General features: G+C 73.5%; 43 protein-coding genes, 1 tRNA gene, 2 pseudogenes and 2 riboswitches (1 of these 48 cut by a window edge). Of the genes and pseudogenes, 23 read left to right on the top strand and 23 right to left on the bottom strand.

Annotated elements, in window-relative coordinates:
• From AB0E98_RS09520 to AB0E98_RS09500, 5 genes are all read left to right on the top strand, one after another.
• Positions 1–2303, top strand: a 2303-nt coding sequence (locus AB0E98_RS09520) for a LuxR C-terminal-related transcriptional regulator (protein WP_361700448.1), incomplete at its 5' end; no start/stop codon positions are given.
• 4 nt (positions 2304–2307) lie between these two features.
• On the top strand, positions 2308–5118 hold the full coding sequence (locus tag AB0E98_RS09515) for an AAA family ATPase (protein ID WP_361700445.1): 2811 nt from the start codon (positions 2308–2310) through the stop codon (positions 5116–5118).
• A gap of 511 nt (positions 5119–5629) precedes the next feature.
• Entirely contained in the window at positions 5630–6211 is a 582-nt protein-coding gene (locus tag AB0E98_RS09510; RefSeq protein ID WP_361700565.1) for a LuxR C-terminal-related transcriptional regulator, read from the top strand.
• Between the two features lie 171 nt (positions 6212–6382).
• Entirely contained in the window at positions 6383–7012 is a 630-nt protein-coding gene (locus AB0E98_RS09505; RefSeq protein ID WP_361700442.1) for a DUF4956 domain-containing protein, read from the top strand.
• The gene (locus AB0E98_RS09500) at positions 7009–7833 is read left to right on the top strand and encodes a polyphosphate polymerase domain-containing protein (RefSeq protein WP_361700440.1); all 825 of its coding nucleotides are present in this window, start codon (positions 7009–7011) and stop codon (positions 7831–7833) included. The genes AB0E98_RS09505 and AB0E98_RS09500 overlap by 4 nt, the downstream gene beginning before the upstream one ends.
• Before the next feature lie 5 nt (positions 7834–7838).
• On the opposite strand, the gene AB0E98_RS09495 is transcribed toward AB0E98_RS09500, so the two are convergent.
• On the bottom strand, positions 7839–8255 hold the full coding sequence (locus AB0E98_RS09495; RefSeq protein WP_361700438.1) for a hypothetical protein: 417 nt from the start codon (positions 8253–8255) through the stop codon (positions 7839–7841).
• A 165-nt stretch (positions 8256–8420) separates the two neighbouring features.
• Between AB0E98_RS09495 and AB0E98_RS09490 the strand changes: the two genes are divergently transcribed.
• Positions 8421–9845, top strand: a complete 1425-nt coding sequence (locus AB0E98_RS09490) for an FAD-dependent oxidoreductase (protein ID WP_361700435.1) — start codon at positions 8421–8423, stop codon at positions 9843–9845.
• Between the two features lie 190 nt (positions 9846–10035).
• Here AB0E98_RS09490 and AB0E98_RS09485 read toward each other — a convergent pair whose 3' ends face one another.
• Positions 10036–11670: an ABC transporter permease gene (locus AB0E98_RS09485; RefSeq protein WP_361700433.1), complete on the bottom strand. Its 1635-nt coding sequence runs from the start codon at positions 11668–11670 to the stop codon at positions 10036–10038.
• Entirely contained in the window at positions 11667–12602 is a 936-nt protein-coding gene (locus AB0E98_RS09480; protein WP_361700430.1) for an ABC transporter ATP-binding protein, read from the bottom strand. The genes AB0E98_RS09485 and AB0E98_RS09480 overlap by 4 nt, the downstream gene beginning before the upstream one ends.
• 108 nt (positions 12603–12710) lie before the next feature.
• Here AB0E98_RS09480 and AB0E98_RS09475 point away from each other — a divergent pair, with 108 nt between their 5' ends.
• Complete coding sequence (locus AB0E98_RS09475; RefSeq protein WP_361700428.1) at positions 12711–13226, top strand: MarR family transcriptional regulator; 516 nt, start codon at positions 12711–12713, stop codon at positions 13224–13226.
• 186 nt (positions 13227–13412) lie between these two features.
• Positions 13413–14639: a globin domain-containing protein gene (locus AB0E98_RS09470; RefSeq protein WP_361700562.1), complete on the top strand. Its 1227-nt coding sequence runs from the start codon at positions 13413–13415 to the stop codon at positions 14637–14639.
• Here the strand turns inward: AB0E98_RS09470 and AB0E98_RS09465 are convergent.
• Positions 14585–15280, bottom strand: coding sequence for a CBS domain-containing protein (locus AB0E98_RS09465; protein WP_361700424.1), 696 nt, complete (start codon positions 15278–15280; stop codon positions 14585–14587). The two genes, AB0E98_RS09470 and AB0E98_RS09465, sit on opposite strands and share 55 nt — an antisense overlap.
• 274 nt (positions 15281–15554) lie before the next feature.
• Between AB0E98_RS09465 and AB0E98_RS09460 the strand changes: the two genes are divergently transcribed.
• Both AB0E98_RS09460 and truD read left to right on the top strand, forming a co-directional pair.
• Entirely contained in the window at positions 15555–17051 is a 1497-nt protein-coding gene (locus tag AB0E98_RS09460) for a M28 family metallopeptidase (RefSeq protein WP_361700422.1), read from the top strand.
• A 197-nt stretch (positions 17052–17248) separates the two neighbouring features.
• The gene (truD, locus tag AB0E98_RS09455; RefSeq protein WP_361700420.1) at positions 17249–18403 is read left to right on the top strand and encodes a tRNA pseudouridine(13) synthase TruD; all 1155 of its coding nucleotides are present in this window, start codon (positions 17249–17251) and stop codon (positions 18401–18403) included.
• On the opposite strand, the gene AB0E98_RS09450 is transcribed toward truD, so the two are convergent.
• Entirely contained in the window at positions 18294–18986 is a 693-nt protein-coding gene (locus AB0E98_RS09450; protein WP_361700559.1) for a helix-turn-helix domain-containing protein, read from the bottom strand. The two genes, truD and AB0E98_RS09450, sit on opposite strands and share 110 nt — an antisense overlap.
• A 156-nt stretch (positions 18987–19142) precedes the next feature.
• On the opposite strand from AB0E98_RS09450, the gene AB0E98_RS09445 reads away from it, so the two are divergent.
• Together AB0E98_RS09445 and AB0E98_RS09440 are read left to right on the top strand one after the other, a co-directional pair.
• Positions 19143–19616, top strand: a complete 474-nt coding sequence (locus AB0E98_RS09445; protein ID WP_361700418.1) for a VOC family protein — start codon at positions 19143–19145, stop codon at positions 19614–19616.
• 355 nt (positions 19617–19971) lie between these two features.
• Positions 19972–20844: an isocitrate lyase/PEP mutase family protein gene (locus AB0E98_RS09440; RefSeq protein ID WP_361700416.1), complete on the top strand. Its 873-nt coding sequence runs from the start codon at positions 19972–19974 to the stop codon at positions 20842–20844.
• Between the two features lie 162 nt (positions 20845–21006).
• On the opposite strand, the gene AB0E98_RS09435 is transcribed toward AB0E98_RS09440, so the two are convergent.
• Both AB0E98_RS09435 and AB0E98_RS09430 read right to left on the bottom strand, forming a co-directional pair.
• Positions 21007–22185 carry a styrene monooxygenase/indole monooxygenase family protein gene (locus AB0E98_RS09435; protein WP_361700413.1) on the bottom strand — a complete coding sequence of 393 codons (1179 nt, stop codon included), beginning with the start codon at positions 22183–22185 and terminating at the stop codon, positions 21007–21009.
• A gap of 165 nt (positions 22186–22350) precedes the next feature.
• Positions 22351–23910: a trypsin-like peptidase domain-containing protein gene (locus tag AB0E98_RS09430; RefSeq protein WP_361700411.1), complete on the bottom strand. Its 1560-nt coding sequence runs from the start codon at positions 23908–23910 to the stop codon at positions 22351–22353.
• 404 nt (positions 23911–24314) lie between these two features.
• Between AB0E98_RS09430 and AB0E98_RS09425 the strand changes: the two genes are divergently transcribed.
• From AB0E98_RS09425 to AB0E98_RS09410, 4 genes are all read left to right on the top strand, one after another.
• Entirely contained in the window at positions 24315–24833 is a 519-nt protein-coding gene (locus AB0E98_RS09425) for a sigma-70 family RNA polymerase sigma factor (protein ID WP_126912728.1), read from the top strand.
• Positions 24830–25534, top strand: a complete 705-nt coding sequence (locus tag AB0E98_RS09420) for a hypothetical protein (protein WP_361700408.1) — start codon at positions 24830–24832, stop codon at positions 25532–25534. The genes AB0E98_RS09425 and AB0E98_RS09420 overlap by 4 nt, the downstream gene beginning before the upstream one ends.
• 95 nt (positions 25535–25629) lie before the next feature.
• Positions 25630–26172 (top strand): DUF1707 and FHA domain-containing protein, encoded by a 543-nt coding sequence (locus tag AB0E98_RS09415; RefSeq protein WP_361700406.1) that lies wholly within the window; start codon positions 25630–25632, stop codon positions 26170–26172.
• 142 nt (positions 26173–26314) lie between these two features.
• Positions 26315–28111, top strand: a complete 1797-nt coding sequence (locus tag AB0E98_RS09410) for an FAD-dependent oxidoreductase (RefSeq protein ID WP_361700404.1) — start codon at positions 26315–26317, stop codon at positions 28109–28111.
• A gap of 15 nt (positions 28112–28126) precedes the next feature.
• On the opposite strand, the gene AB0E98_RS09405 is transcribed toward AB0E98_RS09410, so the two are convergent.
• Positions 28127–29515: a deoxyribodipyrimidine photo-lyase gene (locus AB0E98_RS09405; protein ID WP_361700402.1), complete on the bottom strand. Its 1389-nt coding sequence runs from the start codon at positions 29513–29515 to the stop codon at positions 28127–28129.
• A 360-nt stretch (positions 29516–29875) separates the two neighbouring features.
• Between AB0E98_RS09405 and AB0E98_RS09400 the strand changes: the two genes are divergently transcribed.
• On the top strand, positions 29876–30505 hold the full coding sequence (locus tag AB0E98_RS09400; protein ID WP_361700399.1) for a hypothetical protein: 630 nt from the start codon (positions 29876–29878) through the stop codon (positions 30503–30505).
• 75 nt (positions 30506–30580) lie between these two features.
• Here the strand turns inward: AB0E98_RS09400 and AB0E98_RS09395 are convergent, their stop codons facing one another.
• The 4 genes from AB0E98_RS09395 to AB0E98_RS09380 all read right to left on the bottom strand — a co-directional run bounded on the left by AB0E98_RS09395 (position 30581) and on the right by AB0E98_RS09380 (position 35892).
• The gene (locus AB0E98_RS09395) at positions 30581–31915 is read right to left on the bottom strand and encodes a wax ester/triacylglycerol synthase family O-acyltransferase (RefSeq protein WP_361700557.1); all 1335 of its coding nucleotides are present in this window, start codon (positions 31913–31915) and stop codon (positions 30581–30583) included.
• A 391-nt stretch (positions 31916–32306) separates the two neighbouring features.
• Complete coding sequence (locus tag AB0E98_RS09390; protein ID WP_361700396.1) at positions 32307–33431, bottom strand: bifunctional 2-methylcitrate synthase/citrate synthase; 1125 nt, start codon at positions 33429–33431, stop codon at positions 32307–32309.
• Between the two features lie 35 nt (positions 33432–33466).
• Positions 33467–34372 carry a methylisocitrate lyase gene (prpB, locus tag AB0E98_RS09385; protein WP_361700394.1) on the bottom strand — a complete coding sequence of 302 codons (906 nt, stop codon included), beginning with the start codon at positions 34370–34372 and terminating at the stop codon, positions 33467–33469.
• Entirely contained in the window at positions 34372–35892 is a 1521-nt protein-coding gene (locus AB0E98_RS09380) for an MmgE/PrpD family protein (protein WP_361700391.1), read from the bottom strand. Before AB0E98_RS09380 ends, prpB begins: the two co-directional genes overlap by 1 nt.
• A gap of 188 nt (positions 35893–36080) precedes the next feature.
• On the opposite strand from AB0E98_RS09380, the gene AB0E98_RS09375 reads away from it, so the two are divergent.
• Positions 36081–37514 carry a short-chain fatty acyl-CoA regulator family protein gene (locus AB0E98_RS09375; RefSeq protein ID WP_361700388.1) on the top strand — a complete coding sequence of 478 codons (1434 nt, stop codon included), beginning with the start codon at positions 36081–36083 and terminating at the stop codon, positions 37512–37514.
• 159 nt (positions 37515–37673) lie between these two features.
• On the opposite strand, the gene AB0E98_RS09370 is transcribed toward AB0E98_RS09375, so the two are convergent.
• From AB0E98_RS09370 to AB0E98_RS09340, 7 genes are all read right to left on the bottom strand, one after another.
• Positions 37674–38453, bottom strand: coding sequence for an enoyl-CoA hydratase (locus AB0E98_RS09370; protein ID WP_361700385.1), 780 nt, complete (start codon positions 38451–38453; stop codon positions 37674–37676).
• Complete coding sequence (gene mmsB / locus AB0E98_RS09365; protein ID WP_361700382.1) at positions 38453–39376, bottom strand: 3-hydroxyisobutyrate dehydrogenase; 924 nt, start codon at positions 39374–39376, stop codon at positions 38453–38455. The genes AB0E98_RS09370 and mmsB overlap by 1 nt, the downstream gene beginning before the upstream one ends.
• Positions 39376–40425 carry an enoyl-CoA hydratase/isomerase family protein gene (locus AB0E98_RS09360; protein ID WP_361700554.1) on the bottom strand — a complete coding sequence of 350 codons (1050 nt, stop codon included), beginning with the start codon at positions 40423–40425 and terminating at the stop codon, positions 39376–39378. Before AB0E98_RS09360 ends, mmsB begins: the two co-directional genes overlap by 1 nt.
• Before the next feature lie 14 nt (positions 40426–40439).
• On the bottom strand, positions 40440–41588 hold the full coding sequence (locus tag AB0E98_RS09355; RefSeq protein WP_361700379.1) for an acyl-CoA dehydrogenase family protein: 1149 nt from the start codon (positions 41586–41588) through the stop codon (positions 40440–40442).
• A gap of 5 nt (positions 41589–41593) precedes the next feature.
• On the bottom strand, positions 41594–43093 hold the full coding sequence (locus tag AB0E98_RS09350) for a CoA-acylating methylmalonate-semialdehyde dehydrogenase (protein WP_361700377.1): 1500 nt from the start codon (positions 43091–43093) through the stop codon (positions 41594–41596).
• Positions 43094–43298: 205 nt separating this feature from the next.
• On the bottom strand, positions 43299–44057 hold the full coding sequence (locus AB0E98_RS09345) for a CbtA family protein (RefSeq protein ID WP_361700551.1): 759 nt from the start codon (positions 44055–44057) through the stop codon (positions 43299–43301).
• A gap of 37 nt (positions 44058–44094) precedes the next feature.
• Entirely contained in the window at positions 44095–44334 is a 240-nt protein-coding gene (locus tag AB0E98_RS09340; protein WP_361700374.1) for a CbtB-domain containing protein, read from the bottom strand.
• 62 nt (positions 44335–44396) lie between these two features.
• Positions 44397–44483: riboswitch (cobalamin riboswitch) on the bottom strand.
• A 263-nt stretch (positions 44484–44746) separates the two neighbouring features.
• Positions 44747–44910, top strand: a riboswitch (cobalamin riboswitch).
• 156 nt (positions 44911–45066) lie between these two features.
• Between AB0E98_RS09340 and metE the strand changes: the two genes are divergently transcribed.
• The 3 genes from metE to AB0E98_RS09325 all read left to right on the top strand — a co-directional run bounded on the left by metE (position 45067) and on the right by AB0E98_RS09325 (position 48510).
• Positions 45067–47391: a 5-methyltetrahydropteroyltriglutamate--homocysteine S-methyltransferase gene (gene metE, locus AB0E98_RS09335; protein ID WP_361700372.1), complete on the top strand. Its 2325-nt coding sequence runs from the start codon at positions 45067–45069 to the stop codon at positions 47389–47391.
• 70 nt (positions 47392–47461) lie between these two features.
• The gene (locus AB0E98_RS09330; protein ID WP_361700369.1) at positions 47462–48256 is read left to right on the top strand and encodes an aminotransferase class IV family protein; all 795 of its coding nucleotides are present in this window, start codon (positions 47462–47464) and stop codon (positions 48254–48256) included.
• Positions 48257–48327: 71 nt separating this feature from the next.
• The gene (locus AB0E98_RS09325; RefSeq protein ID WP_361700571.1) at positions 48328–48510 is read left to right on the top strand and encodes a hypothetical protein; all 183 of its coding nucleotides are present in this window, start codon (positions 48328–48330) and stop codon (positions 48508–48510) included.
• Here AB0E98_RS09325 and AB0E98_RS09320 read toward each other — a convergent pair.
• The 3 genes and pseudogenes from AB0E98_RS09320 to AB0E98_RS09310 form a co-directional block, all read right to left on the bottom strand.
• Positions 48480–48566, bottom strand: a pseudogene (locus AB0E98_RS09320) (IS5/IS1182 family transposase); the annotation flags it as partial. The gene AB0E98_RS09325 and the pseudogene AB0E98_RS09320 overlap by 31 nt on opposite strands.
• A gap of 647 nt (positions 48567–49213) precedes the next feature.
• Positions 49214–49301: transfer RNA gene (locus AB0E98_RS09315), tRNA-Leu, on the bottom strand.
• Positions 49302–49399: 98 nt separating this feature from the next.
• Positions 49400–49921 (bottom strand): annotated as a pseudogene (locus tag AB0E98_RS09310) (phosphatase PAP2 family protein); the annotation flags it as partial.
• Between the two features lie 154 nt (positions 49922–50075).
• Here AB0E98_RS09310 and AB0E98_RS09305 point away from each other — a divergent pair.
• The gene (locus AB0E98_RS09305) at positions 50076–50258 is read left to right on the top strand and encodes a CsbD family protein (RefSeq protein ID WP_361700367.1); all 183 of its coding nucleotides are present in this window, start codon (positions 50076–50078) and stop codon (positions 50256–50258) included.
• A gap of 43 nt (positions 50259–50301) precedes the next feature.
• Complete coding sequence (locus AB0E98_RS09300; protein WP_361700364.1) at positions 50302–51207, top strand: hypothetical protein; 906 nt, start codon at positions 50302–50304, stop codon at positions 51205–51207.
• A gap of 63 nt (positions 51208–51270) precedes the next feature.
• Here the strand turns inward: AB0E98_RS09300 and AB0E98_RS09295 are convergent, their stop codons facing one another.
• Positions 51271–51406, bottom strand: partial view of an SRPBCC family protein gene (locus AB0E98_RS09295; protein WP_361700361.1) — the 3' portion only. It continues 299 nt past the right edge of the window; the window shows 136 of its 435 coding nt (coding positions 300–435); the start codon falls outside the window, past its right edge; it ends in the stop codon at positions 51271–51273.

Raw genomic sequence — 51406 nt, 5'->3', positions numbered from 1 at the left:
CCGGCGCGCGCCCCCCCCGCCCCACCGCCGGGCGCGGGGTGGTGGTGTGGGGCGCCTGGCGCAGGCGCGGCTTGGCGGGGGTGCCCACCCCGGCCGCCCACCCGGGGTGGGCCGCGGCGGGCGCCGCCCCCTGGGGGGCCGCCGTCTGCGGCGGCACACCCGCCGACGACCGGTTCGCCCTGGCCGCCGCCGAGGCCACCGGGGGCAACCCCGCGATACTGGAGGACGCGCTGCGCCGCCTGGCCCAGCGCGGACACCCGCCCGTCGCCGCGCACATCCCCCGGATACGGGAGCTGGCCGCCGCGGCGGCCACCGACCACGTCGCACGCGTCCTGCGCACCCTCCACCCCGCCGAACGCACCGTCCTGCGCGCCCTCGCCGCCGCCGGCGGCGTACTGGACCTCCCCGCCCTCCGCCGGCTCACCGGCACCCGGCCCGAGGACGAACCCGCCCTGTGGACCGCCCTGGAGGCGACCGGGCTCGTCACCCCCGGCCGGCCGCTGCCCGGCGTCGACCCGGCCACCGCGACCCGCGTCCTCGCGGACATGCCCGCCCGCGAACGGGCCGCCCTGTACGAGCGCGCCGCCGAACTGGCCCACCACGCCGGAACGACCGGCGAGCACCTCGCCGGCCTCCTCCTGGACACCCCGCCGGCCGGCCGCGACTGGGTCGTGCCCGCCCTGCGCCACGCCCACACGGCGGCCGTGCGCCGGGACGACCACGCCCACGCGGCCGCCTGCCTCCGCCGCGCCCTCGCCGAACCCCTGGCCCCCGCCGAACGCGCCCGGCTGGAGCTGGAACTGGCCGCCACCGAGGCCCTGACCACCCCCGAGGCCGCCGACCGCCGGCTCGGCGCGCTCGCCCGCACCCCGGACCCCGCCCTCGCCGCCTGGCGCGTGCGCGCCGTCGACCACGGCCTCCTGCGCGGCTACACCCACGGAGTGGGCCACGCGCTGGCCGACGCCCTGGCCCGCGCCGAAGGCGCCGAGCACGACGACCTCGTCGCCCTGTACTGGGCCGCCCACCACGGCTGGCGCGAGGAGACGGACCCCGGCGCCCCGCGGGTCCCCGGCCTGCCCCGCGTCCCCCGCACCCCGGCCCAGGCCGGCGTCCGGGCCTGGCAACTGGCCCGCGACGGCGAGGACCTGACCGGCACGCTCCGGCTGGCCCGCGCGGCGCTCGTCCCCCCGGCCGGCCGGGACGCCCTCCTGCTGCCCCGCCTCGCCGCCTGCCGCGCCCTCTACCTCGCCGACGACTACGAGACCGCCGACGCCGGCATCACCGCCCTGCTCGCCGACGTCCGCCGCGACGGGCTGCGGGCCGGCGTCGCCCGGGTGCTCACCGTCCGCGCCGAGATGAGCCTGCGCCGGGGCCTGCTCTCCGACGCCGAACGGTACGTGGCCGAAGCCGAGAGCTCCCTGCCGCCCCACAGCTGGCACCCCGCCACCGCGCCCTATCTGACGGCCGTCCGCACCGCCGTCGCCCTGGAGAACGGCGACCGGGACACGGCCCGCGCCCGCGCCTTCGTACCGGCCCCCGCCGGCGCCGAGGACAGCGCCCCCTGGGCGTATCTGCTCTTCGCCCGGGCCCTGGTCGCCGTCGCCGACGACGACCTGCCCGAGGCCATGGCACTCTTCCGCGAGACCGGCCGGATCCTGCTGCGCCGCCAGTACGTCAACCCCGCGCTGCTGCCCTGGCGTTCCCTCGCGGCCCGCACCGCCCTCGCGCTCGGCGAGCACGCCGAGGCCCGGCGCCTGAGCGCACAGGAGCTGGCGCTGGCCCGCCGCTGGGGAGCCGCCGGCACCATCGGCTGGGCCGAGCTGAACGCCGCCCTGCCCACCGGCGAGCAACGGCCCGCCAAGGTGTGCCGCGCCGTGGACGTCCTGCGCGACACACCCGCCGGCCTGGCCCACGCCTGGGCGCTCGCCGACCTCGCCGCCCTCGAACTGCGCACGGGCAACGAGCCGCCCGCCGCCGCCCCCTGGGCGAGCGACCTCTCCGCGCTCATCACCGCCCACCCGAGCAGCAGACTGGCGGACACCGTGCGCCGGCTCGCCGGGGACCACGGGCCCGCGCCGTCCCCGACCGATGTCCGCCGGCTCCGGGAGTGGGCCACCCTCTCCCAGGCCGAGACGCACACCGCGACGCTCGCCGGCCAGGGCCACGCCAACCGGGCCATCGCCGAGCTGCTCTCGGTCTCCCGGCGCACCGTGGAACTGCGGCTGAGCAGCGTCTACAAGAAGCTCGGCGTCAGCGGGCGCGGCGAACTGCGCGCCCTCGTCCGGGGAATGGAGAGTAACTGAACACATGCTGCTCGAACGAGGTACCGAGTTCACCGCGGCCCAGGACGCCCTGCGCGCCGCCGCCGTCGGAGGAAGGGCGTCGTGTCTGCTGCTGACCGGCCCGGTGGGCATCGGCCGGTCCGCGCTGCTGCGGGCGCTGCCCGGCCCGGCCGCCGGAGAGGGCGTACGCGTCCTGCGCGCCCACGCCGCCCCCATGGAACAGGACTTCGCCTTCGGAGTGGCACATCAGCTGTTCGACAGCCTACGGACCCAGGAGCCCCCCGAAGAGAGCGAAGGACGGCAGGCCGACCCCCGGCTCACCGCGACGGACCACGCCGAGGAGACCACTGGTGACGCGGCGGAGGAGTGGGCGGTCCTCGAAGGGCTGCGCTCACTGCTCGCCGACGTCGGCGAGCGGGCCCCGCTGCTGATCCTCGTGGACGACCTCCAGTGGGCCGACACCCCCTCGCTGCGCTGGCTCGCCCACCTCGCCGCCCGCCCGCACGGGCTCCGCGCGGCCGTCGTGGGCACGCTGCGCGACGGCGACCCGGGCGGCCGCCGCCCCGCCGTCCTCGACCTGCTGGACACGGCCCCGCGCGTGCTGCGCCCGGCCGCCCTGACGCCCGGTGCCACCCGGACGCTGGTCCACGAGCGCTTCGGCACCCCGGGCGACGAGGAGTTCACGGCCGCCTGCCACGACGCCACCGGCGGCAACCCGCTCCTCCTGACCGCCCTGCTCGACCGGATGGCGGCCGACGGCGACGAGCCGACGGCCGCCCGCGCCGCCCAGGCCTACGCGCTGCGGCCCCCGCGACTGACCGAACGGCTCGCCGACTGCCTGCGCGCGCAGTCCCGCCCCGTACGGCACCTGGCCGGGGCACTCGCCGCCCTCGGCGGGCACGCCGGGCCCCGCGTCGCCGCCGAACTGGCCGGCCTGGACCCCTGGGAGGCCGACGGCGCGCTGGGCGACCTCCACCGGCTGGGCCTGCTGACCGGGCCCGGCGAGCCGCGCTTCGTCCACCACGCGGTCCAGGACGCGGTGGCGGCCTCGTCCACCCCGGACGAGCGCCGCGAGCGGCACGAGGCCGCGGTGGACCTGCTCCACCGGCACGGCGCCCCCGCCGCCCTGATCGCCGAACGGCTCATGGAGTCCGCCACCGCCCCCCGGCCCTGGGCGGCCGCGATCCTCCGCGAGGCCGCCGAGACCGCGCTGCGCGCCGGCGACCCGGAGACGGCCGCCCGCGCCCTGCGCAGAGCGCTCCAGGACCGCCCTGAACCCGGCCCGGAACGCGCCAGGTTGCTGGCCGACCTCGCCGCGGCCGTCCGCGACACCGACGCCACCGCCTGCGAGCGCCACGTCACCCAGGCCGTCTCCCTGCTGACCGATCCGACCGAACGGGCCCTGGCCGCCCTGCGGATACCTCCGGCCTTCCTGGGCGCGCTGCCCGCCCCCGCCATCGCCCTGCTCCGCCGCACATCCGGGGAGCTGGGCCCCGCCGCGCTGCTGAAGGGCACGGCCCGCGAGGCAGCCCTGCGCCTGGAGGCGCGGCTGCGCCACGCGGGCCGCGAGGACCCGGCGGAGCTGGGCGCGGCGGTGCTGCGGCTGCGGCGCATGGGGGAGGAGCCCGCGCTGCGCTCGGCGGGCGAACGGGAGCTCGCGGCCGTCCTGCTCCACGCGGCGGCGGTCTCCGGCGCCCTGACAGCGGCCGAGGTGGCCCGCCTGGGCCACCGGATCCTGGAGCACGAGCCGGCCACCCCCGACCGTACCCACTCGGCGCTGCCCCTCGTGGTGCTCGCGCTGTGCGGCGCCGACTCGGTGGACGCCGTCGCCTCCTGGCTGTCGGCCGGGCACCGGCTGAGGAACCCGGAGATCCCGGCGGCGGGCGCCGTCGACCACGCGGAACGGGCGCTGACGCTCCTGGCCCAGGGGCGGCTGACGCAGGCGCGCGAGCACGCCGAGCGCGTCGTCGACCGGCCGGGGGAGCGGGAGGGCGAGGGGAGCGGCGAGGGGAGCGCCGCCTTCGCCGTGGTGCTCGCCGCAGTCGCGCTGGAGGTGCGCGACCCGGCGTTCAGCGAGCGCGTACTGGTCCTGGGCGGCCGGTGCCGGGCGCCGGGGCTGGTCACCACGTCCATGCTCAGGCTGCTGGAGGCATCGCTGGAGGCGGGGCGCGGCGACTGGGCGGGTGCCCTGGAGACCGTCCTGTCCTGCGGCCGGCAGCTGACGGCGTCGGGCTGGGACAACTCGGCGCTGTTCCCGTGGCGGCCCTGGGCCGTCAGCCTTCACCACCGGCTCGGCGACTCCGGCGCGGCACGCGCCCTCGCCGACGAGGAGCACGCACGGGCCGAGAAGTGGGGCGCGCCCGCCGTGCTCGGCCGCGCCCTGCGGCTGAAGGGCCGGTTGTACGGGGGCGGCCGGGGCGAGGCGCTGCTGAGCGAGGCGGTCACCGTGCTCCGGGGTTCGGCCAACCGGCTGGAACTCGCCCGTGTCCTACAGGAGTTGGGCAGACGGATCGGCGGTGGGCCCCGGGCGGAGGCGGCGCTGCGGGAGGCCGGGGAGCTCGCCGTGGCCTGTGGCGTTCCCCGGCTGGTGCAACGGGCCGGGCGCGAGGAGCTCGGCGCCCCGGGGGCGCCGTCGGCGGTGCTCACCCCCGCCGAACGCCGGGTGGCCGCGCTCGTCGGCCGCGGCCTCACCAACCAGCACATCGCCCGGGAGCTCGGGGTGAGCTCCCGGGCCGTCGAGAAACATCTTACGAATTCCTATCGAAAATTGGGGATCACAGGACGTGCCGAGTTGGCGTCAGGACAATGGGAACCGGCATTGGGGATGACCGGCTGAATCGTTTGTCCGCGCTTGTTGTGTGCGGCTTCCAATAAACCGTCGGTACGGCGCGCCCGGATGTCCGGGCGCGCCGTACGCGCATGGTGGTGCACCTGGGTGACGAGATGTCAACCATCAGGGAAAGCCCAGGTCACATGTGGTTGTGGGGTCGTGGTCCGGCGCTGGGGAATTCGGCCCACCGAAGACCGAAGGGCAGACCGTACCTTTCCTGCGGCCGACCGCAGGTTTAGGACGAGCGGCAGGACTGTCGTTGACCGTTGACCGGCGGGTATCTAGTCTTTCAATCAGTTCGCCCAGTTCGGCTGCCGGGCCTCGGGACGAGGGTCTGGATTCCGCGTTACAACGCGATTGCATAGCGATTCCGCATGTGTGAAGTGCCATGAAAGGGTCCCATCTCTTGTTGAATTCTGTTCTCGCTTCGGTCGAATCGGCTCGGGTCGCCTCCCAGGACGGCCCGGAGGCTCAGGCGGGGTACCCGGACGCCCGTACGCAGTCCGACCAGTCGGGGCTGTGCATGGCGAGCCTCGACACGTCCCTGACCATCCAGCAGGCGAACCAGGAGTTCTTCCGGCAGTTCGACGGCTCCTCGGAGGAGCTGTGCGGCAGAAGCTTCCGCGATGTGGTGCACCCCAGCGTCCGGCAGCCGTTGATGCGTCAGTTCTCCCACCTGATCGAGGGAAAGCACCAGCGCTTCGTCACCCCGGTCATCGCGGTGGGCGCGGACGACTCCGCCTTCACCGTGCCCCTGACGGCGGTCTCGGTGCGCGGCGGGCTCCCCGACACCACCGCGATCCTGGTGATGATGCCCGCGACCCGGAGCGCCGAGGGTGCCCGGGTGGTGGCCGGCCGCAAGAAGATCCTGTCCGAGATGGACGCGCGCATCCTGGAGGGCATAGCCGCCGGGGTGTCCACCATCCCGCTGGCGTCCCGCCTCTATCTCAGCCGGCAGGGCGTCGAGTACCACGTGACCTGCCTGCTGCGGAAGCTCAAGGTGCCCAACCGGGCCGCGCTGGTCTCGCGGGCCTACTCCATGGGCGTGCTCAAGGTCGGCACCTGGCCGCCCAAGGTGGTGGAGGACTTCGTCAAGTGAGCCGGGTGCGGCGGCAAGGGTGCCTAACGCGACAGGAGTGATGCCGTTCCGGACACTCATCGTCCGTTTCCATCAAGGAAGCGCATGGTTCACCGGAAAGCGGCTGCGTGTTCACTCTCTGTTTCCCTAGGGTCTGAGCTCTTCCTCCCGACATCCCAGGAGAGCCGACCCATGGACTCGTCACGGCACCTCGTCGCCCACCTCGGGCTCGACCTCGCCGCCATATGCCTGCTGACGTTCGCGATCTACTACCCCCGGCACCGCCGCCGCGACCTCGTGCCGGCCTATCTCGCCCTGAACGTCGCCCTGTTCACCGTTGTCGCCGCCCTTGCCCAGGTGGGCGGCAACGGTGGGGCGGCGCTGGGCTTCGGGCTCTTCGGAGTGCTCTCGATCATCAGGCTCCGCTCCGACGCCGTCCAGCACGAGGAAGTCGCCTACTACTTCACCACGCTGGTCCTCGGCCTGCTGTGCGGGCTGCCGAACCTCCCGTTCACCGCGGCCGCCGGCCTGAGCGCCGTCCTGCTCCTCGTCGTCTACGCCGCCGACCACCCCCGGCTGTTCGCCCGCTCGCGCCGTACGGTCGTCACCCTCGACGCCGTGCACGCCGACCCCGCCGCCCTCCGCGCCGACCTCTCCCGCAGACTCGGCGAACCCTTCCACTGGACGGTCATGGAAGTGGACTACGTCCGCGACCTGATGGTCGTCGACGTCCGCTACCGCGAACCCGTCCCGGGCGGCGCCCACCAGGCCGAACGGTCCCGGACCGCGCACCGCGCCGCGCCCGCCTGGGAGACCGTGTGACCACCACGCCGGCACCCCCGGTCCCCGCGGCCGTCCGGGCTGTCGGCGAGGCGGCCGGCGCCGCCGGGCCGATCTCCCTGGCCGAGGTCAACGCGCGCGCCGAGCTGATGGCCCGCTTCGACCGCAGCTATCTCGTCCCCGCAGACGCCTTCCTGGCGATGGCCCGACGGCTCACCGACCCCCGGCGCCCCGGCGGCCCCTTCCGGGCCCTCGCCATCGACGGACGGCGCGCCTTCCGGTATCACTCGGTGTACTACGACACCCCGGAGCTCCGCTCCTTCCACGATCACCGGCAGGGCCGCCGCCTCCGCTTCAAGATCCGCGAACGCGTCTATCAGGACAGCGGTGAACGGCAGTTCGAGATCAAGCTCAAGGGCGGGCGGGGCGACACCGTCAAGCACCGCCGCCCCCTCACCGGCGAGGACACCCCGCTCGACGCGCCCTTCCAGGCCTTCCTCACGGACACCCTGCGCGACGCCTACGGAATCGACTCGCCCCCGGTACTGCGACCGTCCCTCAGCACGGACTACGTCCGCACCACCTTCGTGGCCGACGGCGAGCGCATCACCTGCGACGTCGGACTGGTCTGCGACGACCTGCGGGCGGGCCGGAGCGTGCGCTGCGCACCCGGCCTCGTCCTGGTGGAGACCAAGACCGCCGGTCATCTGACGGAGGCGGACCGGCTGCTGCACGACAGCGGCGTACGCCCGGCGGTCTTCACCAAGTACTGCGGGGCGTACGCGGCGCTACGGCCGGGCCTCCCGGCCAACCGCTGGCGCCGCGCGGCCCGGCACGCCTTCGGGGAGCCCTGGCCGGGCTGAACGGCTCAGTGCCCTCCGCCGGGCCCCGAGAGGAGCTGCCCCACCACCGGCAGACGCGTCAACTGCTGCTGGAGCGGCCCCACGAGCGGCTGAAGCGGGCCCGCGAGCGCGTTACCCGCGTTACCACCCGGCGCGCCCTCGGCCGGAGCCGCCTGGGGCTGCGCCTGCGGCGCGGCCTGTGGTGCGGCCTGGGGCGCCGCCTGCGGCCCGGACTGCGGGGCACCCTCCCGCACCTGGTCCATGGCGGCGGCCTGCTCCTTCTTGACGAGCGCCCCCGGATTCGGGAGGTCGGCCGCCGCCTGGAACGACAGCGTCTCGGGCAGCTGCTCGGCGCTCGGGGGCGCCGCCGACGCCTCCGCCGGTGCGACCACGGCGAACGACAGGGCGGCCAGCAGCGGGGTGACGGTGTGGCGCAGACGCATGAGAGCCTCTCTCGATACCGGAACGACGTACACCACGAAAACGAACCAAAGCCCCGCAAGTCACTGAGGCGCGGTGGATCGCTCCGGGTCACACCCAACGGGTCCTGCCGGTACGGTGATCGCAGCATTTTCCGGTGCGGACGACGGAACGAATGGGGTGGCGACGTGACAGCAGAGGGCGCCGAAGGCGGACCGCGCGCGAGTGAGGACGAGGGACGGGCCCGGCGGCACGCCGTCGTCATCGGCGGCGGGCTCGCGGGCCTCCTCGCCGCGCACGTGCTCACCGCCCACGCCGACAAGGTGACGCTCGTCGAGCGCGACCGCTTCCCGGAGGGCCCGGACAACCGCTCCGGTGTCCCCCAGGACAAGCACACCCACGTCATGCTGGAGAGCGGCCAGAACGCTCTGGAGAAGCTGCTGCCCGGCATCGTGGGCGAGCTGATCGACGAGGGCTCGCCGCGCGTGGCGATGCCCACCGACATCCTGCAGTGGCAGGTGGGTCACTGGTACCGCCGGACCCGCCCCACCACCCATGTCCTCACCGGCTCCCGGCCCCTGACCGACTGGGTCGTGCGCCGCCGCGTCCTCGGGGGCGGCTCCCGCGTCGAGACCGTCGAGGGCGTAGAGGTCACCGGCCTGCTCGGCGACGCCACGCGCGTACGCGGCGTCCGCCTGCGCGAGCGCGGCCTGCCCGCCGCCACGGCGGGCACCACCCTGGAGGCCGACATCGTCGTCGACGCCTCCGGCCGCTCCTCCCGCGCCCCCTCCTGGCTGGCCGCCCTGGGCGCCGAGCCGCCCCACGAGGAGGCCCTTGAGACCGGCCTCGCCTACGCCACCCGCTTCTACCGCACCCCCGCCGGGCAGGAGGACCCCGGCTTCCGGGGCGTCTATGTCATCCCCAACCCTTCCCAGCGCTACGGCGGGATCCTGATGCCCCTGGACGGCGGCCGCTGGTCCGTGATCCTCTCCGGCCTGCGGGGCAACGAACCGCCCACCGACGAGGACGGCTTCCTCGCCTTCGCAGCCAAGCTCCCGCACCCCGTCCTGCACGACTGGCTGCTCAAGGCGGAGCCCATCACCCCCATCCACGGCTTCCGCAAGACCGGCAACGTCCGCCGCCGCTACGACAGCCCCGGCCGCCGCCCGGCCGGCTTCCTCGCGACGGGCGAGGCCCTGTGCGCCTTCAACCCCGTCTACGGCCAGGGCATGTCCGTCGCCGCCCTCTGCGCCGTAGCCCTCCGCGACGCCCTCACCGACCCCCGCCGCACCCCCACGACCGGCCGGGTGCAGCGAGCCCTCGTCGAAGCGGCCCGGCAGGCGTGGGACATCTCCTCCGGCGCGGACAAGAACGTCCCCGGCGCGACCGGCAACCTCCCCCGGGGCCGGGCGGTCGACCGGCCCGGGGACTGGTACCTCGCACGAGTGCAGCGGCGCGCCACCGGTGACCCCGTCGTGGGTGAGGCCTTCCGCCGGGTGCTCTCACTGACCGCCCCGGTCACGTCCCTCTTCGCACCACCGGTCGCGAAGGCGGTCCTCTTCGGCCCGGAACCGCAGTCACCGGTGGAACCGCCGCTGACGGCGGAGGGGTAGCCGCTTCCCGGGACTCCGCCCCGGACCCCGGTCCTCAAGCGCCGGACGGGCTGAAATCAGCCCGTCCGGCGCTTGAGGACAAGGCACAGCAGCCGTCCGGCGTTTGAGGACACCGCGCGTCAGCGCGGAACGGGGGTTCGAGGGGGCGCAGCCCCGCTCGGAAACGGTGAAAGGGCGGGACCGGGGCCCCTCACCCCACGTCCCGGCGGCGGAACGCCGCCAGCCCCACCGCCGCGAGCAGGGCCGCAAGGCCCGTCAGCCAGACGAACGGCGCCACGGACACCGCCGCCGTCCCCGGCAACTTCGGCAAATGCCCGAACGGCGAAAGATCCATCACCCACCCCGGCAGCCGCAGCACCGGCCCCAGCCACCCGATGGCCAGACACCCCCCGGCGACCCCCCAAGCCGCCACCGCCCCCCGGGGCAGCGCCCCGAAGAGGAGGAGGGCCACCGAGGCCAGAACCCACGCGGCGGGCAACTGGGCGAGCGCCGCGCCGAGCACCCGCGGCACCTGCCCCCCGACGTCCCCGGCCGTGATGCCGTACGCGAGGCCCATGCCCAGGCCGCCGGCGAGGAGGACGACCGCTGTTCCCAGCCCGGCGAAGGCGAGGTGGCCGGCCGCCCACCGGAGCCGGCCGGTCGCCCCGGCCAGTACGGGCTCGGCGCGCCCGCTCGTCTCCTCCGCGCGCAGCCGCAGCACACAGCCCACCGCGTAGAGCGCGGCGACCATGCCGAGCAGGCCTGTGAGGGCGGCCAGGAAGGAGTCGGTGAGGCCCTGGTGACCGCCCATCCGTTCGAAGATCTCGCGGGTGCTCTCGTTGTCGCCGACGAGGCCGGAGACGCCGTTGACCAGGGAGCCGAAGACGGTGCCCGCGACGGCGAAGCCCGCCGTCCAGCCCAGCAGCGTGCCGCGCTGGAGCCGCCACGCCAGGCCGGTGGCGCCCGTGAGGTGGCGCGGTGCCGTCGCGGCGCCCGGGCGTCCGGCCAGCAGGCCCGCGCCGATGTCGCGGCGCCCGGCCAGGGCGTAGGCGACAGCGGAGGCGAGGGCCGCCGCCGCGTACGGCAGGGCGAGGACCCACCAGCGCTCGCCCGCGAAGGCCCGGGTCTGCTCGGCCCAGCCGACGGGGGAGACCCAGACCAGGGGTGAGGAGGCGTCGGCGCTCGCCGCGTCACCGGCCGCGCGCAGCAGGAAGGCCAGGCCCACGGTCGCGCCCGCGAGGCTCCGTGCCGCCCGGGCGGTGTCGGTGAGCTGGGCCGTGACGGCGGCGACGCCCGCGAAGCACAGCCCCGTACCGGCGACGGCCAGGCCCAGGGCGGCCGCGCCGCCGGCCGGCAGCCCGGCGCGGGCCGGCCCGGCGGTGATGAGGACGGCGACCAGGCCGTTGGCGGCCAGGGCCGTCAGCAGCGCGGCGGTCAGCGGGGCCCGGCGGCCGACGACCGCGGCGGACAGCAGTTCCTGACGGCCGGTCTCCTCCTCCTCACGGGTGTGCCGGACCACGATCACCAGGCTCATGATCCCGGCGAGAACACCGCCGAGGGCGGCCATGCGCCAGGCGACCAGACCGCCGGTGGAGTCGCCGAACACCGGCCCGTACAGCGCGCGGACCGAGGCGTTGGCGTTGGTGGACCGGGCCACGCCGGCCCGGTCGGCGGCCGTGGCGTAAAGCGACTCGAAGGCGCTCGCGACGCTGACGACGGCGAGGGCCAAGGCCACGGCCCACACCGGCAGCAGCACCCGGTCGCGGCGCAGCGCGAGGCGGGCCAGCGTGCCCGTGCCGGCCAGGCGCGGCGAGGCCGGCCGGGGCGAGACGGCGGGGGCGCTCACGAGGTCACCGTCCGGGCGGGTCCGGCGGCGGTGTCCTGCTGGTAGTGGCGCAGGAAGAGCTCCTCCAGGGTGGGCGGGGTGCTGGTCAGGCTGCGGACGCCGGACTCGCCCAACTGCCGCAGAACGGGCCCGAGTTTGTCGGTGTCCACCTGGAGCCGCACCTGCTGTCCCCGGCCGCCGTGGAGCTCGCGGACGGTGAGGTCGTGGACGCCGGGCAGGCGCGCCAGCCCGTTGGGCGCGCCCGTGAGCTCGGCGGTGACGGAGGTCCGGGTGAGGTGGCGCAGGTCGGCGAGGGAGCCGGTCTCCACGGTCGTCCCCTCGCGGATGATGCTGACCCGGTCGCACAGGGCCTCGACCTCGCCGAGGACGTGGCTGGAGAGCAGGACGGTGCGGCCGCGCCCGCGCTCCTCGGCCACGCAGGCGCGGAAGACCTCTTCCATCAGCGGGTCGAGGCCGGAGGTCGGCTCGTCGAGGACGAGCAGGTCGACGTCGGAGGCGAAGGCGGCCACCAGGGCGACCTTCTGGCGGTTGCCCTTGGAGTAGGCGCGGCCCTTCTTCGTCGGGTCGAGGTCGAAGCGCTCCAGCAGCTCGGCGCGGCGGGCCCGGTCGGCGCCGCCGCGCAGCCGGACGAGCAGGTCGATGACCTCGCCGCCGGAGAGGTTGCGCCAGAGGGTGACGTCACCGGGGACGTACGCCACGCGGCGGTGGAGCTCCACGGCGTCGTGCCAGGGGTCCTTGCCGAGCATGCGCGTGGAGCCGCCGTCGGCGCGCAGCAGTCCGAGGAGGACGCGGATGGTGGTGGACTTCCCCGCGCCGTTGGGGCCGAGGAATCCGTGCGTCTCGCCGGTCTCGACGCTGAGATCGAGGCCGTTCAGCGCACGGGTCCGGCCGAAGGACTTCTCGAGGCCGGACACGTGGATCGCCTTCGTCATACCTCCGAACGTACGCTTCTTTCAGAATTTTGTGAAGGTTGGAAAGAGTGTAAATTGACCTGTGGGATCACAGGAGTCTGTGGGATCAACAGGAGTGAGGGCGGGACGATGACCGAGACGACCGGAGCGGGCGGCCACGACCGGGAGCGCGACGAGGAGGCGGTCTCCCGCTTCGTCGAGCGCTTCGCCTCCGAGCTCACCGACGCGGGCATGCCGCGCATGGCCTCCCGGGTCTTCGCGGCGCTCCTGGCCTCCGACTCGGGCGTGCTGACCTCGGCGGAGCTCGCCGACTCGCTGCGGATCAGCCCGGCGGCGGTCTCGGGCGCCGTCCGCTATCTCACCCAGGTCGACATGATCGCCCGTGAGCGGGAGCCGGGCACCCGGCGCGACCGCTACCGGCTCAACGCCGACGTCTGGTTCCACGCCCTCACGCGCCGCGACCAGCTGCTGATCCGCTGGGAGGGCGTCCTGCGCGACGGCGCGAAGACCCTGGGGCCCGGCAGCCCGGCCGGGGCGCGGGTGACGGAGACCGCCGAGTTCATCGAATTCCTGCAGAAGGAGTTCCAGCAGGTCCTGGTCCGCTGGCGCGAACACAGAGCCGCCCCCGGCGAAGGCCGGCCGTAGCCCGTCCCTCTACCCCGTGCCCCGAGGCCGCCGACAGGGCCGAACGGCCCTGTCATCCCGGGCCGATCGGGTGCGTTCCGGCACTGCCATACTGCTTTGCGCTCGGAACGACGGAGTACAGGAGACCCGCCCGTGAACACCCCCAAGGGCAACGACTATTACGCGCTGCTGGCCCGGCACGACGCGATGCGGTTGCGGCGGCAACTGCTCGCGCCCGGTGGGGCGCCGGCCCCCGCCGCCGACGCCGGACCCGCGCCGGCCACGCCGTACTGCGACGAGGCCGACCGGCGGCTGATCCTCGGTCACCTGGACCTGGTCACCCCGTTCGAGGAGCTCATCACGCCCCTGTACGAGGTGATGTTCCGCCGCCACCCCTATCTGCGCTCGATGTTCCCCGAGTCGATGGCGTTCCAGCGCGCCCATCTCGCCCAGATGTTCCAGTACTTGACGGACCATCTGGACCGGCCCGAGGAGGTCGTCGCCACCTTCACCCGGCTGGGCCGCGACCACCGCAAACTCGGCGTCCGCCGCGCCCACTACGCGACGTTCGAGGACGCCCTGCGCGAGGCGCTGCGGCTGCGCGCGGGCCGACGCTGGAGCGTGGAACTGGAACGGGCCTGGCTGCGCATGCTGCGGTCAGCCGTCGACGCCATGGTCGCCGGGGCGGACGCCGCGCTGACCGAACCGCCCTACTGGCACGCCACGGTGGTCCGCCACGACCTGCGCCGCCCGGACCTGGCGGTGCTGCGCGTGCGCACCCACGAGCCCTACCCCTACCGGGCCGGCCAGTACGGCGCGCTGGAGTCGCCCTTACTACCGCACGCCTGGCGGCAGTACTCGATGGCCTGCGCCCCGCGCGCCGACAACATCGTCGAGTTCCATGTGCGGCGCACCGGCCCGGACGGGGTGAGCGAGGCCCTGGTGGACCGGACGCGCGCCGGCGACACCCTGCGGCTCGGCCCCGCCACCGGCACGATGACCCTCGGCGACGAACTCTCCCGCGATCTGCTGCTGGTGGCCGGCGGCAGCGGCCTCGCCCCCGTCAAGGCCCTGCTCGACGAACTGGCCGGCCGCCGCACCGGCGACCGGCGCGTCAACCTCCTCCTCGCCGCCCGGGACCGCGGCGACCTCTACGACGGCGAGTGGCTCGCCGACCTCGAACGCCGCCGCCCCTGGCTGACCGTGCTGCCCGTCCTCGGCGACGCGCCCACGCCCGGCGGCCGGTCCGTGATCGCCGACGCCGTGGCGCGCCACGGCGAATGGGCGGACCGCCTCGCCTACGTCAGCGGACCGTCCGGGATGGTCGAGGACGCCGTACGCGCGCTGCGCGGGCTCGGGGTGCCGGCCGCGCGGATCCATCACGACCCGCTGGGCTCGTCCCCCGTGTCGTCGGTCTCCGCCGCCAGATGGTGATCCACGCTCACCACGCCGTCGACGCTCTGGCACAGCTGGACGAGGACCGGCACCAGACTGCTGCGCCGCACCGAGCCGCTGAGCCGCACCTGACCGTGGTTCACCTCGACGCCCACGGCTGACGGCGGCTGACGCAGCGTACGGACGAGGACGTCCTCGATGATCTCCTCGCGGATGGCCCGGTCGGTGCGGAGGAAGACCCGCAGCAGATCGCCCCGGCTGACCAGGCCCACCAGCCGGCCCGTCTCGTCCACCACGGGCAGCCGCTTGACGCGGTGCTCCTCCATGGTGCGGGCGGCCTCCACCACGCTCCAGTCCGGCCGGGCGCACACGGCCGGACTGGTCATCAGCCCCTCGGCGGTGGTCGCCTCGTGCTTCGCGCCGAAGGAGTTCGCGATCGTCGCGTTCGCCTGGGCGCCGGGAGCGCCGGGAGCGCCGTAGGGGTCGGGCCGCCGCGAGGCCTTCGCCAGCAGATCCGCCTCGGAGACCACCCCCACCGGCCGGTCCTCGGCGTCCACCACCGGGACCGCGGTGATGTCGTGCTCCTGAAGCACGTGCACGATCTCGGTGAACAGCGTGCCGCGCTGGACCCGGACGACCGAGCGGGTCATCAGGTCGCCCACGGTTCTGTGCTGGAGCATGTTCCGGTCCCTGTTCCTCCGTGTCCGCAGGGAGGACGGGCACGCCCCCGCCGCTCTCCCGTGATGCCCTCCCAGCCTCGCACATACGGGGACGTACCGGTGCCGCCCGGGTCGGGCATGACCGGCATGTGGCGATCTCATGTCAACCACCCGGGACCCTTCCCCTGACCAGTGTTGACTCGATACCGTCCGGTCGGTTGTGATCGGTCGTCGATCGCGACCGACCACAGACCGGGCCCCCGCCACCGGGGCCGCCCGCACCGAAAGGACCTCCGTGCGCGCACAGCTCCGCCGAAGAGCGATATCGGCTCTCGTCACCACCGTCGTCGCCACCCCCGCGCTGCTCGCCGTGGCGGCGCCCGCCGAGGCGCGGCCCGCCGGGCAGCACGAGAAGGCCGAACGGCTCGCCCGCAAGCTCGTCAAGACCTCCTCGGGGAAGAGCGCCTACCGCCACCTCCAGGCCCTCCAGAAGATCGCGGACGCCAACGGGGGCAACCGCGCCGCCGGCACGGCCGGCCACGTGGCGTCCACCGAGTACGTCTACAGCCTGCTCAAGAAGGCCGGTTATGACGTCTCGTACCAGGACTTCGACTTCTACGAGTCCAAGGCGCTGCGCGAGAAGCTGAGCGTCGTCTCGCCCGAGCCGCGCGAGATCCGTACGTTCGCCTACAAGTTCAGCAAGGCCACGCCCGAGGGCGGCCTCGTCGCCCCGCTGGCCGCGGTCCGCGTCGACGAGACCCCGGGCTGCGGTCTGGACGACTACGCAGGCCAGGACTTCACCGGGAAGATCGCGCTGGTCAAGCGCGGCAGCTGCGCCCTCCAGCAGAAGGAGGAGATCGCCGCCAAGGCGGGCGCCGCCGGCCTGATCCTCTACAACCACTCCGGCACCGAGCCGGTCCGGGGCACCGTCGGGAGCCCGGACAAGGCCCACATCCCGGCCGCGGGCGTCTCCCTCGCCGACGGCGAGGCACTGGCCGCGCAGGTCGCCAAGGGCGAGACCAAGGTCCGCCTCGACGTGGCCACCGAGGCGATCAAGCGCCCCACCCGCAATGTGATCGCCGAGACCAGGGGCGGCAGCGCCGACCACGTGGTGACGCTCGGCAGTCACCTCGACTCCGTGCCCGCCGGCCCCGGCATCAACGACAACGGCTCCGGCTCCGCCGGCCTGCTGGAGGTCGCCCTCAAGCTCGCCCAGCAGACCCGCGGCCACGGCCAGCAGCCCACCAACAAGGTGCGGTTCGCCTGGTGGTCCGGTGAGGAGCTCGGCCTCCTCGGCTCCGACCACTACGTGGACCGGCTGAGCGACAAGCAGCGCAAGCAGATCGCGCTCTACCTCAACTTCGACATGATCGCATCGCCGAACCCGGTGGAGTTCGTCTACGACGGCGACGACTCCGACCACACGGGCTCGGGCCCCGGTCCCAAGGGCTCGGCGCAGATCGAGAAGCTGATCAACGGCTACCTCGACCGCAAGGGCGCCCCGCACGAGGGCACCGACTTCGACGGCCGCTCCGACTACGGCCCGTTCATCGCCAAGGGCATCCCGGCGGGCGGCACCTTCACCGGCGCCGAGGGCATCAAGACCAAGGAGCAGGCGGCCCGGTTCGGCGGCACGGCGGGCGCCGCCTACGACCCCAACTACCACGGCGCCGGCGACACCCTCGCCAACATCGACCGCAAGGCGTTCGACCTCAACATCGGCGTCATCGCGCACGCGGTCGGCATCTACGCCCACGACCTGAGCTCGCTCGACGAGCCCGCGGGGCACTGACCCCCGGGGCCGGGCGGCTCCGCCGGCGCCGCCCGGCCCGGTTCACCTCCGCCCCACCTCCGCGTTCGACCTCCGCGTTCCAGCGAGCGGAACACTTCCCCGGTCCCGCCGCCCGGGTGCCTAGGGTCACGGACAACCGCACCGCCGGGAGGCCGGCCACGGAAGCCCGGACCACGGAGCCAGGGAGGGGAGCCCGGATGCGATCCTGCGTGCTCAAGGCGGTCCCGGAGGACTTCACCGTCACCGAGTGCCTGGGGCTGCCCACCGGCAGGGCCGCCGACCGCGACTACCAGTACCTGCTGCTGCGCAAACGCGGCTACACCACCCATGAGGCCATGAGCGCCCTCGCCGCCCACCTGGGCGTCCCCCCGGACGCCGTCGCGGCCGCCGGCCTCAAGGACGACGGCGGCGTCACCGAGCAGTACCTGTCGCTGCGCGGCCCGGTCTCCGACGGCCGGCTGCGCGCCTTCAGCGCGGGCATCGGCGACGACCACCACTGGCTGCGCCTCACCGCCCACGGATACGGCCCCGAACCCCTGCGCGCCGGGGACCTCGACGGGAACTGCTTCCGCGTCGTGGCCCGCGCCCTCGACCCCGGGACCGCCGAGACCCTGCGGGAAGGCCCCGCCCGGCACACCCTCTTCTTCGTCAACTACTACGACGCCCAGCGCTTCGGCGTGCCCGGCGGCCCCAAGGAGGCCCACCTGATGGGCGAGGCGCTGCTGCGCGGCGACGACGCCAGGGCCTTCGCCCTGCTGCGCCGATCCGGCTCCCCCGAAGGACGCCTGGCACAAGGCCACCGGGGCAGCCCCGCCCGCTTCCTGGCCGGCCTCGACCCCCGCGTCCCCGTCTTCTACCGCTGCTCGTACGCCTCGTACCAGTGGAACGGCCGGCTGCGCGACCAGGTGGAGCGGGCGGCGGACGGGCGGACCGTCGACGAGGAGGACGACGGCATCCCGTACACCTTCCCGACCACCGCCGAGGTCGCCGTCGCCGTCCTCGCCCGGTGCCCCGTCCTGGACCTCGACCGCTACCGCTGGGCCGCCGGGACCATCCGGCACGACCGGGCACCGCGGCCGGCCGTCGTACAGACCCAGCTCAGGATCGACGGTGTGGCCCCCGACGAGCTCCACCCGGGCCGGTGGCGCTGCCGGCTGTCGTTCTTCCTGCCCTCCGGCTGCTACGCCACCACGGCCGTACGGCAGTTCCTGCTCCAGCGGGAGGACGAGCGGGAGCCGCCCGTCAGCGGGCCTCGACGGCCCCCAGCTGGGCCACGGTCGCGGCCGCGGCACCCTGGGCGTGGCGCACCGTGGTCATCAGGCGCACCCGGTCCAGCGGGCCGACCACGGTGATGCCCGCCAGGGCGTGGCCCGTGGGATGCAGCACCGGCACCGCGACGGCCACCGACCGCAGCCTTCCCGTGGCCACGGCGTAGCCCTGCCGGGCGACCTCCGACAGTTCCTCCCGCAGGGCCGGGGTATGGGCCAGCATCGCCTTGCCCGCGGCCCCGGCGCAGAGCTCGCCCTGCTCGGCGCGCCACGGACCGTCGGCCGGCGGCGCGGGAGAGCGGATGCCCTCCAGATGGACGACGCTCGTGCCGTCGAGGACGGACAGATAGGTGCTGTGACGCGTCACGTCGTGCAGTCGTTCGAGGAAGGGCGACGCCACTTCCCGCAGTCTTCGCTGCCAGGGCGCGCGCGAGCCGAGCAGGAAGAGGTCGTGTCCCAGCCGGACGCCGCCCCGGCCGCGCTCGAGTAATCCCCAGTCGACCAGCTCCTTGATCAGCCGGTGGACGGTCGGTTTCGGCAGACGGGTACGGCGAGCCAGCTCGGAGAGGGTCAGCTCCGTCTCTCCCGCGCGGAAACAGGCCAGCAGCGCGAGACCCCGTGAGAGTTTGGACCGGGCTCCGGGCGTGGCGCTGAGATCGAGGTACACCAAGGCTGCCCCCAGTATCTGCGGCTCACCCCTCCGTGGAGAGGTCCGTGGAGAACCTACCGCCGCGGGTAGGGATTCGGGTGGCGTCCGCGTCGCGTTCGTCCGGGTCCTGTGAAGCCGGGCGGTCCTGGGCCGCCCCGCGCGAGGGAGAGCACCATGCAGAAGATCACCCCCTGTCTGTGGTTCGACGACCGGGCGGAGGAGGCGGCCACGTTCTACACGTCCGTCTTCCCCGGCTCCCGGATCGTGGACGTCCGGCGCTACGGGGAGACGGGCCCCAGGCCGGCCGGGATGGTGATGACCGTCGAGTTCGAGCTCTCGGGGCAGCGGTTCATCGCGCTCAACGGCGGCCCGGACTTCACGTTCAACGAGGCGATCTCGCTGATGGTGGACTGCGTGACGCAGGAGGAGGTGGACGAGCTGTGGGCCCGGCTCAGCGGCGACGGCGGGGCCGAGGGCCCCTGCGGCTGGCTCAAGGACAAGTACGGCGTCTCGTGGCAGATCGTACCGAGGGTCCTCATGGAGCTGGTGGGCGATCCCGATCCGGTCAAGTCCCAGCGGGCCATGCGGGCGATGCTGGGCATGAAGAAAATCGACATCCAGGGCCTGCTGGACGCCTCCGAGGGGTAAGGACGGCCTGTGGAGGCCGGGTTGGCGAGGGAGACGGGGCGGCGTGAAAGCACCGCATCGCGGTCGGTTTTACCTCGCCAACATTGCTCCATGACCAAAGCTTGACTAACGTCCTGTCGCGTCGACCGGGGCCCCGAGGGCGCCCGGACCAGTACCAGCACACCTGCACCCGCACCTGTGCCTGCACCGCAGACGCAGAAAACCCCGGGGTCGTATCGCGCCTGACCGCGCGACAGCTCCCGGGGCTTCCCCACTCTTCGCTTGTCCTTCTCGTGACGCCGACGACCCGACCGCGAGCTTTAGCGGGCAGCGGTCAAATGCACGCGTCGGCGCCCCCTGTTCCCCGGAGGGTACCGTGAATCACCCCGACCGGCTACGTGCCGCCATCGCCGAGAACGGCACCACGCCGCTCATCGGTGTCTTCGACATGTTCTCCGCCTCCGTCGCCGCCCAGCACTACGACGGCATGTTCGTCTCCGGGTTCGGCTTCGCCGCCTCGCACTACGGCCTGCCGGACATAGGTTTCATCGCCTGGCCGGACATCGTCGCCTTCGTCCAGCGGATGCGCCTGGCGTTCCCCGCCCACCATCTGCTCGTCGACATCGACGACGGCTATGTCGACCCCGAGACCGCCTGCCACACTGTGCAGCACCTGGAGGCCATCGGCGCCTCGGGCGTGATCCTGGAGGACCAGAAGCGCCCGCGCCGCTGCGGGCACGTCGACGGCAAGCAGATCCTGCCGCTGGAGGAGTACCTGGAGAAGCTCGAACTCGTCCTGTCCGCCCGGCGCGACCTCGTCGTCGTCGCCCGGACCGACGCCACCGAGGAGGACGAGATCCTGCGCCGCGCGGAGGCGCTGGCCGCCAGCGACGCCGATGTGATCCTCGTCGACGGTGTGCGCAGCGTCGAGTGGATCCGCAAGGTGCGCGGCGTCATCGGCGACAAGCCGCTGCTGTTCAACCAGATCGCGGGCGGCAAGTCCCCGCGCCTCAGCCGGTCCGAACTGACCGAGCTGGGCGTGGACGTGGCGATCTACAGCACGCCGTGCCTGTTCGCCGCCCAGTCCGCGATGGACGAGGCGCTGCGGCGGCTCAAGGACGACGACGGACGGCTGCCCGAGACCACGCCGTCGAGCGTGGGCGTCGCCGAGTGCCTGGCCCTGCTGGAGAAGAACATCAGCCGCAACCACCGCCTGCCGGCCCCGACGGCGGCGGTGGCCGGGAGCTGATTCCCGTACGACGGCGGCCGACGCCCCCGCCCACCGGCCCTCCCGGGCCGGGGGGGGGGGGGGGGCGGCCGGTGGGCGGGCCGGGCCGGGGGGGGGCGGGTGGGGGGGGGTTGGCGGGGGGGGCCGGGGGGGCGGGGGCGCACGGCCGTTCCGCGACCCGGCTCAGGGTGCGCCGATGGCGTCCAGATAGGCGTCGGCCTCCGCCGGGTCGAGGAACCACCGTGCCTCGGACGGGTCCGCGTACAGCTCGGCGAAGCGGTCGGCGACCTCCGCGCGTACGGTCGCCGCCCCCAGCACCCGGGCCATGTGCGGGGACAGCGGGCCGAGCATCGCGGTGGTGAAGGCCGTCGCGTGGCGGGCGTAGGCCCAGAACTCCTCGAAGGTCTCGCGCATCCACTCGTCGTCGAAGGGCCGTTCGCCGCGTGCGAGGATCGCACGCCGGTAGACGTCGGCGCAGCGGGCGGCGCTGTTGGAGCCCTGCCCGGTGACCGGGTCGTTGACGACGACGCTGTCGCCCATGCCCAGGACGGACACGCCGTCGTCGAGCCGGGCGAGAGGGCGGCGGACGACGGGGTCGACCGCGCCGTAGAGGGTGGCGGTCGCGTCCGTCGGCTCCGCCTTCTCGCACAACTCGTGCTCCCATGGGGCGAATTCGCGCAGCAGGTCCAGGGAGCGCTTGAGGTTGTCGTGCGGCGAGGGGCGGTCCTGCCAGCAGTCGAACGGGCCGCCGGGCACGGCCTCCCACAGCAGGATGGTGCAGGGACCGCTCGTCGTCAGGGCCGGCTGGAAGAGGATCTCGCCGACATCGGGCGCCCTCAGGATGCGCACATGCGTCTCCGCCGGGTCCGGGGGAGCGGCCACGCCGCGCAGATAGAGGCAGGACAGGGTGCGCTGGGGCCGGTCGTAGGGCGAGCGCGCGGGGTCGCGCGGGAAGAGGCCGGAGAGTCCGCCGCGCCCGGCCGCCACGATCGTCAGCTCGTGCCTGCGGGCCAGCTCACCGAGCCCGGTCCGGTCCACCGAGCGGTACTCGACCCGGCCGCCCCGCCGCTCGAACAGCTCCAGCCAGCCGGAGAGTTTGACCCGCTGGTCCACCGACCGCTGGGGATGCCTCAGCCTGCCGGTGATGGCGGCCGAAACGGTTCCCGGCGGGTCGATCATGGTGGCCCGCACCGCGTGGACCGCGGGCACCCGGTCGTCCCACAGGTTCAGCCCGGCCTCCCGCTCGATCGCCTGCGCGGGCCCGAACATCGCCTGGGTGGACATTACATGCCCGTCCCGGATCTCCCCGGCCGTGCGGGCGGACACGAGCGTGACGTCGTACGCGTGGGTCTGGAGCCCCAACGCCAGCTGTAATCCCGCCTGTCCCGCTCCTACGATGGCGATCCTCCGCATGAGACCCCCTCAGGTCCGCAAGCCCGGCAACGCGTGGTGCCCGGCGGACACCACGCGTCCCATCGTGCAGTGGCGCACCGCCGGCCAACAGAGGGCGGCAGGAGCCACAGTGGGCTAGGCGACGGTGAAGGACGCCGGTGGGGTGGCGTTGTCGGCGTTGTCGTAGCCGATGGCGCAGTAGGTCCAGGGGCCCCCGGACGCCTTGAGGGTGGTGGGGATACCCAGGAAGTAGCGGTAGCCCTCGGGGTCGGCGCAGTCGGTGCCGGCCTTCGGGCCGTACTTGACCTTGTATGAGGTGATCTCCCAGGGCGCGTAGACCGGGCGTACCCAGAAGTCCTTGCCGCCTCCCTCGCCCTCGAAGCTCCGGATGTCGACCGTCGGGGCGACGGTGGGCGGGGTGTCGTCGACGCGGGCGTAGGCGTACGACGGGTGGGCGAAGGAGGCGGCCCAGCCGGGGCCGTGCGCGGTGCCGTCGGGCCCGCCGGCCACGCACAGGACGTGGAGGCCCTCCCGCCGCGGCAGCCGGTCCTTGTGGTCCACGCCCGCGGTCGTCAGCCGCTGGGGCCTGCCGTAGCCCTCGGGCCGGGTGCAGTCGGTGGCCCCGAACGGGCCGCTCTTGAAGGCGACGTACGTGTGCCGGCCCGCTTTGCCGGGGGTGACGCGCACGTCCCAGCGGGCCGGGCCCTGCGGCGTGTGCGACTGCGTGTGCTGTCCGGCCGATTCGACGGTCACCTGCTCGCCCCGGTCGAGCCGGCAGCCCGGCCGGTGCAGCCGCAGACCCGCCCCGTCCAGGCAGGAGGCCACGGCGTCGACGGGCGTGGCGTAGGCCGTGTCGTCCTTGGGCACGACCAGCCCCGACAGGCCGCCCTCGCAGGGCCGGCCGAGGCCGCAGCCCAGATAGCCGGGCGTGGCCACGGTGTTGAGCAGCCCGACGAGCCGGGTCCCGTCGGCGGTGGTGACGGCCCCGCCCGACGAGCCGCCGCTGATGCCGAGGCAGTCGGTGCGGGTGAAGTCACGCCACAGCCAGGAGGATTCGTGCAGGCTCACGGAGGCGGCCGTCGCCCGGCACGTGGACAGGCGCAGGAACCGCTTGCCCTCCTCGACCCCGTCGGTCGGCGCGTGGGCCGCCCGCAGCGGCGTCCCCGCCGCGACCGGACGGTCGGCGAGCGTCCAGGGCGTCACCTTCAGCGCGGCGAGCTCCCCGTAAGTGGCCGAGAGCTGGAGCAGCGAGACGTCGATGTCCTTCATGGTCGCGTACACGACGCGCTCGACGGTGAACCTCTTGTGCTCCGCCGTGTTGTCGTGGAAGAAGGCGGGGGTGAAGCTCCAGCCGTCGGGCGCGGCCCGGTCGACGACGACGTCATTGGTCCGCATCGTGTCGTCGGCGCAGTGCCCGTTGCTGAGGATCAGCGCCTTGCGCGCGGGATCCGGCTTCCCCGTGGCGTGCACGACGGTCGCCGTGCACGTCGTACCGCCGCCCCCGACCAGCCGGCCCGACGCCCGGAACCGCTGTCCGTCGGCCGACCCGGAGTCGATCAGCGGCGCGTCGTGGTCGCGCGGTACCGGCCCCTCGGCGGCGTGGGCCGGGCCCGCCCAGAGCGTTCCGGCGGTGACGAGAGCGGCCGCGCTCGCGGCCAGCAGACGTATTCGGGTGGGGGGAACGACGTCCCTCACGGCAATCTCCTTGATCGTCGACTGCTGACGGCCCGACTGTGGCAGAGCCCGAGGAGGCGGGCGACGGTGCGTGTCCGCTTTCGGCCAGGCGCGGAGCGTGATCAAGGAAGGGGGCGCTCGGGGTGGCGGAACGCAACCGGAATGTAGCATTCCGTAAGACTTTACGATCGCTCGATGCACAAACGCCCGCCCGCGAACGCCATTACTTGCGGAGAGGGTCAGGCCAGGACGCCCTCTCGGGGTGCGGCGACACAGGGGCCTGTACGGGCCCCGCCCGGCCCATGACCATCCACAACCGGAGGGACCAGTACTTCCGTGATCCCACACGATGCAGGCGACGGGGCGACGGGCCGGCGGCGGGGAGGGAAACGGTGACGCTCTCCCGCCATGCGGGTACGTTTCCCATGACCGAACTGCCTGCCGATTATCGTGCGTTCCACCAGCTCTACCGCCCCCGCTACATGCAGTGGGCCGAGCTCTACCTCGGCAACCGCCACGACGCCGAGGAAGCGGTGGACCAGGCCTTCGAGGACCTCTGCTTCACCTGGAGCGAGGTCCTGAGGACCGAGTCGCCCAACGCCTACGCCTGGTCCGTCGTCCGGCACCGCACGATCGACTGCGCCCGCGCCCGGGGCCGGCGCCCCACCGTCATCGACACCGCCGCCTTCGAGACGTCCGCGCTGCGGCACGCCGTCGACCCGATCGGCGAGCTCGAGGAGAGCCTGTCGGTCTACAAGGCCATCTGCGCCCTGCCCGAGCGCCAGCACGACGTCATCGTCCTTCACTACTGCCTCGGCTACAGCATCCGCGAGACCGCAGACATCATGGGCATCACCCAGGGCGGGGTACGGTCCACCGCCCGTTTCGCGAGACACCGTCTCCACGACGCCCTCGGACTGGAGAGAGAAGAGGAGCACCGGTGATCGGGTCCCTCGACCACGCCCTGGCCAAAGCCCGCCTCGAACCCCGGCCCTACACGATCGCCGACACCGATCAGGCCGAGGCCCGGCTGCGGGCCCGCCTGGCGGAGCGGATGTGGCACGGCGCGCTGTACTTCGACGACCAGATGGAGCCCGCCCGCGCCGCCGCCGTACGGGCCGCCGAGCGCAACTCGCTGCCGCACCGGGCCTTCCGGCGGCGGCTGCGGAGCCTGTGCGAGACGGTCGTCGCCCAGGACCTCCACAAGCTCGGGGCCTTCCTGGCCCACCGGATGCTGGAGCCCGACGGCGCGCTGGTCCTCGGCTGTGTGCTCCAGCTCGCGGACCGGGAGGACAGCGCGCGGTTCTGGTGGCAGTTCGCCGCCGGCGCGGACGCCGCCGGCGCCGCCTGCTGCCTCTACCTCCACCACATGGCCTTCGGCGAGCGCAGGGAAGCGGAGCTGTGGCGCCGTCAGGCCGGGCTGGAGGCGCTCATCCCGCAGACCCCGGAGGACATCGACCGGGGCGACCTCAACGCCGCCCTCCAGATGCTCGACAGCCTCCGCGACGGGGAGTGCTTCTCGCCCGCCGCGAGCGCCGTCATCGCCTACGTCCCCGACGCCCTCGGCTTCGTCGAGGAGGTCGATCTGCCCCTGCCCCAGCCCGACTTCCCCGAACGCATCGGGGAACTCACCGCCACGGCCTGACCGATGACACCCCGGAGGGGCCGGTGGGACGCCGGTCGCCTCCCGGGGGCCTGAGCTGTGGACAGGGAGCGCCTGCCGGACCGAGAATCACCCTTATGACCTCACCCGACTTCCGTACGCGCCTCACCCGGCCCTCCGAGGCCGAACGGAACCAGGCCCTGGTCGTACTGAGGGACGGTGCCGGCGACGGCAGGCTCTCCCACGACACCTTCATGCGCCGGATGAACATCGTCCTGACCGCCCGCCCCCGCGCCGAGATCGACCTCGCCATGGCCGACCTGCGCACCCACGGCCGCTTCTCGGAGTTCCTCGTCCGCACGGTCACTCGCCTGGCGGGGTTCACGGGCCGGCTGCGCGGCGCCTGGCGCGGCGCCCGGCTGCCCGGCCTCCGGCTGCCCGAGCCGGGCGAGGCCACGCTCGGCATCGGCCGCTCACCCCTGTCCGACCTGCGCTTCGACCACGACACGGTCTCCCGCCGCCACGCCGAGCTGCGCTACGTGGACAACCACTGGCGCCTGTCCGACCTGGGCTCGCGCAACGGAACGTACGTCAACGGGCTGCGCATAGCAGGCGCCGTACGGGTCCACCCCGGCGACCAGGTCGCCTTCGGCAGTCTGCATTTCCGTTTGTCCGCCTGAGCCGTTCGTCTGCCTGATCCGTTTGTCCGTTGCCTGATCTGTTTGTCCGTCTGATCCCTCGCACCGGCCTTCGCTCCTTCGCGCGGGGCACGCGCCCCCCGCCCTCCGGTGCCCCGGGCGCCCCCCGGTCGTTGGCCCGGGCATGGGCAGACGGCAGGGGAACGGACGCACCCGACGGGAGTTCCTGGCGACGGCGGGCGGCGCCGGCGGCGCGGCCGCCCTGACGGCCGCCGGACGCGCCGGGGCCGCCGCCCGGCACGGCGGAACGGGCCGCGGCGTGGCGGTGCTCGGCGGCGGAGTGGCAGGGCTCAGCGCCGCGCAGGAGCTCGCCGAACGCGGCTACCGCGTCACCGTGTACGAACGCAACACCGCGCTCGGCGGCAAGGCCCGCAGCATGGACGTCCCCGGCACGGCCCGGGACGGACGGCGCCCGCTCCCGGGAGAGCACGGCTTCCGCTTCTTCCCCGGCTTCTACCGCAACCTCCCCGACACCCTGCGCAGGATCCCGCTGCCGGACGGCCGGCACAGCGTCCACGACAACCTGGTGAACGCCACCGAGGAACTCTTCGCCCGCGACGGCGGCCGCCCGGACCTCCGCATCCCCTTCCACACCCTCCTCGCCCCGCCCGGCCTCGCCGCACTGCTCCCCGACGCCCTCCCCGGCACCCTCGCGGGCGCGCTGGACACGGCCCTGCGCCTGCCGGCCGACGAGCTCCTCCACTTCGCCCACCGCGTGCTCGTCCACCTCACCAGCTGCGACCGGCGCCGGTACGGCCAGTGGGAGCGGGTGCCCTGGTGGGACTTCATCGACGCGGACCGCATGTCACGCGACTACCAGCGCCTCCTCGGCACCGGCCTCACCCGGAACATCATCGCCACCAAGGCCGAGATCGCCAGCACCCGGACCGTCGCCCGGGTCTTCCAGGCCTTCCTCTACAACGGCCTCGGCCGGGGCAACGACGGGGAGCCGGACCGGGTGCTCAACGCCCCCACCAACGAGGCGTGGATCAACCCCTGGGCCGCCCATCTGCGCCGCCTCGGCGTCCGCTTCGAGCTCGGCACCGAGGTCGAGGAGGTGGTGTACAAGGGCGGCCGGGTCAGCCACGTCCGGCTGCGGTCCCGGGAGATCGGCGTACCCCGCGCCGCGAGCGCCGACCACTACCTCAGCGCGATGCCCGTCGAGCACGCCCGCGCCACCTGGGGGAGCGCCCTGCGGGCCGCCGACCCCCGCCTCGCCCGCTGCGACCGGCTGAAGACCGACTGGATGGTGGGCGTGCAGTTCTACCTCCGCACCCGCACCCCCGTCGTGCACGGGCACGTCGACCACGTGGACTCCCCGTGGGCGCTCACCACCATCAGCCAGGCGCAGTTCTGGCCCGGCCGCGACTTCCGCGCGGACTACGGCGACGGCCAGGTGGCCGACTGCCTGTCCGTGTGCGTCTCGCAATGGGACGCGCCCGGCATTCTCTACGGCAAGCCCGCGATCGCGTGCACCCGGCAGGAAGTGATCCGCGAGGTGTGGGCCCAGCTGAAGGCCGGGCTGAACGACACCGGGCGGCAGGTGCTGGCCGACGCCGACGTCCACTCCTGGTTCATGGACCCGGCGGTCACGGGCCTGGGCGGCCCGTCCCCCGTCAATCGCGACCAGCTCCTCATCCACCCCACGGGCAGCTGGTACGACCGCCCCGCGAGCCGCACCGCCGTACCCAACTTCTTCCTCGCCGGGGACTACGTCGCCACCGACATGGACCTCGCGACCATGGAGGGCGCCAACGAGTCCGCCCGCCGCGCGGTCAACGCCCTGCTGGACGCGGACGGCTCCCCGGCCCCGCGCTGCCGGGTCCGGACCCTGTACCGGCCGCCCGAGCTGGAGCCCTTCCAGCGCCAGGACGAGGCCCGCTACCGCGCGGGCCGGCCGAACGTCTTCGACCTGCGCTGACGCGCCCGGCGCCGGTCAGTCCAGCCCCCTCGCCCGCCGGAAGCGGGCCAGGCCCTCGTCGAGATCGACGACCGGCGCGGGGTAGCGCAGCGCCGCCCGCTCGGCGCCGCCCAGCCGCCAGGGCGTGTGGATCGCCGCCCCCGGCAGCGCGGCCAGCTCCGGGACCCACCGGCGCACGTAGTCGCCCCGGGGGTCGAAGCGCCTGGCCTGGACGAGGGGGTTGAGGACGCGGTGGGGGCGGGTGTCGTTGCCCGTGCCCGCCATCCACTGCCAGTTCAGCCGGTTGTTCGCCACGTCCGCGTCGACGAGGAGGCCCTCGAAGTGCCCGGCGCCCTCCCGCCAGTCGTGGTACAGCGACTTGGTCAGGAAGGAGGCCACCAGCATCCGGGCGCGATTGTGCATCCACCCCTCGTGGGCGAGCTGGCGCATGGCCGCGTCCACGACCGGGTAGCCCGTCATGCCCGCCCGCCACGCGGCGAGCTCGTCGGGGTCCGTACGCCAGCGGTCGTGCCGGGCACGGTAGTCGCGGTGCGCCGCCGCCGGGACGGCGGCCAGGACCTGGTGGTGGAAGTCGCGCCACGCCAGCTGGCGGACGAACGCCTCCGCGCCTTCGTCCGCGTGCCGCTCGTCCTCCGAGGCGGTCCGGCGGGCCCGGGAGATCACCTCGACAGGTGACAGACAGCCGAAGTGCAGATAAGAGGAGAGCCGGGACGTGGCGTCCGCCGCCAGATCGTCGTGCGTCTCCGCGTAGCCCGCGAGGCCCGAGCGCAGCCAGGCCGCCAGCCGGCGCCGGCCCTCGGTCTCGCCGCCCTTCGGCAGCCCCGCCGGGGCCGTGCCACGGGCCAGGTCCCCGGCCCCGGGGAGCGGGAGCGAGCGCACCCGGGGCAGCTCCACGAGGCGGGGCGCGGGGGAGACGGGCCGCAGCCGCTCGGCCGACCAGCGGCGGTGGTACGGGGTGAACACCGCGTAGTGGCTCTTGCCCGACGGCACGAGCACCCCCGGCGCCACGGCCGTGGTCACCGCGTCGTGCACCCTCAGCGACCGGCCGTCCACCATCAGTGCCGAACGCAGCCGCTCCTCGCGCCGCTGGGCGTAGCCGCTGGCCCCGCTCGCGACGTGCACCTCCGTCGCACCGGCCTCGGCGGCCACGCGGCACGTCTCGCGCACCACGTCCCCGGCCCGGACGATCAGCCGGCCGCCCCGCGCCCGCAGTCCCTCGTCGAGATCGGCGAGGCAGTCCGCGAGGAAGGCCGCGCGCGCCGGTGTGACGAGGCCCGCACCGGCGATGCCGGAGTCGATCACGAACAGGGGCGCCACGCACTCGGCCGCGGTCAGCGCCGCGCCCAGCGCGGGATTGTCATGCAACCGCAGATCGGCTGTGAAAAGGACGACAGCGACGCGCATGCCCCCACCCGCCTCGTTCCGGTGGCCCAGGCCGTGTCCTGCGGGCTCAGGCTAGGACACAAGGGACGCGAAGGACGGCATTGACTGTGACCCACGGGCTTGCGGATTCCTCGAAGGGATGTTCTGGTGTGGACACGCCGTGCCGGATCGACCGGCCGTGTGGAGCGCCCGTGCCGGATCGACCGGCCGCGCCGAGGCCGAAGACCAGGCCGGGAGACCTCTGGCACATGGTGTCGGTCCTCACTGCCGAGGAAGCGACTGATATTCCGTACCGGCCGTCCAGGGCCGGTCACAGTACGGCCCAGGATCGGCGACAGGCCAGCAGTGCCTGTCGCCAAGGGTCCGCGTTGGGAGATTCACGTGTCCGCTCTGTCGTCACAGCCGCCTCTGTCCGTCATCCGACCGTCCCGCCCGCCCGTCGCGATGGCGGCACCCCGCACCGGCGGCGCCCGCCACGCCCGGCCGCTGGGCCTCTACGACACCTGGTGGACGGTCGCCGGTGCCGCCGTCGCCCTGTGCGCGGGCTGGGCCGCCAGCGTGTGGGTCTCCATCCACCTCCAGGCGGACGCGTCCCTGCACACGGTCGCGCTCTTCGTGCACCTCGCCAGCCTCGTCCTGGGCTTCGGCGCCGTACTCGTCGCCGACTACTACGGACTGCTGTGGATCACCGGCCGCAGCACCCTGAGCGAGGCTCTGGGCAGCGCGGGCAAGCTCCACCTGCCCATCTGGGCCGGCCTCGCCGGACTCGTCGTGAGCGGCACCCTGCTCCACCCCAACCCCTCGGCCACGCTCACCGCGATCAAGCTGGCGTTCGTCCTCGTCCTGAGCCTCAACGGCCTCCAGGCGGGCCTGCTCAACAAGCACATGGCCCGACAGCCCGCCGGCGAGCCGTCGCCGCGCCTGCTGGCCTGGGGCGGGGCCACCGCGATGATCTCCCAGATCTGCTGGTGGGGCGCCGTGGTCATCGGCTTCATGAACACGCCGCACTGACAGGCGCGTTCCTCCACGGAAAGGGCTGCTGCCCCCGTCTCCTCGACGGGGGCAGCAGCCCTTTCCGCGTGCGGTTCAGTCGCCGCAGGCGGCGATCAGTCCGGCGGCCTCGTCGCCGATCGACCGGGCGAGCAGGTCCAGATCGGGCACGGCGACGGCGTCGGCGAGCAGGCCGTAGCAGACACGGTCCTCGTACGTGGTGATGCCCACGGCGAGGGACTGCCCGGGAGCGAGCGGGGCGAGTGGATAGACCTCGCGGACGCGGCTGTTCGCGAGCGTGAGGCCATGGGCGTCGCGCAACGGGACGCTGGAGACCAGCAGGTCGTAGAAGAGGCGGCCCGAGCGGGCGATCAGACCGCCGCCGAAACGGTGGCCGAGGGGCGGGATGGCCTCGGCGAGCAGCGCCGCGGCGCCCGGCCCGCTGGCGGGCCCGGCCTGCTTGTTGCGGTCCATGATCTTGCGCACCGCGCGCAGGCGGGCGAGGGGTTCGGCCTCGTCGACGGGGAGCCGGGCGAGATAGCCGGAGAGCCGGTTGCCCGAGGCGCTCGGGTCGCTCGGGTCGCGCAGCGACACGGGGACGAGGGCGCGTGGCTGTACGCCGTCGCTGCCGTCGCCGCGCTTGTCGAGCCAGCGCCGCAGGCCGCCCGCGACCACGGCGAGGAGGACGTCGTTGACCGTGCCGCCCGTGGCCTCGCGGACGCGGTTCACGTCGCGCAGGTCGACGGTCGCGCCGTCGGCGCGGCGAGCGCCGGTGGCGCGGGAGGCCAGGGCGGGCGAGGAACGCACGTCCAGCGCGGCACGGGCCATGGCGGAGCCGATCGACAGGGCCCGCCCGGCATCGGTGACGGCGCCGCGCACCAGGCCGGGCAGTTCGCGCGGATCGGGCAGGCGCAGAGCGGAGCCGTACTTCTCCGTCCGTGGTGCCTTGGCCGCGATCGGCGCCCCGTCGGCAGCGGCGGGGTCCAGGAGCGACAGGGCGTACGACGCCGCGCGCATGCCGTCCGCGTGGGCGTGGTGGAACGTGAACAGCACGGCGAAGGACGTGCCGTCCGCGCCCGGCAGCACATGCGCGGCCCACGGCGGCCGCTCCCGCTCCAGAGGCTGCTGCATCAGGGCCCCGGCGGCCGCGAAGAAGTCCCGTACGGGCGCGGTGAGATGGACGTGGTCCGACGGGTCGTAGCCGGGGGCGACATGGCGGGCGGCGCCGCCGAAAGGGAACAGGACGGGGCGGATTCGGGTGTTCAGCCCCGGTACGCGGGCCGCGCGGCCCGCGAGCAGCCCGGCGGCACGCCGGGCGGCGTCCGGGGTGTCGGCGTCGAGGACGACGAGCCCGCCCATGTGCAGGGGATGACCGGCGGACTCGATGTTCCAGAAGGCGAGGTCGAGCGGCGTGAGCGGTTCGGGGGTCACTTCAGGGGTCACGGGGTCTCCGGGATCACGGGGCGTGGACGTGCTCGCGCGTCGGGCGGGCCAGGGGACGACGCTGCTGGACGGAAGAGAGCAGAAGTCAATCGCTGCCGGTCGACTACGGTCAAGTGTGGACTGGATACGCTCCGTTAACGGCATGTGAAGGGCCATAGGTTTCAGCCCTTCCCCAACCCCTCTGACGGACCCCCTTCCTCGGGTAACCCGCCCCCGACCACTGCGTCGACCCCGCACGCCAGTTGTCCGGATCGGAACCCCCTGCCAAAGCGCTCCGCCGGAATCGCGATCCGGTCGCCGCGGGCCGGTGGGGGCTGGTCGCGCAGTTCCCCGCGCCCCTTACGGGGCGCGGTACTGCACCGGACTTCGGCAAGGCCGCTCAGGCGGCGGGCACCACCCGCTGATCCGGACCGTTGTACGCGCCCAGCGGACGGATCAGCGCGTTGTGGGCCAGCTGCTCGGTGATGTGCGCCGTCCAGCCCGTGACACGGCTCATCACGAAGATGGGGGTGAAGGACGGGATGTCGAACCCCATCAGGTGGTACGCGAGCCCCGCCGGGTAGTCGAGGTTGGGGTGGATGCCCGTACGGGCGGCCATCGCCTCGCGCAAGGCCGTGTGCAGGGCCGCCAGACGGGCGCTCTCCGGGTCGGCCGACAGGGCGACGAGCCGGTCCGCGGCCTGCTGCATCAGCGGGACGCGGGAGTCCCCGTGCTTGTAGACGCGGTGGCCGAAGCCCATGACCTTGCGCTTGGCGGCCAGTGCCGTCGCCAGCCACTCGCCGGCCCGCGCCGGGTCGTCGATCTCCTCCAGCGTCCGCATCACCGCCTCGTTGGCCCCGCCGTGCAGCGGCCCCTTGAGCGCGCCGATCGCGGCCGTCACCGCGCTGTAGAGGTCGGAGAGCGTGGACGTCACCACCCGCGCGGTGAACGTCGAGGCGTTGAAACTGTGCTCGGCGTACAGGATCAGCGAGACCTCGAAGCAGCGCACCACCTCCGGGTCCGGCACCTCGCCGAAGCACATGTGGAAGAAGTTCTCGGCGAGCCCCAGCGAGGGGTCGGGCGGGATCGGGTCGAGGCCGCGCCGCCTGCGGTGGTCGGCGGCGACGACCACCGGCAGTTTCGCCAGCAGCGCCAGGGACTTGGCGCGGTTGGCGGCCGGGCTGCCGTCGTCCTCGGCGGGGTCCTCCGCGCCGAACAGGCTGACGGCGGTCCGCAGGACGTCCATCGGGTGGCACGTCCGGGGCAGCCGGGCCAGTAGCTCCGCCGTCGTGCGGGCCGGCGGGCGCAGGGCGCGCTCGCGCGCCCGGAACTCCCGCAGCTGCCCGGCGTCGGGGAGCTCGCCGTGCCACAGCAGATGGGCGACCTCCTCGAACGAACGGCGTTCGGCCAGTTCCTGGACGGGATAGCCCCGGTACGTCAGGGAGTTGCTCTCCTCTATGACCGTGGAGATGGCGGTGGTGTCGACGACGACCCCGGCCAGCCCGCGGTGGATGCCGATTGTCATGGGAACCTCCGATGGTCGGGTCAAGTCAGGCCGGGTCAGGCGCCGGGCGGGAGAGTGAAGTCGAAGACCGAGGCGTCGAAGGCCGTGTACTCCTCGTAGCCGAGGAGCTCGTACAGCCGCGACCGGGTCTGCATCCGGGGGAGCAGGGACTCCTGGGACCCCTCGGCGGCCAGCGTGCGCAGACCGTCCTCGACGGCGCCCATGGCCAGGCGCAGCAGGGTGACCGGGTAGAGGGCGATGTTGTAGCCGAGGTCCTGGAGCGTATGGGCGTCCAGCAGCCGGCCCTTGCCGAACTCGGTCATGTTGGCGAGCAGGGGGACGTCCACGGCCGCGCGGAACGCCTCGAACTCCCGCTCGTCCGCGAGGGCCTCGGGGAAGACGGCGTCGGCGCCGGCGTCCACGTACGCCTTCGCGCGGTCGATCGCCGCGGCCAGGCCCTCCACGGCGCGGGCGTCGGTGCGGGCCATCAGCAGGAAGTCCGGGTCCCGGCGGGCGTCGGCGGCGGCGCGTACCCGTCGCGCCATGTCCTCGCGGGACACGACCGCCTTGCCGTCGAGGTGCCCGCAGCGCTTGGGGTTCACCTGGTCCTCCAGGTGGAGCCCGGCCAGGCCCGCGTCCTCCATCAGCTGGACGGTCCGCGCGGCGTTGAGCGGACCGCCGAAGCCGGTGTCCGCGTCGATGAGGGCGGGCAGGTCGGTGGCGCGGCAGATCTGCTGGGCGCGGACGGCCAGTTCGGTCGCGGTGGTGAGCCCGATGTCCGGCAGGCCGAGGTCGGCGGAGAGCACGGCCCCGGAGAGGTAGACGGCGTCGAAGCCGGTCTCCTGGATCAGGCGCGCCGAGAGCGGGTTGACCGCGCCCGGTACGCGCAGCAGCCGCCCGGAGGCGAGCCGCTCGCGGAAGGCGCGGCGCCGCTCGGCGGGGGTGGTGCGGGTGTGCAGCATCAGAACAGCCCCTTGGGCAGCCCGGCGTCGTACGCGGCGAGGGTGGCGGTGCCGACGGAGGGGAACAGCCCGTCCAGGCCGGCCGTGTCCAGCTCGGCCAGCCGTCCGGCGGTCTCCAGGAAACGGTCCTGGTCCTTCGGCTCGACGCGGCCCTCGGCGAGGGTGCGGAACTTGGCGGCGTAGTCCGCGCGGCCGAAGGGCCGGGCACCGGCGGGGTGGGCGTCGGCGACGGCCAGCTCGTCCTCGATCACCGTGCCGTCGGTGAGGGTGACCACCGCGCGGCCGCCGAACGCGCGGCGCCCCGGGGCCGGGTCGTGGTAGCGGCGGGTCCACTCCGGGTCCTCCACCGTCGAGACCTTCCGCCACAGCGCGACGGTCTCCGGCCGGCGGGCGCGCTCGGGCGCGTAGGAGCGCTCGTGGTGCCAGACACCGTCCTCCAGAGCGACGGCGAAGATGTACGGCACCGAGTGGTCCAGCGTCTCCCGGGCGGCCCCGGGGTCGTACTTCTGCGGGTCGCCGGACCCGGAGCCGATCACCTGGTGGGTGTGGTGACTGGTGTGGAGGACGATCCGCTCGACGCGCGCCGACGGCCCGATCCGGGGGCCCAGCCGCCGGGCGAGGTCGATGACGGCCTGCGCCTGGTACTCGGCGGAGTGCTCCTTGGTGTACGTCTCCAGGATGCCGCGCAGGGCCTCCCCGGGCTCCGGCAGCGCGACGGTGTACTCGGCGTCCGGACCGCCCAGCATCCAGGCCAGGAAGCCGTCCTCGCCCTCGTAGATCGGCGACGGCGAGCCCTCGCCGCGCATCGCGCGGTCCACGGCCTCGACCGCCGCCTTCCCGGCGAACGCCGGCGCGAACGCCTTCCAGCTGGAGATCTCGCCCTTGCGGGACTGCCGGGTGGCGGTCGTGGTGTGCACCGCCTGCTGCACGGCCTGGTACACCGTCTCCGTGGGCAGCCGCAGCATCGCCCCGATGCCGCAGACGGCGGCCGCGCCCAGGTGGGCGACGTGGTCGACGCGGTGCTCGTGGAGGCAGACGCCCTTGACGAGGGCGACGTGCACCTCGTACGCGGCGACGATGCCGCGCAGCAGGTCGGCGCCGGAGCGACCGGTGTGCTGGGCGACGGCGAGCAGGGGCGGGATGTTGTCGCCGGGGTGGGAGTAGTCGGCGGCCAGGAACGTGTCGTGGAAGTCCAGCTCCCGGACGGCCGTGCCATTGGCCCAGGCCGCCCACTCCGGGGAGACCCGCGCCCCGGCCGGGGCACCGAGGACGGAGGCGCCGGGGCGGGCGTGGTGGGGGAGGGCCTGCGACCGGGCGACGGCCACCGGGCGGCGCGCCAGGGAGGCGACGGCGACGGCGGTGTTGTCGACGACCCGGTTGACGGCCATCGCGGCGGCGTCGGGGTCGAGTTCCGCGGCCGCCGGGGTGGCGGTGGCGACGGCCGCGAGCTTCCAGGCGAGCTGGTCCTCGCGGGGCAGCGGGGCGGCGCTGGGGTGGACGCGTATCCGGTGGTCGATCAACGGGGCTCCTCGGAGGACGATCCGGCTTCCGTGAACCGAGCCTGCCCGCTCCGTCCGCCGTCCGCGACGGCTCCAACCTGCGGAATCCGTACAGCCCCGGGCTGTGAATCCGCGAAAGTTGCGAAACATGCGGATGCTACTTTCGCAGTAGGGACCAGGAATCGGGGACTTCGAGGGGGACGGGCGGCATGGCACGAGCGGCGGGCCGGAAGATCTACGCGCACGCGAAACTGCGGCGGCTCCGCCGCGAGCACGGACTCAACCAGGTGGAGCTCGCCCGCGAACTGGGGATCTCCACCAGCTATCTCAACCAGATCGAGCAGAACCAGCGGCCGCTCACGGCCTCCGTGCTGCTGCGGATCGCCCAGGTGCTCGGCGTCGACGCCGAGTTCTTCTCCGAGGCCGACGAGGAACGGCTCACCACCGACCTCCGGGCCGCCCTCGGCGACGAGGCATGCGGCTCCGGGGCCCCGCCGCCCACCGAGGAGATCGCCGAAGTCGCCCGCGACCACCCCGAGGTGGCCCGCGCCCTCGTCGCCCTCCACCGCCGCTACCGCGACGCCGCGGAACGGACCGCCGCCCTGGCCGCCCCCGGCGACACCACCGCCCTGCCGCCCGCCGAACCCCACGACGAGGTACGGGACTTCTTCTACGAACACCACAACCACTTCGGCCCGCTCGACACCGCCGCCGAACGGACCGCGGCCGAACTGGGGATCCGGCCCGGCCGCTCCGCCGAGGCGCTCACCGCCCGCCTCGCGGCACGGCACGGCGTCACGGTCGTCCAGGCGGCCCCGGCCCAGACGGCCGACGCCCGGCGCTTCGACCCCGACACCCGGCTGGTGTTCCTGTCCCCCTGGCTCAGCGACGGCCAACGCGCCTTCCAGCTGGCCACCCAGCTGGCCTTCCTGGAGCACGGCCCCCTGCTGGACGCCCTCGCCGACGACGCGGCCCTGTCCTCCCCGGACTCCGTCGCCCTGGCGCGCATCGGCCTGGCCGACTACTTCGCGGGCGCGCTGCTCATGCCGTACACCGCCTTCCACACGGCGGCCGAGGAGCTGCGCTACGACGTCGAACTGCTCGGCTCCCGCTTCGGCGTGGGCTTCGAGACCGTCTGCCACCGCCTCAGCACGCTCCAGCGGACGGGCCGGCGCGGGGTGCCCTTCTCATTCCTGCGGGTGGACCGGGCCGGGAACATCTCCAAGCGGCAGTCGGCGACGGACTTCCACTTCTCCCGGCTGGGCGGGACCTGCCCGCTGTGGACGGTGTACGAGGCGTTCTCCGCGCCCGGGCGGATCCTCACACAGGTCGCGGAGATGCCCGACGGCAAGCGGTACTTCTGGATAGCGCGGACCGTCACGCGCGGCGGCTTCGGCCACCGGGCCGCGCGGGCGGACTTCGCCGTCGCCCTGGGCTGCGAGCTCCGGCACGCGGGGCGGCTGGTCTACGCGGAGGGGGTGGCGCTGGACGACCCGCGGGCGGCCACCCCCATCGGCCTCGGATGCCGCATCTGCGAGCGCCGCGACTGCGCCCAACGCGCGCGCCCGCCGGCCGGTGGCCGACTCGACGTCGACCCCGACCGACGGACGCGGGTGCCTTATCCGGTGCTGGGCGCCCCGTAAGGGGCGCGGGGAACTGCGCGACAAGCCACGACGGCCCGCAGTCGGCTGACGGCACGTCGGCTCCGCAGTCGTTCGACCGCGCGCCGGCGGGGGCTGATCGCGCAGTTCCCCGCGCCCCTAACGGGGCACCCCGTGACGAGGCGCCCCCGGCAAGTGGGGTCAGCGGTGCCGGAACTCCGGCGCGCGCTTCTCCGTGAACGCCGCCATCCCTTCCTTCTGGTCCGCGACAGCGAACACCGCGTGGAAGACGCGCCGTTCGAAGCGCACGCCCTCCGCGAGCGTCGTCTCGAACGCCCGGTTCACCGCCTCCTTCGCCATCATGGCGACCGGCGCGGACATCCCGGCCACGGTCTCGGCGACGGACAGGGCCTCCGCGAGGAGGTCGTCCGCCGGGACGATCCGGGAGACCAGGCCCGCCCGCTCGGCCTCGGTCGCGTCCATGGTGCGCCCGGTCAGGCACAGCTCCATCGCCTTGGCCTTGCCGACGGCCCGGGTCAGCCGCTGCGAGCCGCCGATGCCGGGGATCACCCCGAGCTTGATCTCCGGCTGCCCGAAGACGGCGGTGTCGGCGGCGAGCAGGATGTCGCAGAGCATGGCGAGTTCGCAGCCGCCGCCCAGCGCGTAGCCGGAGACGGCCGCGAGGGTCGGGGTGCGGAGGGCGCCGAGCCGGTCCCAGGCGGTGAACCAGTCGTTGAGGTACATGTCCATGTACCCCTGTGGCTGCATCTCCTTGATGTCGGCACCGGCGGCGAACGCCTTCGCCGAGCCGGTGAGGACGATACAGCCGACGTCCGGGTCCCGGTCGAGGGCTTCCGTGGCCTCGACGACCTCGTTCATGACCTGCAGATTGAGGGCGTTGAGGGCCTTGGGGCGGTTGAGGGTGACAAGGGCGACCCGGCCCTTGCGCTCGACGAGGATGGTCTCGTACGCGGTGGTCATCAGGAAGCCGTCTCGTTTCGTTCGTTCTGCTGCCGGATCGTCCGGATGATCCCGGAGAAGTCCTCCGCCGCCCCGGCGCCCGAGGCGTACTCCGCGTACCGCTTCGCCGCCTCGATCCCGAAGGCGGAGCCGATGCCGCTCGCGCGGAGCGCGTCGGCGGCGAGGCCGAGGTCCTTGGCCATCAGGGGGGCCGCGAAGCCGGGCCGGTAGTCGCGGTTGGCCGGGCTGGCCGGGACCGGGCCGGGCACGGGGCAGTTGCTGGTCAGCGCCCAGCACTGGCCGGACGACGTGGAGGCCACGTCGAAGAGGGCCTGGTGGGACAGGCCGAGGCTCTCGCCCAGGACGAAGGCCTCGCCGACCGCGATCATCGAGATGCCGAGGATCATGTTGTTGCAGATCTTCGCGGCCTGTCCGGCGCCCGGGCCGCCGCAGTGGACGGCCTTCTTCCCCATGGCGGCGAGCAGCGGTTCGGCCCGGGTGAACTCGGCCTCGCCGCCACCGGCCATAAAGGTCAGGGCGGCGGCCTCGGCACCGGTCACCCCGCCGGAGACGGGCGCGTCCAGGGCGTGGTGGCCGGCCTTGACCGCGGCCTCGTGGGCGGCGCGGGCGTCGGCGACGTCGATGGTGGAGCAGTCGATGAAGAGCGTGCCGGGCGCGGCGGCGGCGAGGAGCCCCTCGTCCTGGTAGAGGGCGAGGACATGCCGTCCGGCGGGGAGCATGGTGATCACCACGTCCGCGCCGGCGGCGGCGTCCGCCGCCGAGGCCGCGGGCTCGACGCCGGCGGCCGCGGCCGTCTCCAACGAGGCGGCCACCAGGTCGTAGCCGCGCACCCGGTGCCCGGCCTTGACGAGGTTGGCGGCCATCGGGCCGCCCATGTGGCCGAGGCCGACGAAACCGACGGTCAGGGGAGTACGGGTGCTCATCACGCCACCTCCTGGGACAGGGTGAGTTCCTTCTCGCCCAGCGGTGCGAAGAACCGGGCGACGTCCGCCTCGCCCACCTCGGCGAGCGTGGCGGGGGACCAGCGCGGGTTCCGGTCCTTGTCGATCACCTGGGCACGGATGCCCTCCACCAGGTCCGGCGCGGCCAGGGCCGCGCACGAGACGCGGTACTCCTGCTCCAGCACCCGCTCCAGCGGGCCGAGCCCCGGGACGGCGCGCAGCGCGGCGAGGGTGACCTTGAGCGCGGTGGGGGACTTGGCGAGGATCGTCTCGGCGGCCTGCTTGGCGGCCGGGGTGCCATGGCCCTGGAGGCGCTCGACGATCTCCTCGACGGTGCCGGCGGCGTAGCAGGCGTCGATCCACTCGCGGTGACCGGCCAGTTCGCCACCGGGCGCCTCGGCGGTGTGCCGGGCGACGACCTCGTGGGCCGGGGCGTCGGCGAGCTCCGCGAGGAGCGCGGGCAGCCGGTCCGAGGGGACGAAGTGGTCGGCGAGCCCGCACAGCAGGGCGTCGGCGGCGCCCACCGCCTCGCCGGTCAGGGCGAGATGGGTGCCGAGCTCCCCGGGCGCCTTCGCCAGCAGGTGGGTGCCGCCGACGTCGGGGACGAAGCCGATGCCGGTCTCGGGCATGGCCACCCGGGAGCGCTCGGTGACGATCCGTACGCCGCCGTGGGCGGAGACGCCGACGCCGCCGCCCATGACGATGCCGTCCATGACGGCCACGTACGGCTTGGGGTAGCGGGCGATCCGGGCGTTGAGCCGGTACTCGTCGCGCCAGAAGTCCGCCGAGGCCGTGCCACCGGAGCGGGCGTCCTCGTGGATGGAGCGGATGTCGCCGCCCGCGCACAGCCCGCGCTCGCCCGCGCCGGTGATGACGACGGTCTCGACGGCCGGGTCGTGCTCCCAGGCGGTGAGGGCCTCGTCGATGCGGGAGACCATGGCGTGGGTGAGGGCGTTGAGGGCCTTGGGCCGGTTGAGAACGATATGGGCGGCCCGGCCCTCGACCCGGAACAGTACGGGATCGTCGCTCATCGGCCGGTCGTCGCTCATCGGCCGGCCCCCGTCAGGCCGCGGGCCACGATGAGGCGCATGATCTCGTTCGTTCCCTCCAGGATCCGGTGGACCCGGAGATCGCGGACGATCTTCTCGACGCCGTACTCGTTGAGGTAGCCGTAGCCGCCGTGGAGTTGCAGCGCCTGGTCGGCGACGTTGTACCCGGTGTCGGTGGCGAAACGTTTCGCCATGGCGCACAGCTGGGGTGCCTGGTCGTCGCCGCGGTCCAGCGCCTCGGCGGCCTGGCGGACCAGGGCGCGGGCGGCGGTCAGCTCGGTGGCCATGTCGGCGAGGCGGAAGCGCAGGGCCGGGGAGTCGATGAGGGACTCCCCGAATGCCTGCCGGTCGGTGAGGTAGGCCAGGGTGCGGTCGAGGGCGCTCTGGGCGCCGCCGAGGGAGCAGGCGGCGATGCCGAGCCGGCCGCCGTTGAGACCGCTCATGGCGATGCGGAAGCCCTCGCCCTCGCCGCCGAGCAGCCGGTCGGCGGGGATCCGGACGCCGTCGAGGATCACCTGGCGGGTGGGCTGGGCGTTCCAGCCCATCTTCTTCTCGTTGGGGCCGAAGGACAGGCCGGGGTCGTCGCGGTGGACGAGGAAGGCGGAGACGCCGCGCGCCCCGGGGCCACCGGTGCGGGCCATGACGATGTAGACGTCGGTCGAGCCCGCGCCGGAGATGAACTGCTTGACGCCGTCGAGGACGTACTCGTCGCCGTCGCGGTCGGCGCGGGTGGTCAGCGCGGCGGCGTCGGAGCCGGCGCCCGGCTCGGTGAGGCAGTAGCTGCCGAGGGTCTCCATCGAGCACAGGCCGGGCAGATAACGGGCGCGCTGGGCGTCGTCGCCGTAGTGGTCGATCATCCAGGCGACCATGTTGTGGATGGAGAAGTAACCGGCGACGGAGGGGCAGCCCGTGGCCAGGCTCTCGAAGACGAGGACGCCGTCGGCGCGGGTGAGGCCGGAGCCGCCGGACTCCTCGCGGACGTAGACGCCGCCGAGGCCGAGGTCGGCGCCCTTGCGGAGGACGTCGACGGGGAAGTGCTTGTCGCGGTCCCAGTCGACGGCGTTCGGGGCGAGGTGCTCGCGGGCGAAGTCGAGGGTGGTCTCGGCTATGGCGCGCTGGTCCTCGGTGAGGAAGGTGGTCGTCATGGCGGTCAGCCCATCGTCGGGATCGTGAAGCTCGCGCCCTCCTTGACCCCCGAGGGCCAGCGCGAGGTGACGGTCTTGGTGCGGGTGTAGAAGCGGATGGCGTCGGGGCCGTGCTGGTTGAGGTCGCCGAAGCCGGACCGCTTCCAGCCGCCGAAGGTGTGGTAGGCGACGGGCACGGGGATCGGGACGTTGACGCCGATCATGCCGGTGTCCACGCGGCGGGTGAAGTCGCGGGCGGTGTCCCCGTCGCGGGTGAAGAGGGCGACGCCGTTGCCGAAGGGGTGCTCGCTGGGCAGCCGCAGGGCCTCCTCGTAGTCGGCGGCGCGGACCACCGACAGCACGGGACCGAAGATCTCCTCCTGGTAGATCCGCATGTCCGGGGTGACGCGGTCGAAGAGGGTGGCGCCGGCGAAGAAGCCGTTCTCGTGGCCCGGCAGGACGAAGTCCCGGCCGTCGACGACCAGTTCCGCGCCCTCCTCGACGCCCAGGTCGACGTAGCCGCGCACCCGGTCGACGGCGTCGCGGCCGACGAGCGGGCCGAAGTCCGCCTCGGGGTCGTCGGAGCGGCCGATGCGGAGCGTGCCGATGCGCTCCTTGAGCTTGGCGACGAGCGCGTCGGCGGTCTCCTCGCCGACGGGCACGGCCACCGAGATGGCCATGCAGCGCTCCCCGGCGGAGCCGTAGCCGGCGCCGATGAGCGCGTCGACGGCCTGGTCGAGGTCGGCGTCGGGCATCACGATCATGTGGTTCTTGGCGCCGCCGAAGCACTGGGCGCGCTTGCCGTGGGCGGCGGCGGTGGCGTAGATGTGCGCGGCGATCGGGGTGGAGCCGACGAAGCCGACGGCGCCGACGCGCGGGTCCTCAAGGAGGACGTCCACGCTCTCCTTGTCGCCGTTGAGAACGTTGAGGACGCCCGCCGGGAGGCCCGCCTCCAGGAACAGCTCGGCGAGCCGCAGCGGTACGGACGGGTCGCGCTCGGAGGGCTTGAGGATGAAGGCGTTGCCGCAGGCGATCGCGGGGGCGGCCTTCCACAGCGGGATCATCGCGGGGAAGTTGAACGGGGTGATGCCGGCGGCGACGCCGATCGGGCGGCGCAGGGAGTGCACGTCGATGCCGGTGCCGGCGTTGTCCGTGAACTCGCCCTTGAGCAGATGCGGAATGCCCGCGGCGAACTCCACCACCTCCAGGCCGCGCTGGATGTCGCCGAGCGCGTCGGGGACGGTCTTGCCGTGCTCGGAGGACAGCAGTCGGGCCAGCGCGTCCTTCTCGCCCTCGACCAGCTGGAGGAAGCGCAGCAGGACCCGGGCCCGGCGCTGGGGGTTCCACTCGCCCCACTCGCGCTGGGCGCGGACCGCGTCGGCGATGGCCGCCTCGGTCTCCGCCCGGTTCGCCAGGGGCACCCGGGCCTGGACCTCGCCGGTGTTGGGGTCGTACACATCGCCGAAGACCCCCGATGTTCCGGGGGTGTGCTTTCCGCCGATGAAGTGGGTCAGTTCACGGACCATGGAAGCCTGCTCTCATCAGGTGAGATCCGGGGACAGGCACGGCGGGGCCGCGGGCGCGCGCCCTTGTGGGGCGCGGTCCGTCCTGTCCGTCCTCGTGGTGCCCCCGAACATATAGTTGGACGTCCTACTAAGTCCAGAGTCGAAAAAACGTGCGAGGCGGCCGGGTGGCCGCCCCGCACGCCGGGGACGGGAGAAACGGAATCGGTCAGGAGACGGGTTCGGCCAGGCTCTGGGCCGAGCGGTCGGGGCCGGCCCGGTGGACGAGCAGCCGTTCGGCCAGGTGCCCGAAGAGCAGCCCGAAGCCCGCCCACAGGACGCACTGGATGGCCAGGGCCGCGAGGCGGAACCGCCACAGCACGGTGGCCGGGAAGTCTGCGGGCACCTCGTCGACCACGGGCAGGACGGCATACGCCACCCCTGCCATCAGCACGAACGCCGCCACCGCGACGACGCCGGCCCACCAGGTGCCCAGCCGGGGGGCCAGCGCGCGGCCCAGGAAGATCGCGGCGACGCCCAGCAGGACGCTGAGCGCGATCATCAGGAAGTACAGCGCGGTGCGCTTGCCGATGGTGTCGGGGTCGCCGACGGACGGCGGATTGGCCGGGTACTTGAGGAACGGCACCACATAGACCACCAGCAGCCCGCCCAGCGAGAGCAGGGCCGCCGTGGCGCGCGGGCCGGTCCGGCCGATCCGGCCCAGGGCCACGCAGAAGGCCAGCGCCGCGATGCCGCCGAGCGCGACGCCGTAGACCAGGACGCCGGTCGCCAGCCCGGCCGTGGACTGGAGGGTGCGGCTGACCAGCTCCACACCGTGGTCGCCGTGGCTGTGGGCCTCCTCGAAACCGATGGCCTTGTCCACGGACGGCTCACCGAGCAGATAGGCCACGAGCAGCGCGAGGCACCCCGCCGCCAGCCCGGCGAGCATGCCGCGCACCAGGAGCGACCGTACGGAGACGGTGTTCACGGGACGGTCGGTGTTCACGAGACGGACTCCCCGGCGGTCAGTGGCACGGGAAGCCGAGCAGGTGGCGTCCGTCGTGGACCCACTCGTGGACGCCCTCGCCGGAAAGCAGCGAGGTGGCGCCCTGTTCGGCGCCGACGAAGTACAGCAGGATCAGCATGAGAAGCCCGAAGAAGACCGCCCACGGGGCGATCGCCTTCAGGGATATCGGCGCGACCTCCGGCCGGGCGGAGGAGCCGGAGACGGGAGCGCCGGACGTGGGAACGGCGGAATAGGCCATGATCAAACCTCCTGGGGAAACACGCGTCCCAGAACTAGGGGTTCTTGGACGACGGGAGGCGGGTCTGACTCCCCGGGCGTCGCCGCGCTGCCGCGAGCGTTCGGCCGGATTCACAGTGGCGCGACCGTGCCGGATTCCCACCGGCTTCCGTCACCCCGTCGTCATGTCCACGCGACCGTACCGTTCAGGCCAACGTCGCGCCATGGGGTGGGGGGATGCGCACCGGCGTATGAACCGGCGTGCACGGCCTGGGTGTGCGCCGCGGGCGAGCCTCCTTCACACCCTCCACACCGTCGCGGCGCCCGGATATCGTCCGTATGCCGTCCCTGTGTGACCGGTATATGAACAGGGCTGTTCGGCGGGTGACTTCTGTGCCTACGCTGACCACGCAGCCGGTTCGCCCTGCCCGCCAGGCAGACGCGTCGCAAGAGGGAACCCGGTGGGAATCCGGGACTGCCCCGCAGCGGTGTGCGGGAACGACCGCCGTCATACGCACTGGGCCCGGCGGGCCCGGGAAGCGACGGCCATTAGGTGTCCGCCCTCGGGTGGACGTGCCCGCGAGTCCGAAGACCTGCCCGCTGCCCGCGCGCGAACGAATCGCGCGCGGAGATCCCGGTGACCCCGAGGGCGGGTCGGCGCGCACGGACGAGCACTCGGCGGCTCGCCCGCACCGACACGACCCCTCGCGGCCTCTCCGGGATCCCGGAAGACGAGCTCGCGAAGGAGAGTTCCGTGACCAGCAAGTCCGCAGCCGCGGCAGCCCGGGCCACCGTGTACGGCTACCCCCGTCAGGGACGGGACCGGGAACTGAAGAAGGCCGTCGAAGGCTACTGGAAGGGCGCCGTCTCCGCCGACGCCCTGCGCCGGACCGCCGCCGGACTGCGCGCCGCCACATGGCGCGATCTCGACGCCGCCGGCCTCCACGAGGTCCCCACCGGTGACTTCTCGTACTACGACCACGTCCTCGACACCAGCGTCATGCTCGGCGCGATCCCCGCCCGCCACCGCCCGGCCTTCGCCGCCGACCCCCTGGACGGCTACTTCGCCATGGCACGCGGAACCCAGGACGTGGCGCCCCTGGAGATGACCAAGTGGTTCGACACCAACTACCACTACCTCGTCCCGGAGCTCGGTCCCGACACCGTCTTCACCGCCGACCCCGCCAAACAACTCGGCGAACTCCAGGAGGCCCTGGCCCTCGGCCTCGCCGCCCGCCCCGTCCTCGTCGGACCGGTCACCTACCTCCTGCTCGCCAAACCCGCCCCCGGCGCCCCGGCCGGCTTCGACCCGCTCACCCTCCTGGACCGGCTGCTGCCCGTCTACGCCGAGGTGCTCACCGCGCTGCGCGCCGCCGGGGCCGAGTGGGTCCAACTGGACGAGCCCGCCCTCGTCCAGGACCGCACCCCGGCCGAACTGAACGCGGCAGCCCGCGCCTACCGCGACCTCGGGGCCCTGGCGGACCGGCCGAAACTCCTCGTCGCCTCCTACTTCGACCGCCTGGGCGAGGCCCTGCCCATGCTGGCCAAGGCCCCCGTCGACGGCCTCGCCCTCGACTTCACCGGCCCCGCCGCCGCCAACCTCGACGACCTCGCGGCCGCCGGCGGACTGCCCGGCAAACGACTCGTCGCGGGCGTCGTCGACGGCCGCAACGTCTGGATCAACGACCTGACGGCGTCGCTGGCCACCCTCGCCACCCTCCTCGGCCTCGCCGGCCGCGTGGACGTCGCCGCCTCCAGCTCCCTCCTCCACGTCCCCCTCGACGCCACCGCCGAACGCGACATCGACCCGCGGATCGCCCGCTGGCTCGCCTTCGCCCGCCAGAAGACCACCGAGATCGTCACCCTCGCCCGCGGCCTCGGCCACGGCACCGCTGCCATCGCCGCCGAACTCGCCGCCAACCGCGCCGACCTGGCCTCCCGCGCCGGCTCCGCCCTCACCCACGACCCGGCCGTCCGCGCCCGCACCACCGCCGTCACCGGCGACGACGCCCGCCGCTCGCTGCCCTACGCCGAGCGGACCACCGCCCAGCGCGCCCGCCTGGGCCTGCCCCCGCTGCCCACGACCACCATCGGCTCCTTCCCCCAGACCGGCGAACTACGCACCGCCCGCGCCGACCTGCGCGCCGGACGCATCGGCACCGACGCCTACGAGCGGCGCATCGAGGCCGAGATCCGCGAGGTCGTCGCCTTCCAGGAGAAGACCGGCCTGGACGTCCTGGTCCACGGCGAGGCCGAACGCAACGACATGGTCCAGTACTTCGCCGAACGCCTCACCGGCTACCTCGCCACCCGGCACGGCTGGGTCCAGTCCTACGGCACCCGCTACGTCCGCCCACCGGTCCTGGCCGGCGACGTCTCCCGCCCCGAGCCGATGACCGTGCGCTGGACGTCTTACGCCCAGTCCCTCACCAATCGGCCCGTCAAGGGCATGCTCACCGGCCCCGTCACCATGCTCGCCTGGTCCTTCGTCCGCGACGACCAGCCCCGCGCCGAGACCGCCCGCCAGGTCGCGCTCGCACTGCGCGACGAGGTCGCCGACCTGGAGGCGGCGGGCACCGCCGTGATCCAGGTCGACGAACCCGCCCTCCGCGAAACCCTGCCCCTGCGCACCGCCGACCGCCCCGCCTATTTGTCCTGGGCCACCGAGGCCTTCCGCCTGACCACCGGCGGCGTCCGCCCGGACACCCAGATCCACACCCACATGTGCTACGCCGAGTTCGGCGACATCCTCCAGGCCATCGACGACCTCGACGCCGACGTCATCAGCCTGGAGGCGGCACGCTCCCATATGCAGGTCGCGGGCGAACTCGCCGCCGCCGGCTATCCCCGCGAAGTTGGCCCCGGCGTCTACGACATCCACTCGCCCCGCGTCCCCGCCGCCGACGAGGCGGCCGCCCTGCTGCGCCGGGGACTTGCCGCCATCCCCGCCGAACGGCTGTGGGTCAACCCCGACTGCGGCCTGAAGACCCGAGGCTGGCCCGAGGTCCGTGCCTCCCTGGAGCATCTGGTGACGGCGGCCCGCACGGTGAGGGAGGAGCTCCCGGGCTCGTCCTCGTAAGGGCGCGCCAAGGGGTGCCCCGACCACCATCGGTGCACCCCTCGGCCCGGACGGCTGCGAGACTGACCACATGGCCGAACTCAACGGAAATCCCGCCACCCTCGACGATGTCCAGGCTCTCGCCCTCACGAATTACGGGCACTTCACGACCATGCGGATGGAGGACGGCACGGTACGGGGGCTGTCGCTCCACCTGGACCGCCTGGTGCGGGACTGCCGCATAGTCTTCGGCGTCGACCTGGACCGGCAACGGACCCTGAACTACATCCGCCAGGCCGCGGACGGCGTCACCGGGGTGGCCGGCCTCCGCGTCACCGTCTTCGACCCCACCCTCGACCTGTCACGCCCCAGCGCCGCCAAGAACCCCCACATCCTGGTGAACGTACGGCCGGCCGGCGCCCTGACGCCACCACCACTGACAGCGAAGACCTTCACCTTCACCCGCGACAACGCGGAGGTGAAACACATCGGGCTCCACCCACAGCTCAAGCTCCGCCGCGACGCCCAGCTCGCCGGTTTCGACGACGCCGTATTCGTCGAACCGGACGGCCGCGTATCCGAGGGTGCCACCTGGAACCTCGGCTTCGTCGACCAGCAGGGCACGGTCATCTGGCCGACCGCCCCAGCCCTCCCCGGCACGACGATGCTGCTGCTCCAGAGCCTCGACACCCCGAAGCAGATCACCGCCCCGGTACGGCTCGCCGACGTTCCCGGCATGGCCGCGGCGTTCGCCACGAACGTGTCCATCGGTGTCCGTACTGTCAGCGCGCTCGACGACGTGCGGTTCCCGCATGAGCACCCGGTGCTGATGGCACTGCGCGACGGGTATGCGGATATTCAAGGAGAGCGTCTTCGGAGCTCGTAACACGATCATGATCGGTGTTTCTTGAGGCGTCTCCGGCAAATAAGGGCGCAGGCCAATGAGACGAAGGTGTCGTGGAGTCCGGTGCGGCGTTCCCGGTGGACGGCGAGTCGTTTGAACTGGTGGCGCAGGGCGAAGGTCTGCTCGACGACGTAGCGGAGTTTGCCCGGTTCCTGGATTTTCGGGGCGCCCTTGCGGGAGATGACCGGCAGGATCCGACCTGGAACGGGGTGCCGCGTCCGTCGCAGATCAGGTGATGTTTGCTGCCCGTCTTCCGCCGGTCGACCGGCGACGGACCGGTGTCGGCTCCCCCTTTTTCGCGCGGATGCGGGAGCCGTCCGACGCACTCCGATGACGTCCATGCCGAAGGAACGGGTGGCCCGGGGGATATCGAAACGCTGTGGAACGCCTGCTGGACCAAACCCTGCGGCCTGCGCTCCCCCTTTCATTATCAGGGACACATGCGATCCCGCAGACCGCGGGGCGGATCGGGCATGCGTATTCGATCCCGCTCGACGTCGCTCCCAAGGTCGTTCGTACCTGGGTCACCACGCACTGAGGTTTTCTCGGCAAGCGAGTGAGGTGGCGGAGACGTTCGCCTCGCATGACCCTGAGCAGCACGTGAAGCCCCTGGTAGGAGGGGACTTGCGACAGATTCTGCCCGGCCCGGGAGGCTTCACGCGGTCTTTCGTCGTGCCATGCCCGACGTCCGCCTGCTACGACCCTCCTACCGCAACCGCGGTGTCCCATGTCCGGCGGAAACCCTGCTCAAGACGGCGCGGCAGATGACCAGGGATGCTGCGGTGGCGGTACGAGCGAGATCCGCGTCCGGTCCGGTCATGTGGTGTGTTGCGCCGCCGGTCGTGAGAAGTCCCGGATCCTACTGGTCGCGCTACTGGTCACGCCGGGGTCCGGGAAAGCAGAAATCCCCAGCTGCGCCGGGGATTTCTCTGTTCCTGCTGGTGTCCGAGGGGGGACTTGAACCCCCACGCCCGATAAAGGGCACTAGCACCTCAAGCTAGCGCGTCTGCCATTCCGCCACCCGGACCTGGTGCTTGTCGCTGCTGGGCAATCCCTGCGGCGACGTGGAAAAGAATACCAAGGTTTCGGGGTGCTCTTTCACGCCGGGTCGGCGTCGTGGTCCGGGGGCAGGACGCCGCGCACCGCGAGCGCGGCGCCCGCGCCGAGGAGGGCGCCGGCCAGGACGTCGGCGGGGTAGTGCACCCCCGTGTAGACGCGGGAGAAGCACACCGACCAGGCGAGCGGGGCGAGGGCCAGGCCCCAGGCGGGGTTCTCCAGGCCCACGCCGGTGGTGAAGGCGACGGCCGAGGCGGCGTGCCCCGACGGGAAGGACGTGGTGAACGGCTGCCGGGACAGCCGGCGGACCACGGGCACCGCGTCCAGCACCGGACGGCCGCGCCGTACCGTCCGTTTGCCGAGCGTGTTCACCGTCGCCGAGGCGGCCGCCAGCGACATCACGCCCCGCAGCGCGGCGCGCCGGGCGGGCGGCCCGCCCAGCAGGGCCGCGCCGGCGGCCATGCCGAGCCACAGCATCCCGTGGTCGGCGCCGCGCGACAGTCTCGGCAGCACCCGGTCGCCCGCCGGCCAGTGGTGGGTCGCGACCCGCTGGAACAGGGCCCGGTCCCATGCGCTCACCGTGTTCCGCATGCCCGGCGGGTACCCGCTCCGGCGGTGCGCACGCTCTCGGGTCCGGGGGCCGGTTCAGCCATATGCCGTACGGGGCATGCGCCCGCGGCGGAGCCCCCGGAGACTCGTGCACGGGGACGACCGCAGCACCTCGCTTTCGAAAGGCGGGCTCCGGATGAGCGCCAAGGACAAGGTCAGGGCGAAGGCCGAGCAGACGAAGGGTCTGATCAAGGAGACCGCCGGCCGGATGACCGGCGACCGGCGCATGGAGGCCCAGGGGCGCTACGAGCGGGCCAGGGGCGACCTCCGCGACGTCATGGAGAAGGCGCGGCAGGGCTTCAGGAAGAAGCACAAGTAGCCGCCGCCCGCCCGCGCGCGAGGCGTTCCGCACACGACCGGCCATGGACGCCGACAGCGTCGCCGACGAACTCTTCCTGCTGCGGCCGGAAGAGTTCACCGCCGCCCGCGACCGGCTCGCCGCCCGGGCCGTCCGCGACGGCGACCCGGAGCTGGCCCGCAGTCTGAAGGCCCTGCGTCGTCCCACGTCGGCGGCCTGGGTGTGCAACCTCCTCGTACGGAACCGGCCGGACGAGGCCCGCGCGCTCGTCCGCCTCGGCGAGGGGCTGCGCGAGGCCCACCGGACGCTGGACGGCGGACGGTTGCGCGAGCTCGGCCGTCGGCAGCGGGCCCTGGTCGCCTCGCTGTCCCGGGAGGCCCGCGGTCTCGCGGAGGAGGCGGGGCACCGGGTCGGTGACGCCGTGGCGCGTGAGGTCGAGGAGACCCTGTATGCCGTTCTCGCGGATCCCCGGGCGGCGGAGGAGTGGGCCGCCGGGCGGCTGTCCCGGCCTCTGGCCGGTGTGCCCGGATTCCCCGGGACGCTCCCCGGCCCGGCGGACCGGCTGGCGGCCCCGCCCGGAGGGGAGGCCGGGGCCGGGGACGGCGGCGCGGAGGGGGCCGAGGTCGCCGACCTGGCCGAGGCGCGCGAGCGGCGCCGGCGGGAGCGGCGGCGCGAGGAGCTCGACCGCGCCCGCCGCCGCGCCGAGCGGGCGGCGGCCGACGTCCGTGCCTGCGAGACGGAACTGGCCCGCGTCCGGAAGGCCGCCGACCGCGCGGAACGGGACGAGCGCACGGCCGGGCAGCACCTCGCCGAGCTGACCGTCGAACTGGACGCCGCCCGGGCCCGCCGGAGCACCGCCGAGGAGACGGTGGGGGAGGTGCGCGACCGGCTCCGCGAGGCGGAACGCGCCTGGCTCGCGGCCCGGGAGGCGGCCGAAGCCGCCGACGCCGAGGTCGACCGTCTGCGGTGAGGCGTTCAAGGTGGGGGAGGAATCGCCTGCCCCTTCGGAGCCCGTGCGATCCGTACCCCGGCGTCACGCCTCCATCAGCCGCCGGACCACCCGGTCGAAGACCCAGTGGCCGCACAGGGCCGTCACCGAGTCGAACGCCGTCGGCAGTCCCGCGATGTGCAGGACCTCTCGCCAGACGATCCAGGAGCCGGACCCCGAC

Source organism: Streptomyces sp. NPDC037389, assembly GCF_040636475.1.
Lineage (GTDB): Bacteria > Actinomycetota > Actinomycetes > Streptomycetales > Streptomycetaceae > Streptomyces > Streptomyces hesseae.
Note: the sequence above shows the minus strand (reverse complement) of the source record. Positions and strands in the feature narration are given on the sequence as shown.

What these genes read in the sequence shown, in the direction of transcription:
- AB0E98_RS09360 (WP_361700554.1), bottom strand. Translation starts at nt 40,425, where the DNA reads ATGAGCGACGATCCCGTACTGTTCCGGGTCGAGGGCCGGGCCGCCCAT.
- AB0E98_RS09410 (WP_361700404.1), top strand. Translation starts at nt 26,315, where the DNA reads ATGGGCAGACGGCAGGGGAACGGACGCACCCGACGGGAGTTCCTGGCG.
- AB0E98_RS09300 (WP_361700364.1), top strand. Translation starts at nt 50,302, where the DNA reads ATGGACGCCGACAGCGTCGCCGACGAACTCTTCCTGCTGCGGCCGGAA.
- AB0E98_RS09425 (WP_126912728.1), top strand. Translation starts at nt 24,315, where the DNA reads ATGACCGAACTGCCTGCCGATTATCGTGCGTTCCACCAGCTCTACCGC.
- mmsB (WP_361700382.1), bottom strand. Translation starts at nt 39,376, where the DNA reads ATGAGCACCCGTACTCCCCTGACCGTCGGTTTCGTCGGCCTCGGCCAC.
- AB0E98_RS09355 (WP_361700379.1), bottom strand. Translation starts at nt 41,588, where the DNA reads ATGACGACCACCTTCCTCACCGAGGACCAGCGCGCCATAGCCGAGACC.
- AB0E98_RS09305 (WP_361700367.1), top strand. Translation starts at nt 50,076, where the DNA reads ATGAGCGCCAAGGACAAGGTCAGGGCGAAGGCCGAGCAGACGAAGGGT.
- AB0E98_RS09480 (WP_361700430.1), bottom strand. Translation starts at nt 12,602, where the DNA reads ATGACGAAGGCGATCCACGTGTCCGGCCTCGAGAAGTCCTTCGGCCGG.
- AB0E98_RS09465 (WP_361700424.1), bottom strand. Translation starts at nt 15,280, where the DNA reads ATGCTCCAGCACAGAACCGTGGGCGACCTGATGACCCGCTCGGTCGTC.
- AB0E98_RS09350 (WP_361700377.1), bottom strand. Translation starts at nt 43,093, where the DNA reads ATGGTCCGTGAACTGACCCACTTCATCGGCGGAAAGCACACCCCCGGA.
- AB0E98_RS09370 (WP_361700385.1), bottom strand. Translation starts at nt 38,453, where the DNA reads ATGACCACCGCGTACGAGACCATCCTCGTCGAGCGCAAGGGCCGGGTC.
- truD (WP_361700420.1), top strand. Translation starts at nt 17,249, where the DNA reads ATGCGATCCTGCGTGCTCAAGGCGGTCCCGGAGGACTTCACCGTCACC.
- AB0E98_RS09330 (WP_361700369.1), top strand. Translation starts at nt 47,462, where the DNA reads ATGGCCGAACTCAACGGAAATCCCGCCACCCTCGACGATGTCCAGGCT.
- AB0E98_RS09415 (WP_361700406.1), top strand. Translation starts at nt 25,630, where the DNA reads ATGACCTCACCCGACTTCCGTACGCGCCTCACCCGGCCCTCCGAGGCC.
- AB0E98_RS09375 (WP_361700388.1), top strand. Translation starts at nt 36,081, where the DNA reads ATGGCACGAGCGGCGGGCCGGAAGATCTACGCGCACGCGAAACTGCGG.
- AB0E98_RS09340 (WP_361700374.1), bottom strand. Translation starts at nt 44,334, where the DNA reads ATGGCCTATTCCGCCGTTCCCACGTCCGGCGCTCCCGTCTCCGGCTCC.
- prpB (WP_361700394.1), bottom strand. Translation starts at nt 34,372, where the DNA reads ATGCTGCACACCCGCACCACCCCCGCCGAGCGGCGCCGCGCCTTCCGC.
- AB0E98_RS09515 (WP_361700445.1), top strand. Translation starts at nt 2,308, where the DNA reads ATGCTGCTCGAACGAGGTACCGAGTTCACCGCGGCCCAGGACGCCCTG.
- AB0E98_RS09495 (WP_361700438.1), bottom strand. Translation starts at nt 8,255, where the DNA reads ATGCGTCTGCGCCACACCGTCACCCCGCTGCTGGCCGCCCTGTCGTTC.
- AB0E98_RS09445 (WP_361700418.1), top strand. Translation starts at nt 19,143, where the DNA reads ATGCAGAAGATCACCCCCTGTCTGTGGTTCGACGACCGGGCGGAGGAG.
- AB0E98_RS09475 (WP_361700428.1), top strand. Translation starts at nt 12,711, where the DNA reads ATGACCGAGACGACCGGAGCGGGCGGCCACGACCGGGAGCGCGACGAG.
- AB0E98_RS09470 (WP_361700562.1), top strand. Translation starts at nt 13,413, where the DNA reads ATGCGGTTGCGGCGGCAACTGCTCGCGCCCGGTGGGGCGCCGGCCCCC.
- AB0E98_RS09405 (WP_361700402.1), bottom strand. Translation starts at nt 29,515, where the DNA reads ATGCGCGTCGCTGTCGTCCTTTTCACAGCCGATCTGCGGTTGCATGAC.
- AB0E98_RS09390 (WP_361700396.1), bottom strand. Translation starts at nt 33,431, where the DNA reads ATGACAATCGGCATCCACCGCGGGCTGGCCGGGGTCGTCGTCGACACC.
- AB0E98_RS09505 (WP_361700442.1), top strand. Translation starts at nt 6,383, where the DNA reads ATGGACTCGTCACGGCACCTCGTCGCCCACCTCGGGCTCGACCTCGCC.